The sequence below is a fragment of the Streptomyces sp. NPDC058295 genome (assembly GCF_042880655.1).
Taxonomy (GTDB): domain Bacteria; phylum Actinomycetota; class Actinomycetes; order Streptomycetales; family Streptomycetaceae; genus Streptomyces; species Streptomyces coriariae.
The window spans coordinates 1-56,391 of sequence record NZ_JBHVYO010000053.1 but is presented as its reverse complement, the minus strand read 5'-3'; the positions used below and the strand labels follow the sequence as shown (position 1 = coordinate 56,391).

Sequence of the window (56,391 nt, the reverse complement as noted above, 5' to 3'; positions counted from 1 at the left end):
GGATTCCTCACCGCCGGCCTTCTGGTGTGCGCTGCGCGCGTGCGCACGTGGGACGCGCGGGGGTTCCGGGTCAGTGACCGGAGTGCGAAGCGCCTTCGGAGGGCTCGCCCGACACGTGCGCGGAGTGGTCCGTGCCCTCCTCGATGTCACCGCCAAGCGTCTCCCGCAACGCCGTCACGGTGCTGGTCTCCTCACCCACGGCCACCCACTTGCGGCCGACCAGGTAGTGGCCGCCGTAGTCCTTGGCCCCGTTGATCCACTCGCGCTGACCGCGGTCGGTGGCGAAGGTCAGCAGGATGAACTTGCCGTCGCCGTTCTTGCAGAGGGCCTGCCGGAGTTCGTCGGCGTCGGTCTGCATGTCGGGCGTGCACTTCACCTCGGCGGCCAGGTGTTCCAGGCTGCCGGTCGCCGTCACCGGGACGGTCTCCTCGGCCCCGTCGGAACCGCAGCCCGTCAGCACCAGCGCCGCCGCGGCGGCGGCCACCGCGAGCATCGGTCGGGTCATCTTCATCCGTTCCTCCCTGCAAGAGCCTCGCACTGGATACGGCTCTCACGCGCGGTGCGCTCAAAATACCCCTGCCCGGTGGGCACAGCCGTGCGAGAGTGTGCCGGTGAACCAAGACTGGGAAGATCGCGTGACCGCCGCCTGGGCCAGCTTCGACGAGTATCCGGAGGAGCGCGCGGCGGAGTTCCGGGCCCTGATCGACAAGCTGGTCGCCGAACTCCCCGAAGGCAGTCCGCTGGGCCCGTTCGAGCGGGCCTGCGCCTGGGACTCGACCGGTCACTCGGACCGGGCCGCCCCGCTGTACCGGGACGCGCTCGCGCGCGGACTGAGCGAGGTGAGCGGCTACAAGGGCCGGCGAGCCAAGATCCAACTCTCCAGCTCCCTGCGCAACATCGGCCAGGCGGACGAGGGCGTCAAGCTGCTGACCCCCGAACTGGACGCCCCGTCGGACGAGTTGGACGACGCCGTACGCGCCTGTCTGGCCCTGTGCCTGTCGAGTCTCGGCCGCGACCGCGAGGGCCTGTCCCTGGTGCTCGGCGCCCTGGCCCCCCATCTGCCGCGCTACCAGAGGTCGATGGCCAACTACGCGAAGGCGCTCACGGAGGGCTGACCCGCCCGGGGTGACCATCCTCCGTTTCGCTCGTTCTGCTGGACGTGCAGTCACAGGATGTCGCCCCGCGCCCCGCACCCGGATCCACCGCCGACCGGACCGTCGACGTCGAGCAGGCCGAGGCCGCGCTCGTCGAGCACTACCCGCGGCTCGTCCGGCTCGCCTATCTGGTGCTGCCCCCCGGCCTCGGCCGCAGTCGGCGCGTCCTGACCGCCCACGCCCTCGCCCAGCGCGCCCTGCCCCGCGGCAGCGCCTCGACCCCCGTCATCCCGGCCCAGAACGGGGGCGCGGGGGACGGCCGTGACGGCGACCCCGGGTACGCCTACATCCGCCTCCAGGTGGTGCGTTCGGCGCTGGAGGCGGGGCTGCCGCTGCGGCTCCGGGCCCGGCGCAGGCGCGCCCAGCTCCCGCCGCTGCTCCCCCAGGTGTGGGGCCTGCGGCTCTTCCCCCGCTCCGGCGGCGCCGACGAGCTCGCCCTGGACCAGCGCCTGGCCACCCTGTCGGGGCCGGCCCGGGCCGCCTATGTGCTGCGCGGTCTGGAGCGGCTCCCCGACGGCGACGTCCGCGAGGTGCTGACCGGGTCCGGCGTCCCGGGCGCCGAGGTGACGGCGGCCCTGCGCGAGGCCGGCCAGGTCCCCGCCGCCCAGTACACCCTGCTCGACTCCCCCGAGTTCGACGCCTGCTCGCTCCAGGTCCGCCCCACCGATCTGATGCGCCGCCGCCGGCACACCAGGGCCGCGCTGGCCGCCGCGGCCGCGCTCGCCGTGTGCGGCGCCCTGGTCGCGCTGCCCGGCGGCGGCTGGGGAGCCGACGGCGCGGCCGCCCCGCTGTACGCGCAGAACCCGGCCGCCGAGGCCGCCCTCGACCCCGGGCGGCTGGTGAAGGTGTCCCCCGCCGCCTGGAAGACCTCCGCGCGCACGGACTTCTCCGTCTGGCCCGCGCGCGGACCCCTCACCCGCGACAACGCGCTGCTGCGCCGCGCCCTGGCCGTCTGGGCCCGCCCCGGGAAGGCCGTGCACGTCTCCGCCACCCCGGAGACCCCGTTCGGCGGCCCCGCCGGACCGCCCCAGCTCCTCTACGCGGGCGAGGTCGACAACGCGCGCGTGGTGATCCTGTACGACGGTCTGCGCATCGCCCGCTACGCCGAGCCGAAGGACGGCACCGCCGGGGCGGCCCTCGACTTCGCGCGGGTCGACGGCGCGACCGGCCCCGAGGCGGGCGCGCTGGTGCTGGGCCGGGCGGACGGCAACGTGCGCTATCTGACGGCCCCCTGGGTGACGAAGGCCGGCGAGCGGGACCTGTCGAAGCCGGGCGCCGGGGTGATGGACCTGACGCTGACCGACGGGATCACCTCGCCGCTGTCCAGCCCGGCCACCCACACCGGCACGTGCACGACCTGGAACGTGCTCCAGCTGACGGACGCCTCCGGCACCCATCTGCTCAGCGACCTCGGTGAGCTCGTCCCCGCCCGGCTCACCGCGGGGCGCCCGGCCGCGCCCAAGGAGGCGAGCGGCGCGGCGGCGCTGCGGACCTGGGCGCCGTTCGCCTGCTCGCTGGCCGACGCCCGCGGACAGGGCGTACGGACGGTCAACGCCTGGGGCTACACCCGGCAGCTGCTGCCCGACGCGAACGGAGCGGCGACCTGGGTGTGCACCCGGGCCGAGACCTGGCGGGGCGACGGCAGCAGGGTGCTGGCCCAGTTCCACACACCGGGCGGGCTGTTCGGGGCGGCCGTGGCGAAGGCCGGGGACGTACCGGCGTGCGGGCCGCGCGATCCGCATGTGCTGGCCGGGGTGCTGTGGAAGTCGAAGGGCGGCGACTGGTACCTCCTCGCCGCCGGCGACAAGGCGACGGCGTCCGTCCGGGCGACCGGCGGGGTGACCGGGTCCGGGCAGGGCAACCTGCTGGCGGTACCGACGAAGCAGGGCGCGCAGGCCGGCCTGGAGGGCAGGCTCAAGGACGGGCGGTCGATCAGCGGACTGCGCTGACCCGTCCGCGGGCACCTCGGGTGGACGAACGGGGTGGACGAACCGCGTGGACGAACCGGGTGAGCAAGCCGTGTGAGCAAGCCGGCCTGGCAGGTAGGGCGGGCGAGTTGTCGCACAGGGGTTCACCCCCGCCCTACCCGTCAGTACATTGACATCATGTCTAACAAGCCCGAAGGGCGGCCGGACGAGCGTGTCCCGCTCAAGGCACGCAAGGTGTCCTTCTCCTGGAAGGGAACCCCGCTGCACTGGGTGCCGGGGGACCCGTTCGCCACACACACCATCAACGTGCTGCATCTGCTGCTGCCGGCCGGTGAGCGCTGGTTCGTGCACGTCTACCGGCAGGTGCTCCCGTACATCCGGGACGAGCGGCTGCGTGAGGACGTCATCGGGTTCATCGGGCAGGAGGCGATGCACTCCCAGGCCCACGACGAGGTGCTGCCGCATCTGCGGGAGCAGGGGCTCGACCCGACGCCGTACACCGCGCAGGTCGACTGGTTCTTCGAGAAGCTCCTCGGTGACCGGACGCTGCCGCCCGGCCGGGCCCGGCGCTGGTGGCTGATGGAGCGGGTGGCCCTGATCGCGGCCATCGAGCACTACACCGCGTTCCTCGGCGACTGGGTACTGAACGCCGAGGAGCTCGACCGGCGAGGCGCCGACCCGACCATGCTGGACCTGCTGCGCTGGCACGGGGCCGAGGAGGTCGAGCACCGGTCCGTCGCCTTCGACCTCTTCACCCACGTCGACGGCGGCTACCGGCGACGGGTGCGGACCTGGGCGACGGCGTTCGCGGCGCTGGTGTTCCTGTGGCAGCGCGGGACCCGCTTCTTCATGGCGAACGACCCGACCCTGACCGACGGCCGCGCCTCCTTCAAGGACTTCTACGTCCGCGGCAGACGGGGCACGCTGCCCGCGACCGGCGACCTGCTGAGGTCGGTCCCGCGCTATCTGAGCCGCGCGTACCACCCCTCGCAGGAGGGCTCCACCGAGCAGGCGGTCGCCTATCTCGCCTCCTCCCCCGCCGCGCTGGCCGCGCTCGCCGCGGAAGACAGGGCGTCGTGATGCCGAAGCCGCTGACCGCCGTGGCCGTCGCGGGCGCGGCGCTGCTCGTCCGGCGGGCGCTGCGCCGCCGGATCCAGGTCTCGCCGCTGTGGCCGATGCCCGCGCTGGCGGAACCCGTCTCCGGCCGGCCCCGGTCGCGGGCGCTGCGGCTGCTGGTCACCGCACGGCACGAGCCGGCCGAGGGTGTCGTCCAACTGCGGCTGGAGGGACGCGAGTTGCCGCGCTGGGAGCCGGGTGCGCATCTCGACCTGGTGCTGCCTTCGGGCCTGGTACGGCAGTACTCGCTGTGCGGGGACCCGGAGGACACCTCCTCCTACACCGTCGCCACGCGGCTCGTCACGGACGGGCGGGGCGGCTCGCGCGAGGTGCACGAGCAGCTGCGGGAGGGGATGGAGGTCGAGGTGCGGGGGCCCCGGAACCGTTTCCCGCTCGTCGAGGCACCCTCGTACGTCTTCGTCGCCGGGGGCATCGGCATCACACCGATCCTGCCCATGCTGCGGGCCCTCCCCGAAGGCGCCGAGTGGCGGCTGCTGTACGCCGGCCGGACACGGGCCTCGATGCCGTTCCTGGATGAGGTCGCGAGGCTCGGCGGGGAGAACCGGGGCCGGGTGACGGTGGTGGCCGGACGGCCCGATCTCGACGCGCTGCTCATGGACCCGCCCGAGGGCGCGGCCGTCTACGCCTGCGGCCCGGCGGGGCTGATGGCGGCGGTGGAGGAGCGGGTGCCGCACGTCCGGCTCGAGCGGTTCACGGCGCGTACCGTCCGGGACGGCGACCCCTTCGAGGTCGAACTCAGGCGCACCGGGCGGGTGGTGACGGTCGCGGCCGACTCGACCGTCCTGGCCGCCGTCCGCGCCGAACTGCCGAACACCCTCTACTCGTGCGAGCAGGGCTTCTGCGGAACCTGCCAACAGCGGGTGCTGGCGGGCGAGGTGGAACACCGGGACGAGCTGCTCACCGATGCGGAGCGCGCCGACTCCATGCTGATCTGTGTCTCCCGGGCGCGCGGCGAACGCCTGGTGCTGGACATGTGATCCGGCACGCGGCCCCGCGCTCCACTCGACACGCGGAGCGACAGGTGAAGGACGGGGCGAAAGATGACTGACATGTGACCGGACAAGTGGTCGGTTAAGTGACGGATGGGGTGAACGTCTGCACCGGTCCGGTCCGTTCTGGGCCGGAACCGATCGGTAAGGTGTTCGCATGACTACCGGGGTTCGTCGCAGAATGGGAGTCGAGGAGCGTCGGCAGCAGTTGATCGGCGTCGCCCTCGAACTGTTCGCCCAGCGCTCGCCGGACGAGGTCTCCATCGACGAGATAGCCGCGGCCGCGGGCATCTCGCGCCCCCTCGTCTATCACTACTTCCCCGGCAAGATCAGCCTGTACGAGGCCGCGTTGAAGCGGGCCTCGGAGGATCTGGCGGGCCGGTTCGCCGAGCCGCACGAAGGACCGCTCGGCTCCCGGCTGCTCCGCGTGATGCGCCGCTACTTCGACTTCGTCGACGCGCACGGCCCGGGTTTCTCCGCCCTCATGCGCGGCGGCCCGGCGGTCGGCTCCTCGACCACGAACGCCCTCATCGACTCCGTACGCCAGAACGCCTACGAACAGATCCTGTCGCACCTGGGGATCGCCGACGCGCCCCCGCGCCTGGAGCTGATCGTCCGCTCCTGGATCTCGCTCGCCGAGTCGACCGCGCTGATCTGGCTGGACGGGCGGCGCATCCCGCGCGAGGAGCTGGAGGTCCAGCTCGTGCAGGACTTCGCCGCGCTGACGGCCGTCAGCGCGGCCCACGACGACGAGCTGCGCACACTGCTGCGCCCCGTGCTGGGCGGCGAGCCGGCCGACGGGCCGTTCGGCGACCTGGTCACCCGGCTCATCGCCCTCGCCTCCTGAGACCGCCCGGCACCCGCCCTCGCTCCAGCTCCAGCTCTAGCTCTCGTACTTGCGGTACGACGGGTCGAGGTCGCGCACCTCGGCGGAGGCGTGCAGCACGAAACCGTCCCCCGTCACGTGCTCGCGCAGCAGCTCCAGTACGGCCTCGGTCAGCTTCGACTTCGTCTCGTCGGTGCGTCCCGCCAGGAGCCCCAGCGTGACGTGGACGACCGCGTGCCCCCGCTCCTCGGGATCGTCGTAGCCGAACGCGGTGAACTCGGCGGGACGGAACAGGGTCTTGCAGGCTTCCGGCTTGGCGGCCGCGATCTCGACGACCGAGGTGTGCAGGGCCCGCGCGAACCCGTTCCGGTCGAAGGCGGACGCCATCGTGGTCGAGTAGTCGACGGTGATCTGCGGCATGGGCACTCCTGTTCCAGGGAAACAAGGGTCAGCCTAAGTCGTCAGCCGCAGGGCCAGCATCGCGATGTCGTCCTCCCGGTCGTGGCCGAAGCTGGTGAGGAGGGTGTCGCACAGTGCGTCCAGGCCCGGCATGGCGCCGATGGCCGCCGCGCGCAGCTGCTCCATCGAGACCGCGAGGTCGGTGCCCCGGGTCTCGATCAGACCGTCGGTGACCATGAGGAGCCGGTCGGTGGGCTCGAGGAACAGTTCGGTGGGCGCCGGGTGGGGCACGCCCAGGCCGAGCAGCGGGCCGGCCGCCTTGGCGTAGTCGGCGCCGTCGGTGTCCCGGACGATCAGCGGCGGGATGTGCCCCGCGTTGGCGATCCGGGTACGCCCGGTTCCGGGGTCGATCAGGACCAGACAGACGGTCGCCGTGACCTCGGGGTGGTAGAGCTGGAGCATCCGGTCGAGGCGCTCGGCGAGCACGGCCGGGTCGCTCTCGTCGACGCAGTAGGCGCGCAGCGCGTGCCGGATCTCGACCATGACGGTGGCCGCCTCGAGCGAGTGCCCGACCACGTCGCCGACCGCGGCCAGCACCCCTTCCCCGGTGCGCAGGGCGGCGTAGAAGTCACCGCCGATCTCCGCCTCCCGGGAGGCGGGCACATAGCGGACGGCGACGTCGACGCCCGGCAGCTCGGGCAGCCGCTGCGGCCGGGGAAGGAAGCTGTGCTGAAGGGTGAGCGCCACGTGCCGCTCGGCCTGGTACATCAGCAGCGGCTCGGCGGCGAGCGCGGTGGCCTGGGCGAGCCGGGCCAGCCGGGACTCGCTCTCGGGGTCCACCCGGCGGACCCCTCGGGTGGGGGTGGCCAGACACACCGAGGACGTGCCGTCCTGGGTGGGGATCAGCACCAGCCGGGCGTCGTGCGGCACCCCGGGCCGGAAGAACCCCGCGGGCCACAGCGGCGCGGCCACTGTGGTGATGCGCACCCCCGCCTGGCCGTGCGTGAGCCGCCGCAGCAGTGCGACGACGGCCTGGTGGGCTTCCTGGTCCGGCAGCGCGAGCGAGGTGCGGTTCCTGGAGGTGCCGCGGTGCAGCACGTCGTCCGGGCCGAGGACGAAGACGGCGGCAGGAGAGCCGGTGAGCCGCGCGGTGCCCTCGGCGGCGGCGTCGGCGAGTTCCTGCGGGGAGCGCGCCGCCTGGATGCCGACGATGGCCTCCGACAGCAGTGACAGCCGCCGGGCCGCCGCCTGGTCGTCGGCGCGCAGCCGCGCGGCCCGCACGGCCGCCCGGACCACCGCGTCGATCTCCTCGGGCTCGGCGGGCATCGCCAGGTGGGCCTCGCCGCCCGCGTCCAGCCCCTGCCCGCGGTCGCCCGGGGCCACGTCACCGGCCGAGAAGTGCACGACGGGCAGCCCGGCCATGTGCGGCCGCGCCTTGAGCCGGCGGCACAGCTCGAAGCCGCTCATGTCCGGCAGCTCCACGTCGACGAGGGCCACGTCCGGCAGGGCGCCCTTGCGCCGCCGTACGTCGAGCTCGACGAGGGCCTCATGGCCGGTGCCGACCGCGACGACCTGGTGACCGGCGCGGCGCAGCACCACACCGAGGGCGAACCGGCCGGCCGCCGTACGGTCCACGACCAGCACGGTCGTGTCGGTCCGTCTGTCGCTGACGTCGGCGTTCATGTGTTGTCGGTCCTCGGACTCACCGGTGGAGCAGGCCGGATGGAAGGCCTGCTCCACCAAGGTAATCCCCCTGTCTAGGGGGTGGTCCGGGAGAACACCGCGACGGTCCGGCCCGGCACGGCGAAGGTGCCGGACTCCGTCACGTACGACGCGGTCCTGACGGTGGGGTCCGACCCCGCCGCCTGCACCGGGTGCAGCCGGTATCCGGTCCCGGCGAGCGCGTCGACGGTCTGCTTCCGCGCGGTCGGCGTCGCGTTGAACACGACGACGAGGTCACCGAGTTCCATGGTGATCACGCCGGGCGTCTCGTCCTTCCCGGACAGCGGGAAGGAGAGCGCCGACTGCACCTGCTCGGCGGTCCCGAGGGAGAACGCCTTCTCGGTGGTGCGGACCCTCAGCAGATCCTGGTAGGCGGCGGAGGCGGCGGTGATCTGCGGGCAGCCGACCCCGACGGTCGTCAACAGCGGCTTGGCGTAAGGCCACTTGGAGGCGTTGTCGGCGGCCGGCGGCAGTCCCCGGCCGAAGCCGTTGCCGGCGGCGCAGTTCCAGTGGATCGCGTTGAACCAGTCCCCGCTGTCGTAGGAGTTGCGGTCCAGGGACTTGGAGCGCAGCAGGTCGGTGCCGGCCTGGGACAGGGCCGGGCCCTGGGAGAGCGCGGCGGTGGCCATGGCGAGGACCTGCATACGGGAGCGGTCGGCCGCCGAGGTGTCCCCCGGCAGCTTGTACGCCAGCGCGTCGAACAGCGACTCGTTGTCGTGCGCGTCGACATAGGCGAGGGCGTCGCCGGGCGCGTCCGCGTAGCCGGCCGGGGCGCCGTTGTAGTCGACCTCGGCGCCGGTGACCTCCTTGCCGTCGGTGTCCGTGAAGCCGTACGAGGCGAGGTTGCCGCTCAGCCCGACCTTGATCAGGTCCTGGTAGTGCAGCAGCCGGGCTTTCTGCTCGGCCGAAGTGCCGTTGTTCGTGGACGAGTTGGGGTCGGTGTAGAGCCCGGAGGCGAAGCCCTGGACGCCCGGGTCCTCGTCGAACGGCCCGCCGCCGCGCACGGCGTCGCGCGCCCGGTCGGAGAAGGTCGCGACGCCCGTGCCCGCCATGTTCTTCTGCGTGGCCTGGACGAACCGGGCGTCGTCGGCGACCTCGCCGAAGTTCCAGCCCTCGCCGTAGAGGATGATCTTCTTGCCGTCGACGCCGTCCTTGGCGGGGGTCAGCGCGTCCAGCGCCTTGCGCACCGCCAGGATGTTGGCCTTGGGGTGGTGTCCCATCAGGTCGAAGCGGAAGCCGTCGACCTTGTACTCCTTGGCCCAGGTGACGATCGAGTCGACGACCAGCTTGCCCATCATCGCGTTCTCGGTCGCGGTGTTCGCGCAGCAGGTGCTGTTCGCCACCGAGCCGTCGGCGAGCAGCCGCTGGTAGTAGCCGGGGACGATCCGGTCGAGGACGCTGGTCGCCGCCTGGCCGCTCGCCGCCGTGTGGTTGTAGACGACGTCCATGACGACCCTGAGGCCCTCCTGGTTCAGCGACTTCACCATCCGGCGGAACTCGACGGTGCGGGCGGCCCCGTCCGGGTCACCGGCGTAGGAACCCTCGGGGACCGTGTAGTGGTACGGGTCGTACCCCCAGTTGTAGGCGTCCTTGACGGCGGTCGCGGCCACGCACTCCTGCTGCTTGTCGGAGTCGGCCGGGTAGGAGGCCAGGTCGCAGTCGGGGGTCGACTGCGCCGCCTTGTCCTCGGCGATGGTGGCGATGTCGAAGACGGGCAGCAGATGGACGTACGAGGTGCCCGCCGCCGCCAGCTCCCGCAGATGCTTCGAGCCGTCGCTGTCCCGGTCCGTGAAGGCCAGGTAGGTGCCCCGGTCCCGGGCGGGGACGGTGGTGTCCGCGACGGAGAAGTCCCGGACGTGCAGCTCCTGGATCTGGGCGTCCTTCAGCGGGACGGCCTTCGGCTTGGTTAGCTTGGACCAGCCGCCGGGGGCGAGGGCCTTGTCGTCGAGGTCGACGACGAGACTGCGCCCGGAGTCGGTGGTGAGGGCCACCGAGTAGGGGTCGGTGACCTTGTTGGTGACGACCTTGCCGACACTGGGCGCCCACACCGTGACGACGTACCGGTAGGGCTTGTTCTTCCAGGACGGGGGACCGGTGACGGACCAGACGCCGGTGGTGTCGTCGCGCTTCATCCTCACGGTGGAGCCGCCGAGCTCCAGGGAGACCTGCTGGGCCGTCGGGGCCCACACGGCCAGCGTGGGACGGCCGTCGCGGAACGTCGGCCCGAGCCGGGCCTTGGTCGCACCGCTGTACAGGTCGTCCAGCGCGCCCGCGATCTGGACACCCGTAGCCGCCAGTACCGCGCCGTTCACGGCCCGCTGGGAGGCGACGACCTGACCGCTCAGCGCCTCACGCACCCGGTCCCGGTCGCGCGGGTCGACGGACCAGGCGGTGTAGGCCTTGAGGTGCGGGTACGCGGCCTTCTGGGCGTCGGTGAGGGTGGTCTTCGTCAGCCGCAGCCACTTGGCGGCCCCGGTGAGCGTGCCGTTCGCGACCGCGATCGAGCCCTTCGCGCTGTACAGCAGCTGGGTCGAGGCGGCGGCCTCGGAGCCGTTCCAGGCGACGGTGTTCCGGTCGATCCAGACCGCCTTGGACGTGGTCGGGTCGAGAGCCGCCGCGGAGCCGGCCGGCTGCGGCAGCAGGTACTTCTCCTGGCCGTTCAGCAGCCACACCTCGTGGCCGTTGCTCGTCAGATCCAGCGACCGGTCGGTCGGGAGGTCCTTCTCGTCGCCCTTGTGGAGGATGTAGCTGAGGCTGGTGGCGCCGGCGGTGAGCGGCACCTCGAAGACCGCGCCGTACGCGTCGGTCGTGGTCGGCTTCAGCGGGTTCGACCACTCGGTGGGGTTCGCGGCGCCGGTCCAGGTGTGCAGACCCCAGCCGGTGTAGTCGCCGTCGGCCCGGTGGTAGTGCAGGACGGCCTTGGTGGTGTCCTGGGCCGGGCCGTCGGGCTTCTCCGTGCGGACGCCCTCCTTGCCCTGCTCGATCCAGACCTCGCCGGTCTTCGTGACGTCGATCGTGCGGTCGGCGGAGACATCCTTGTTGCCGTCCTCGTCGATGACGAGGAACCCGACGGACGAGGCGCCCGGCTTCAGCTTGACGTAGGCGAAGGCGCCGTACGCGTCCCGGCCGACGAAGGGATGGCTGTCCGGCCAGGTGGTCGCCTCGCCGTCGGCGAGGTCCCCCCAGGCGTACAGGCCCCAGTCGGCGTAGTCGCCGTCGGTGCGCTGGTAGTGGACGATCGCGTAGTCCCGGGAGGAGGCGGTGGGGATCTCCTCGGCGGGCGGGGTGCCGGTGACGGAGGCCGCGGTGGCGCTCGCCGTGCGCCCGGCCGAGTCGACGACGACCGCCTTGTAGCGCAGGGCCGTTCCCGCGGGTACGTCCGCGTCGACGGTCTGCGTGACCCGGTAGGGGGCGTGGTCGGCGGAGCCGAGGGTCCGCCACTTGCCGTTGCCGGTCTGGGCGGCGAAGACGACCCGGTTGAGTTGACCGCCGTCCACGTCGGCGCTCAGCTCGACGGTGCCGGTCGCGCCGGCGGCGGGGGCGTGCAGGGCGACGGTCGGCCCGGCGGCCGGGGCGGGCATTTTGCGGGTGGCCTTGAGGACGACGGCCGAGCCCGCGGGAACGGTTACGGTGATTTTCTTGTCGGCGCTGGCGGCAACCGTCCTGTCGGTGCCGTAGATCCCGCGGAACGCGGTGTTCGCGGAACCGGTCTCGAAGGTCGCCTCCCGCGCGGTGCCGGCGTTGTTGAACGCGACGACGTACTCGGTCGTGTCCTTGCCGGTGCCGTTGCGGGAGAAGGCGTAGACGCCGGCGCCGTCGGCCGCGTAGCGCTCGGTCTGGACGCCGTCGGTGAGGGCGGGGTTCGCCTGGCGGAGCTTGGACAGCGCGGCGATCCGCCGGTACAGCGGGGCGCCGGTGTCGTAGGCGTCGCTCGCGTGGGTGCGGTCGGTGCCGATCTCGTCGTCGTCGAGGTAGTCGGCGGTCTTCGACGCGAACATGGTCTGGCGGGCGTCCTTGTCGCCGCCGGAGCCGGTGAAGCCCTGCTCGTCGCCGTAGTAGACGACCGGGTTGCCGCGGCTGAGGAACATCAGCTCGTTGGCGAGCTTGTCCTTGGCGAGGAGTTCGGCGTCGGTGGCCTTGGGGTTGTCCTGGTTCAGGAAGTACCCGACGCGGCCCATGTCGTGGTTGCCGAGGAAGGTGACCTGCTCGTAGGCGTTGGCCTTGTCGGTCGTGTACTTGTAGTCGTCGGCGAAGACCGAGGCGAGTTTCCGCGCGCTGCCGCCCTGGGAGGCGTACTGGCGGGCCGCCTCCTGGAAGGGGAAGTCGAGCGTGGCGTCGAGGCGGCCCTGGGTGACGTACGGGGACGTGATCGAGGTGTCGGCGGAGTACACCTCGCCGAACATGAAGAAGTCGTCCCGGCCCTGCTGGGCCGCGTAGGCGTCGAGGGCCGTGGCCCACTGGGTCCAGAACTCCATGTTCACGTGCTTCACGGTGTCGATCCGGAAGCCGTCGATGTCGAAGTCCCGCACCCAGCGCTGGTAGATCTTCTCCATCCCGCTGACGACCTCGGGCCGCTCGGTCCACAGGTCGTCGAGCCCGGAGAAGTCTCCGTACGTGGTCGACTCACCGGCGTAGGTCGAGTCGCCGCGGTTGTGGTACATCGTCGGGTCGTTGAGCCAGGACGGGACCTTCGCCTTCTGCTGCGCGGCGGTGACCGTCGGGGTGCGCGGGAAGGAGCCGGCGTCGACGGCCGGGAACTTCGAGCCGCCGTCCGCGTGGTCGGCGTCGTCGAAGGGCTCGCCGTCCTTCGTCAGGTACGGGAACGCGCCCTTGGACAGGTAGTCGTAGGACTTCTCCTCGTAGTCGACGACGTCGGCCGTGTGGTTGGTGATGACGTCGAAGAAGACCTTCATGCCCTTGGCGTGCGCCTTGGAGATGAGGGTCTCCAGGTCCTTGTTGGTGCCGAAGTGCGGGTCGACCTGGGTGAAGTCGGTGATCCAGTAGCCGTGGTAGCCGGCCGAGGCGTCGCTGCCGGTCCCCTGCACGGGCCGGTTCTTGAAGATCGGCGCCATCCAGATGGAGGTGGTGCCCAGGCCCTTGATGTAGTCGAGCCGCTGGGTCAGGCCCTTGAGGTCACCGCCCTGGTAGAAGCCCTTGTCGGTGGGGTCGTAACCGGTGGTGAGGCGTGAGCCGGTCAGTCCGCCCTCGTCGTTGGCGGTGCTGCCGTTGGCGAAGCGGTCCGGCATGACGAAGTAGAACTGCTCACGGGTGTCGTCGTGGCGGGCCGGGGCGGCGGCCAGCCTCGCGTCGGACGGCGGTGGGGGCGGGCTGTCCGCGTGCGCCGCGAGGGGCTGCACGAGGGCTGCGGCCAACGCGGCCACGGCGACGGCCGCGATCCTTCGGGCTGGTGGCGCGGTGCGGCGCGTCGGGGGCGCCGGCCATCTCGGTATCACAGGCGGGAACTCCTTGCGATTACGGCTCAATCGGGTCCGACCCCGACGCCGCGGGACGGCTTCGTCGCCGGGCGCCCGCGTGACCGTATCGCTGACGAAAGGGTTGCAGCAAGAGGCTTGCAACTCACGGCAAGAACTTTCACGAATGCCTTGACGGGCCCTTCTCAACTGCCCCACCCACACCCCTTGTTGAAACCCGAACCCCCCGAGGAAACCCCTTTCGGAGCCGCAGATGACCATCAGAGACCACCCCCGGGTGTCCGCCGGCGCACCGCGAGTGCCGCCGCGCTGGCCCTGGCCGGAGCGATCGCCCTGCCCACAGGACCCGCCCACGCGGACGCCACGACCTCCGGCGATGTGATCGCCAACCTGTGGGAGTACAACAGGGCGGCTCCGGGAACGTCACCCGGGAGTCCGGGACGAACCGCTCCTACACGAGGGGCAGTTCGTCCGGGTACTCCTCGAGTGACACCTGGAAGCAGCGAGGGCCGTCGCTCAGCAGCTCGACTTGCCGGCGTAGATCGCCAACGCCGTGTTCGCACCCAGGGTGGCGGTGAACCGACCGCTGGAGTCCACCGCCACCGTGGTGTTGCCCTGCACGTTGCAGTAGGTGCCGGCGGCGAGGGACGTCTGGTACGTCCGGCTGAGGGCGGCGCTCTCGTGGTTGATCGCGACGTACCCCTTGCTTCCCCGCCCGAACGCGATCGCGTCGCCCCCGTTGTCCCACCAGTCGCTCATCGCCGCGCCCCGCGTGGCGTTGCGGAAGGCCACCATGCGCATGATCTCCGGCCAGGCGTGCTGGCACTTCCAGCCGTTCTGCCAGCAGGCGCTCACCGCACCGCCGTCGGGCGGCCCGGCGTCCGCGTCCGACCACTCGTACCCGGAGTCGATGTCCGGAGAACCGTAGGGATACGCGAGCATGAAGACGTTGGCGAGCGTGTAGTTCGCGCCGTCCTTGTAGGTGAGGGTGGAGCCGTTGCGCTCGGTGTCGTGGTTGTCGACGAAGACGCCCGCGACGGAGCTGTTCAGGTAGCCCCAGCCCTCGCCGTAGTTCTTCAGGTAGGCGAGGTTCTCGCTGTTGAAGACCCGCTTGAGGTCGTAGGCGTAACGGAACTCCTGGACGTCTCCGTTGCCGGTGTACTCGGTCGGCTGGACGGCCTCTCCGCTGCCGTAGATGACCTCCTGCTTCCAGTACACGCCCGGGTTCGTCAGCCGCGACTTGATGTTGGCGAGGTCGGCGGTGTCGATGTGCTTGGCCGCGTCGATGCGGAAGCCGTCGACCCCGAGGGTGAGCAGGTCGTTCATGTACCCGGCGACGGTCTTGCGGACGTACTCCTCGCCGGTGTCCAGGTCGGCGAGGCCGACCAGCTCGCAGTGCTGGACGTTCCAGCGATCGGCGTAGTTGCCGATCTGGGAGGTGCAGTCGTCGAAGTCGTACGAGGAGTACAGGCCCGGGTAGCCGTACTTCGTGTACGACGAGCCGCCGGTGCCGGTACCGCTGCCCGCGGCCATGTGATTGACGACCGTGTCGACGACGACCTTCACACCGGCCGCGTGGCAGGTGTTCACCATGCTCTGGAACGCCGTCCGGTCGCCGAGCCGGCCCGCGATCCTGTAGCTGACGGGCTGGTACGACGTCCACCACTGCGAGCCCTGTATGTGCTCGGCGGGCGGGGAGACCTGCACGTAGCCGTAGCCGGCCGGGCCGAGGGTGTTGGTGCACTCCTTGGCGACCGAGGCGAAGTTCCACTCGAAGAGGACGGCGGTGACGTCCTTGGTGCCGGGCGGGGTGGCGGACACGGCGGTGGGGGCCATGACGACGGCTGCGGCGGCCAGGGCGAGGGCGCCCGAAAGGGGTCTGCTGCTTGCCATGTGGGGGTTCCTTCTCCGTTGAAGGCTCTTGCTGCAATCTTTCAGAAACCTTGCAGTGGCGCGATGTTAATGGCTCGGTGGCTGAAAGAACAGGGAGTCGGAGAAGGCATCGTGAAACACGAAAGGTCCGCCGCTCCCCCAAGAGCGGCGGACCTCGTAGTGGAGCGTCAGGCGGTCGCGAACCACACCGTCGTGTCCGCCGGAAGCTTGGCCTCGCCGGCGTCCGTCTCGGTCACCTCACCACTCGCGAGCAGCACCCGTCCGTGGGCCGGTGCCGTCACCGACTCCCCCGTGGTGTTCGCCACGCACACGAACTCACCGCGCCGGAAGGCCAGTACGCCCGCCGGGGCCTTCAGCCACTCCACCGCGTCGCCCGCGCCCAGGTCGGGCCGCGAGCGACGGATACCGAGGGCCGAGCGGTACAGCTCCAGCGTCGAACCGGGCACGCCCTGCTGGGCCTCCACGCTCAACTCGCCCCAGCCGGACGGCTGGGGCAGCCAGCTGCCGCCGTCGCCGAATCCGTACGACGAGCCCTCGCGCGTCCACGGGATCGGCACCCGGCAGCCGTCACGGAAGCCGTCCTGGCCGGCGCCGCGGAAGTACGCCGGGTCCTGGCGCACCTCGTCGGGCAGGTCGACGACGTCCGGCAGGCCGAGCTCCTCGCCCTGGTAGACGTACGCCGAGCCGGGCAGCGCCAGCATCAGCAGCGTGGCCGCCCGCGCCCGCCGCAGACCGGCCTCGCGGTCGCCCGCGGTGCGGATCTGGGTACCGAGGCCGGGCGGGTTGGCGAAGCGGGTGGCGTGCCGCGTCACGTCGTGGTTGGACAGCACCCAGGTGGCGGGGGCGCCGACCGGGCGCATCGCCTCCAGGGTGCGGTCGACGACCTCGCGCAGCTGCTCCGCGTCCCACTCCGTGGACAGGTACTGGAAGTTGAAGGCCTGGTGGAGCTCGTCGGGGCGGACGTAGTTCGCGGTGCGCTCGACCGTCGGGGTCCACGCCTCGGCGACGAAGATGCGCTCGCCCGAGTACTCGTCGAGGATGAGCCGCCACTGGCGGTAGATCTCGTGGACGCCGTCCTGGTCGAAGAACGGCATGACATCGTTGCCCAGCAGCTTGAGTTGGTCGTGGGCACCGAGGTCCGGCAGACCGGCCGCCTTGACCAGGCCGTGGGCCACGTCGATACGGAAGCCGTCGACGCCCATGTCCAGCCAGAAGCGCAGGACGGAGCGGAACTCGTCCCCCACCGCCGGGTGTTCCCAGTTGAAGTCGGGCTGCTCGGGGGCGAAGAGGTGCAGGTACCACTCGCCGGGGGTGCCGTCCGGCTCCGTGACCCGGGTCCAGGCGGGGCCGCCGAAGATGGACTCCCAGTCGTTGGGCGGGAGTTCGCCGTTCGCGCCCTTGCCGGTCCGGAAGTGGTAGCGGTCCCGGAGGGAGGAGCCGGGGCCTTCCCGCAGCGCCCGCTTGAACCACTCGTGCTGGTCGGAGGAGTGGTTCGGGACCAGGTCGACGATGATCCTCAGGCCCAGTTCACGGGCGTCCCGGATGAGCGCGTCGGCGTCGAGGAGGTTGCCGAACATGGGGTCGACCGCGCGGTAGTCGGCGACGTCGTAACCGGCGTCCGCCTGCGGGGAGGCGTAGAAGGGGCTGAGCCACACGGCGTCCACGCCGAGGTCGCGCAGGTACGGGAGACGGGAGCGTACGCCTTCCAGGTCGCCCATGCCGTCGCCGTTGCTGTCGGCGAAACTGCGCGGGTACACCTGGTAGATCACCGCGTCCCGCCACCAGTCACGGCGCTTGGCGACGGTGGCGACAGCCGAGGTGGGGGTGGGGGCCGGGGCTGCGGGCTGCTGGCTCATGGCGTCCTTGGTACGTAACGGTGCTGTTGACATGGAGTTGGGGCTCGGCTTCGTGGTCGAGGGCGAGTGGTCTCGAGACGGGTCGACGAGGCGGGTGGATGAGGCGGCCGCGGTGCCGGCGGGGTCGGATGGACACCGCGGCCGCCACCCGCGCGTCTTTCGGCGCGCGGGAGTCTCGCAGGGGCTCAGCCCTTGGTACCGCCCGCCGTCAGGCCGGTCACCAGGTTCTTCTGCACGAGGTAGAAGAACACGGCGGCGGGTATCGCGATCAGTACCGCGGTGGCGGCCATGAGGTTGCGCTGGGCGTCGTGCTCGCTGACGAAGGACTGGAGCCCGACGGCGAGGGTGTACTTGTCGTCGCTGAGCATGAACGTCGACGCGAAGGCGACCTCGCTGAAGGCGGTGAGGAAGTTGTAGAAGGCGGCCACCGCGAGGCCCGGCTTGGCGAGCGGCAGGATCAGCCGGAAGAAGGTGCCGAACGGGGTGAGCCCGTCCACGCGTCCCGCCTCGTCGATCTCGAAGGGGATGGTGTCGAAGTACCCCTTGAGCAGCCAGGCGCTGTACGGGATGACCGTCGTGCAGTAGACGAGGATCAGGCCGAAGTAGTTGTCGATGAGCTGCAGGTCCGAGAGGATCTGGTACATCGGCACCATCAGCACGGCGACCGGGAACATCTGGGTGACCAGCAGGACCCACATGAACTTCTTGTAGCCGGGGAAGCGCATCCGGGAGACGGCGTAGCCGGTGGTGGCGGCGATGAGCACGCCGATGGCCGTGGTGCCGAGCGTGACGATGAGCGAGCTCTTCAGCCAGTCGAAGAACTGGGTGTGCTGGAGGACGAACGTGTAGTTGTCGAACGTCATCTTGTCCCAGATGCCGCCCGGGTGCAGATAGTCGTCCGTGTCCGGGCCGAGGGACAGATAGACCAGCCACGCGATCGGGAAGAGCGCGATGACGCTGGCGACGATCAGGACGCCGTGCGAGGCGAGGGTGCCGGCGAGGGTGTTCTCGCCGCGGCGCCGGGCGCGCGGGGTCCTGGAACGCTGCTCGCTCACGGGGGCGGAGGTCTCGGCGGTGGTGCTACTCATGGGAACTCCTGCCTCAGATCGCGAGCTGCTGCTCATTGCGGTTCAGCCAGCGGCGGTAGAACGAGGTGAAGACGATCAGGATGGCCAGCAGCAGGATGCCGTAGGCCGCGGACTGGGCGAAGTCACGCGGCTGCTGTCCGAATCCGAGGTAGTACGCCCAGGTGACGAGGATCTGCGCGTCGGGGGCGGTGTTGCCGAACAGCAGGAAGATCACGGCGAACTGGTTGAAGGTCCAGATGATGCCCAGCAGGACGACGGTGGAGCTGACCGACCGCAGGCCCGGCAGGGTGACGTACCGGAAGCGCTGCCAGGCGCTGGCGCCGTCCATCTCGGCCGCCTCGTAGAGGGAGGCGTCGATGGCCTGGAGGCCGCCGAGCAGCGAGATCATCATGAACGGCACACCGCACCAGGTGTTGACCATGATCGCGGCGAACCGCTGCCAGAAGGTGTCCTCGAGCCACAGGGGCGAGGGCAGATGCAGGGCGTCGAGCGCGGAGTTGATGATGCCGCCGTCGGCGAGCATGAACCGCCAGCCGAAGACGGTGACGAAGGTGGGCACCGCCCACGGCAGCACCAGGATCAGCCGGTACAGGGTCCGCCCGCGCAGCTTCTGGTTGAGCAGGAGCGCGAGGCCCAGTCCGATGCCGTAGTGCAGGGCGACACAGGCCGCCGTCCAGACGATCGTCCAGATGAAGTGCGACCAGAAGCGGTCGTAGGCCGTCGGGCCCCAGAGGATGTCGGCGTAGTTGTCGAGGCCGATGAACTGGTAGGTGGCGTCGATGTGGTTGACGCCGATCGTGCGCGCGGTGTTCAGGCTGTTGGCGTCGGTCAGCGTCAGGTACAGGCCGTACACCAGGGGGTACAGCACGAGCACGCCGAGGACGACCGCCACCGGGGCGATCATCACGTACGCGTACCAGTGCTTCTGGTAGCCGCGCCTCAGGCGCCCGGCCGGCCCGGGCTTCGGCTCACGGTCACCGCGGCGCTTGCCGGTCGCGCGGTCGATGGCGACTGTCATGATTCGACACCTTCTGGATCTTCACGCTGGATCTTCGACGGGGTGGTTCGGCTCACAGGACGGTGGCCGCCGGATCTCTCCCCCCAGGTACGGGAGATCCGGCGGCCACGCCGGCTCACTTGCTGAAGTCCGGCACCAGCTTGGCGATGGCGAGCTCAGCGGCGCTCAGGCCCTTGTCGAGGGTCTCCTTGCCGCCCGCGATCTTGGGCAGTTCGGTGTCGAGCGGGCCCCAGAGGGAGCTGTACTCCGGCAGCGCCGGGCGCGGCTGGGCGGCGGACAGCACCGTCTGGTAGCCGGCGATGCCCGGGTCGGCCTTGACGGCGGCGGTGTAGGCGTCGTCGCGCGTCGGCAGCGTGGAGTTCTTCTGGGCGATGGTCGCCTGGCTCGACGCGGAGGTCATGAAGTTGACGAACTTCAGCGCGGCGGCCTGGTGGGCCTTGTCCGAGCCGGCGTAGACCGAGAGGTTGTGGCCGCCGGTCGGAGCGCCGGCCGTACCGGCGGAGCCGGCCGGGACGGTCGCGATGCCGAGGTTGGTCTTGTCCTTGAAGGCACTGCCCTTGTAGAAGTTCGTGATCTCCCAGGGCCCCTGGACGATCGCGGCGACCTTGCCGTTGACGAACGCGTCCTGGATGTGGGCGTACGCGTCGGCGGTGGTGTCGGCCTTGTGCAGGCCCTTGCCGTCGAAGAGGCCCAGCCAGGTGCCGTACGCCTTCTTCGCCTCCGCCGAGTTGACGGTGATCTTCTTGGCGTCGGCGTCGACGGTGTCGGTGCCCTCGCCGTAGAGGAAGGACTGGGCGTAGTAGGCCTGGGTGGAGCCCCAGTAGCCGTCGACGCCGGTCTTCGCCTTGACGGTGGCGGCGGCGGTCTTCAGGTCGTCCCAGGTCTTGGGGGCCTCGATGCCGGCCTTCGCGAAGAGCGCCTTGTTGTAGACCAGCGCGAGCGTGTCGGTGACGATCGGCACGCCGTACGTCTTGCCCTCGTACTTGGCCTGCTCGATCAGGTTGGACTTGAACTTGGCCTGGTCCTTGAGGGCCTCGGTGCCGTCCAGCGGCAGGAAGAAGCCCTTCTTGGCGAAGGCGGGGGTCCAGCCGACCTCGGAGCGCAGCACGTCCGGGGCGCCGGAGGCACCGGCGGCCGTGTCGAACTTGTTCTGCGCCTGGTCGAAGGGAACGTTGACGTACTTGACCTTGACGTCCTTGTTGGCGGCCTCGAACTGCTTGACCAGGGCCTGGTACGTCGGCGCCTCATTGGTGGCGTTGGAGGTGTCCCACCAGGTGATGGTGACCGGCCCGGACGAGTTGTCGCTGCCGCTGTCGTCCCCGCCGCAGGCCGTCGCCGCGAGGGCGAAGGACGCCACCAGCGCGGTGGCCGCTATGCCACGCCGCATGAGTTTCTCCTTGAGGGTGAGAGCCCGTTTAGCTACAGGAAGCGGTCCCGTCCGCTGTCCTGCCGACTCCGACCGCGCCGTTGCTGCCGTCGGGCGACGTGAACGTAACAGCGATGTAAGCGGCACGAAAGACCTTGCAGAAAAAAAGTGCAAGACATCACCGAAGTTATCCGCACGTGATCCCTGCGTGACCTCCCCTCGACCGCCGTGAGACCGTTGTTGTCGCGGTTGAGGGGCCTCGCAGCGGGGCACGGAGCCGCTGTGCAAGACTCTGCAAGCTCTTGCCATCACTTTCATGAGGGAGCGCGATGACGCAGCAGCCCGCGGGCCGTTCAACCGGTCGCCCACGGCGTCCGATTGGTGTGCAAGTCAGCACCCGACGGGTACAGTCCACCCCTGTGACCACACGGCTTGCCGACATCGCTGCGCAGGCGGGGGTGAGCGAAGCGACCGTCAGCCGCGTTCTCAACGGCAAGCCCGGTGTCGCCGCCACCACCCGCCAGTCCGTGCTCGCCGCTCTGGACGTCCTGGGCTACGAGCGCCCCGTCCGCCTGCGCCAGCGCAGCGCGGGTCTGGTCGGCCTGATCACGCCGGAGCTGGAGAACCCGATATTCCCGGCCCTGGCCCAGGTCATCGGCCAGGCGCTGACCCGCCAGGGCTACACCCCGGTCCTCGCCACCCAGACACCGGGCGGCTCCACCGAGGACGAACTGACCGAGATGCTGGTCGACCGCGGGGTCGCCGGCATCATCTACGTCTCGGGCCTGCACGCGGACACCACGGCCGACATGCAGCGCTACGAGCAGCTGCGGGCCCAGGGCGTCCCCTTCGTGCTGGTGGACGGCTTCTCCCCGAAGGTCCAGGCACCGTTCATCTCCCCCGACGACCGGGCGGCGATGACCCTGGCGGTCACCCACCTCGTCTCGCTCGGTCACACCCGGGTGGGACTGGCGCTCGGCCCCAAGCGCTTCGTGCCGGTCCAGCGCAAGATCGAGGGCTTCGTCAGGGCGGTCCAGGAACAGCTGGGCCTCAACCCCGAGACGATCGAGACCGACCTGGTCCAGCACTCCCTCTACACCCTCGAAGGCGGCCAGGCCGCGACCACGGCCCTGATCGACCGGGGCTGTACGGCGATCGTCTGCGCCAGCGACATGATGGCGCTGGGCGCGATACGGGCGGCCAGGCAGCGCGGTCTCGCGGTGCCCCAGGACATCTCGGTGGTCGGCTTCGACGACTCCCCGCTGATCGCCTTCACCGACCCGCCCCTGACGACCGTCCGCAAGCCGGTCCCCGCGATGGGCCAGGCCGCCGTCCGTACGCTCCTCGAGGAGATCGGCGGGACACCGGCGCCGCACAGCGAGTTCGTGTTCATGCCGGAGCTGGTGGTGCGCGGTTCGACCGCTTCGGCTCCCGGGGACCGGAATCGTCCGTAGGGCGGAGACGTCCGGGTTCCCCCCGGTACGCCGGGAGTAGACGCAGCGGTCCGGCCGGCGTAGAAAGTGCGGGCCGAACCCGACCGAGGGATGATCGGGCGAAGAGGTCTTTTCTGGCAGACTTTGTGTCCATGGGTGAACCGACTGTGACGCCATTGGAAGGCCGTGACCAGGCCCTTCCAGACCCCGTCACGACCGCGCCCCGGCAGCGCCGCCTGCACCGGCCGCGCAGCCCCCGCCGCCCCCGCCTCTGGTTCGAGATCCTGCTCCTCGCGGTGAGCTACTGGACGTACTCGCTGGTGCGCAACGCGGTCCCGGAGCAACGGGCCGAGGCGCTGCGCAACGCGGACTGGATCTGGCGGACGGAGCACCACCTCGGCCTGGCCTTCGAGGAGTCGCTCAACCACGCGGTGAACTCGGTGACCTGGCTCATCGTGAGCATGAACTACTACTACGCCACCCTGCACTTCATCGTCACGCTGACCGTCCTGGTATGGCTCTACCGCAGCCACCCGGGACGCTACGCGGCGACCCGCCTGGTGCTCTTCGCCACCACGGCCGTGGCCCTGGTCGGCTACTACCTGTACCCACTGGCGCCCCCGCGGCTGATGCCGGGCGCCGACTTCGTCGACACGGTGATGGTCCACCAGACCTGGGGTTCGATGGCCTCCGGCGACCTCAAGCACATGTCGAACCAGTACGCGGCGATGCCGTCCATGCACATCGGCTGGTCCCTGTGGTGCGGTCTGACCGTGTTCGCGCTGGCCAAGCTGCCCTGGGTGCGCATCCTCGGCCTGCTGTACCCGACGGCGACCCTGGTGGTGATCGTCGCGACGGCCAACCACTTCTGGCTGGACGCCGTGGGCGGTGCCCTCTGCCTGGCCTTCGGCTTCGCGGTGGCCCGCGTCTGGTACGGGACCCTGCCGTACGCCCTGCCGAGAAGGGTGCCGCCGAAGGGACAGGGCAGGCCCCTGCTCCCCACGAAGGCCTGACCCTCGGCACGAAGGCCTGCCCTTCGGCGGCACGGCCTGACGCTCGGCGACACGTACGGCCACCCGGCGCCGCGGCTTGGGGCTTGCGGCTTGCGGCTTGCGGCTTGCGGCTCAAGCCGCGGCGGTCCGGTGCGGGACACCTCACGGCGCGCTGGCGGCACTCCTCAGGGCGTCGATGAACGCGTCCAGCGCGGGCTGCGGCGGCGCCGTCTCGCGGACCACCGCCTGGATGGCCCGCACCGGCATCGGGTCACGCACCTCCCGCACGACGACCCCCGGATGCCGGCTGCCGAGCCCCAGCCGGGGCACCAGACTCACGCCGAGCCCGGCGGCGACGAACCCCTGGGCGGTCACGTAGTCCTCGCTCTGCACCATGAACCGGGGCCGGAACCCGACCACCGCACACGCGTCCAGCTGGGCGTCGAGACAGGGCCCCGGCCACTCGCTGCCCACGAACGCCTCGTCGGCCAGCTCCGCCAGCCGCACACTGCGCCGCCCGGCGAGCCGGTGTCCGCGCGGCAGGACGGCGAGATAGGGATCGTCGAGCAGATGCAGCAGCCGTACGCCGCTGTCCTGCCGCCCCTGCCTGGTCACCAGCAGCGCCAGATCGGCCCGCCCTTCCCGCACCTCCGCCACCGGATCCTCGGGATCGACCGTCAGCTTCAGTTCGATCCGGACGCCGGGATGCGCCTCCCGCAGCCGCGCCACGGCCGGCGCCACCAGCCCGGCCCCCGCGGTGGCGAAGTACCGCACCCCCAGCCGTCCGGTCCGCCCGGCGAGCAGGTCGGCGAGCGCCGCCTCGGCCTCGGCGACCTGCCGCCCGATGGCCTCCGCGTGCTCGGTGAGCAGCAGTCCGGCAGCCGTGGGCCGTACGCCCCGCCCGACCCGCTCCAGCAACGCGGCCCCCGCCTCTTTCTCCAGGGCGGCGATCTGCTGACTGACGGCGGACGGCGTGTACCCCAGCACGGCCGCGGCCCCCGTCACGGACCCGTTTCCGACGACCGCCCGCAACACCTGCATCCGCCGCACATCAAGCATGCAGCACAGCTTAACGAACCATCCAGAACATTTCACTTGTCCTCACAGATCAATCAGACGACCGTAGGGACATGCCCCTCGCCTCCACGCTCCGCATGGCCGCGCTCGCCCTCTTCTGGGGCTCCGGCTTCCTCTGGATCAAGCTGGCCCTGACCCACGGTCTGACCCCCGCCCAGATCACCATCGCCCGGTGCGTCCTGGGCACGGCCGTCCTGCTGTTCCTGGCCCGCCGGGCAGGCCAGCGCCTCCCCCGGTCCCGGACCACCTGGGGCCATCTCGCCGTGGCCGCCCTGTTCTGCAACGCGCTGCCCTTCGCCCTCTTCGCCCTGGGCGAGCAGCACCTCGACTCGGGCATCGCGGGCGTCCTCAACGCGACGACCCCTCTCTGGTCGCTCCTCATCGGGATCGGCCTGGGCACGGACCGGGCGCTGCGTCCAGTACGGCTGGCCGGTCTCGTCCTGGGCTTCGCCGGTACGGTCCTGATCTTCGCCCCCTGGCACCACGAGGGCCTGCTCAGCCTGCCCGCCCTGTACCTGCTCGGCGCGGCGGCGAGCTACGCGGTGGCCTTCGCCTACATGGCCCGGCACCTGACGGCGTCGGAGACGCCCATGGCCATGTCGGCGGCCCAACTCCTCGCCGCCACGGCCTGGAGCACCCTGGCCCTCCCCGCGGCCGGCCCCTTCCGTCCCGACGCCACCGCCCTGCTCGCCGTCGCCGCGCTGGGCGTCCTCGGCACGGGCGTGACCTTCTACCTCAACTACCGCCTGATAGCGGACGAGGGCCCCACCACGGCGGCGACGGTCGGCTACCTGCTCCCGGTCGTGTCGGTCGCGCTGGGCGCGGCGGTCCTGGACGAGCAGATCGGCGTACGCGTTCTCGCGGGCATGGCGGTGGTGCTGGTGGGCGTGGGGCTGACCCGGCGGAACACGACGTCGCGTACGCGCGGGCCGGCGGACGCGCGGCACGACGCTGCGGCACGGCCCGCCGCTCAGCACTGACACCCCGGACGGCGCTCACAGCATTTGCAGCACTGGCAGCGTGCTCAGCACCGACCCGCGTCAACAACGCTCGTGATCAATACACCTAACCGCCGTAGAACAGCTCGTCCACCACGCTCCGAGCCCGGCGCGCGGTCCGCCGGTAGTCGTCGAGCATGTCGCCCACCCGGCCGGGCCCGTACCCCAGGTACCGCCCCACCGCGACCAGTTCCCGGGGGTCGGACGGGAACGTGTCCCCGGCCCGCCCGCGCACCAGCATCACCGCGTTGCGCACCCGGGTCGCCAGGACCCACGCCTCGTCCAGCGTCGCCGCGTCCTCGGCCGGGACGATGCCAGCGTCGCGCGCGGCGGCGAGGGCCTCACGGGTGCGGGTGGTCCGCAGCCCCGGATGCGTCGAACCGTGCCGCATCTGGGCCAGCTGCACGGTCCACTCGACGTCGGACAGACCGCCGGGGCCGAGCTTGGTGTGCAGCTTCGGATCGGCACCCCGGGGCATCCGCTCCGACTCCATGCGGGCCTTGAGCCGCCGGATCTCCCGGACGGCCTCCTCGCCGAGACCGTCCGCCGGATACCGCAGCGGGTCGATCAACTCGATGAACCGACGCCCCAACTCCTCGTCACCGGCGACGACTTCGGCCCGCAGCAGCGCCTGCGACTCCCAACCCAGCGACCAGCGACGGTAGTAGGCCCCGTACGACTTCAACGTGCGCACGAGCGGCCCCGACTTGCCCTCCGGGCGCAGGTCGGCGTCGATGAGCAGCGGCGGGTCGGCGCTGGAGATCTGGAGCAGCCGGCGCATCTCGGAGACGACCTTGTTCGCGGCCTCCGCGGCCTCGCGCTCGTCGACGCCGTCCCGGGGCTCGTGCACGAACAGGACGTCGGCGTCGGAGCCGTAGCCCAGTTCATGACCGCCGAAGCGGCCCATGCCGATGACGGTGAAGGACGTCGGGAGCGTGTCGCCCCAGCCGTCCCGCACGACCGCGCGCAGGGTGCCGGCCAGCGTCGCGGCCGTGATGTCCGACACGGCCCCGCCCACCAGGTCCACGAGGGCGCCCTGATCCGCCTCGACCGGCTGCGCCTCCGTGCCGTAGGAGGCGACGATGTCGGCGGCGGACGTGCGGAACAGCTCACGCCGACGGACCCCACGCGCCGCGGTGACCGCCTGCACCACGCCGTCGGCCCGTCGCACCGCGGCGAGTATCTCCTGCTCCAACTGCGCCCGTCCGCGCGGCGCGAGCCCGCCGCCGTCCCCGTCGCCGAGCAGCGCCACCGCCTCCGGCGCCCGCATCAGCAGATCGGGGGCGAGCCGCCCGGCGGACAGCACCCGGGCGAGGTTCTCCGCGGCGGCGCCCTCGTCCCGCAGCAACCGCAGATACCAGGGCGTCTTGCCGAGCGCGTCCGACACCTTGCGGAAGTTGAGCAGGCCCGCGTCCGGGTCGGCGGAGTCGGCGAACCAGCCGAGCAGAACCGGCAGCAGGGTGCGTTGGATGGCCGCCTTGCGCGTGACGCCGGAGGCCAGCGCCTCCAGGTGGCGCAGCGCGGACGCGGGGTCGGCGTACCCGAGCGCGACCAGCCGCTCCCGGGCCGCTTTCGGGCTCAACCGGGTCTCACCGGACGCGAGTTGGGCGACGGCGTCGAGCAGCGGCCGGTAGAACAGCTTCTCGTGCAGCCGGCGCACCACGGCGGCGTGCCGCTTCCACTCCTGGCCGAGCTCGGCGACCGGGTCGGTGCGCAGTCCGAGTGAGCGGCCCAGCCGCCGCAGGTCGGTCTCGGCCTCGGGGACCAGATGGGTCCGCCGCAGCCGGTAGAGCTGGATCCGATGCTCCATGGAGCGCAGGAAGCGGTACGCGAGGTCCAGTTGCTCGGCGTCGGCGCGCCCGACGTAACCCCCCGCGGCGAGTGCCTGGAGGGCGTCGAGTGTGGTGCCGCTCCGCAACGACGCGTCGGCCCGCCCGTGCACCAGCTGCAACAGCTGTACGGCGAACTCGACGTCCCGCAACCCTCCGGGCCCCAGCTTCAGTTCACGCTCGACCTCGGCGACCGGGATGTTCTCGACGACCCGCCGCCGCATCTTCTGCACGTCGACGACGAAGTTCTCCCGCTCGGCGGCCTGCCACACCAGGGGCCCCACGGCGGCGACGTACTCGGCCCCCAGTGCCAGGTCGCCGGCCACCGGCCGCGCCTTCAACAGGGCCTGGAACTCCCAGGTCTTGGCCCACCGCTGGTAGTAGGCGAGATGGCTGGACAGCGTCCGCACCAGCGGCCCGTTGCGCCCCTCGGGCCGCAGATTGGCGTCGACGGGCCAGATGGACCCCTCGACGGTGGTCTCGGAACAGATCCGCATCAGGTGCGCGGCCAGTTTGGCGGCGGCCCGCAGCGCTTTGCCCTCGTCGGCCCCTTCGACGGCCTCCCCCACGAAGATCACGTCGACGTCGGACACGTAGTTCAGCTCGTGCCCGCCACACTTGCCCATCGCGATGACGGCGAGCCGGCACATCGCGGCGTCGTCGGGCGCGGCGGCCCGGGCAAGTTCCAGGGCGGCCCGCAGCGTGGCGGTGGCGAGATCGGCGAGCTCGGCGGCGGTCTCGGCGAGATCGGTCGTCCCGCAGACGTCACGTGCCGCGATGGAGAGCAGGCAGCGCCGGTAGGCGACGCGCAGCGACACGGGATCCGTGGCCTCGGCCAGGCCCCGCTCGAACTCCTCCACCCCGGGATGCAGGTCCCGCGGCTCGTACGTGACCAGCTCCTCCCAGTCCCGCGGATGCCGGGCGAGGTGGTCGGCGAGGGCGGCGGACGCCCCCAGCACGCCGAGCAGCCGGTCGCGCAGCGGCTTGGCCGCTATCAGCGTGTCGAGCAGCTCGCGGCGGGCGGTGGGACCGGGCTGGGCCTCCAGCAGCCGGACGAGGCCGTGCAGGGCGAGATCAGGATCGGCGGTGGCGCCGAGGGCCTCCAGCAGAACGGGATCGTCGCGCACCGGCGACAGCTCGGGTCCGTCCAGGAGCCGCTCGGCGGCGGACGGGTCGGTGAAGCCGTGCCGCAGCAGCCGTGTGAAGGTGCTGCTCCTGCGCCCCGGCGCCATCATCCCCGGCCCTCCCTCGGATCAAGGTCGTACGCACCTGAGCGTAACCCGGCCCTTTCGGTGGCGCCCCGGCGCGGTTTCCGGTTCTGTGGTACTTCGGGTTCTGCGGGACTTCGGTGCCGCAGGACCTCGGTTCTGTACCGCCAGTGCGACGGCCGCGACAAGGGAGTCAAGCCATGGACATGACCCTAGAAGTGATCCTGCTGCCGGTGTCCGACGTGGACCGGGCCAAGGAGTTCTACCGCGACAAGGTCGGCTTCCACGTCGACCTCGACGGCGAGGTCATGGAGGGCGTACGCATCGTCCAGCTCACCCCACCCGGCTCCGGCTGTTCGATCGCCCTGGTCGACGGCCTCCAGGTCCCGACGGGAACCCCGCAGCCGGGCACCTACCACGGCATGCAGCTCTGCGTGACGGACGCGAAGGCGGCGTACGAGGAACTGACCGCCCGCGGCCTGGACGTCAGCGAACCCCAGCAGTTCGCACCGCAGGACGGAGCGACCTTCATGTACTTCAAGGACCCGGACGGCAACGGCTGGGCGATCCAGGAGTACCGCAGGCGTGAGACGGAACCGCTCCACCAGGTCCTGGCGAAACTGACGGCCTCGTAGGGCTCCGGCGGGGTGCGGGCTCATGCCGCCCGATCCACGAACGATCCTTTGGCAGGCGCGTCAGGGTCCGGTTCCGGCGGACTGGCGCGTCTTCACCAAGAGGCGGGGAAAACTCTCCGGGTTCCTGCGCGGGACCTCGCACGACCCGGACCCGCTGCTGGTCATCACCCCTGACGGCGCCGTCGAGTACGCGAACGAAGGCAAGCCGCTGACGATCGTCGACTTCCACGCTCTGGCCGGGATCGCACTCCGGGTGAACGGACAGAGCTTCTCCGACAGTTCCTCGGTGAGCATCGCCGTATGGATCGACCTGACCCATCGCGACGGCGGAAAGTCGAAGTGGCGCTCCACGTCCTTCGCGAACGACCTGCCGTCGATCCAGGCCTTCATCGAAGCGTACGGCGCCCACCAGGCACGTCGAGCCCGCTGAGCCCCCGGCGGGGCGGGCAGGTCGGCGGCACGGATTCCCAGGGGCGATGAGACGCCGTGGGGCCGACGGTCGGTTGATGACCGTCGGCCCCACGCGTCGTCACAGCGGGAAACCCGCTTCGACTGCCCCTAAAGCACCGGCAGGTTCTTCCGCAGTTCGAAGGCGGTGACCTCGGAGCGGTACTCCTCCCACTCCGCCTTCTTGTTGCGCAGGAAGAAGTCGAAGACGTGCTCGCCGAGGGTCTCGGCGACGAGGTCGCTGCGCTCCATCAGGCCCAGGGCCTCGCCCAGGTTCTGCGGCAGGGGCTCGATGCCCATCGCGCGGCGCTCGGCGTCGGACAGGGCCCAGACGTCGTCCTCGGCGCCCGGCGGAAGCTCGTAGCCCTCCTCGACGCCCTTGAGACCGGCCGCGAGGAGCATGGCGTAGGCCAGGTACGGGTTGGTGCCGGAGTCGAGGGAGCGGACCTCGATGCGCGCGGAGCCCGTCTTGCCGGGCTTGTACATCGGCACGCGGACCAGCGCGGAGCGGTTGTTGTGGCCCCAGCAGATGTACGACGGCGCCTCGCCGCCCGCGCCGGCCGTCCGCTCGGAGCCGCCCCAGATGCGCTTGTAGGAGTTGACCCACTGGTTGGTGACGGCGGCGATCTCGGCGGCGTGCTTCAGCAGACCGGCGATGAAGGACCGGCCGACCTTGGAGAGCTGGTACTCCGCGCCCGACTCGTAGAACGCGTTGCGGTCACCCTCGAAGAGGGAGAGGTGCGTGTGCATGCCGCTGCCGGGGTGCTCGGAGAACGGCTTCGGCATGAAGGTCGCCTGGACCCCCTGCTCCAGCGCGACCTGCTTCATGACCAGGCGGAACGTCATGATGTTGTCGGCCGTGGAGAGCGCGTCGGCGTAGCGCAGGTCGATCTCCTGCTGGCCGGGGGCGCCCTCGTGGTGGGAGAACTCGACCGAGATACCCATCGACTCCAGCATGGTGATCGCCTGGCGGCGGAAGTCCATACCCACGTTCTGCGGGGTGTGGTCGAAGTAGCCGGAGTTGTCGGCGGGCGTCGGACGGGAGCCGTCGGTCGGCTTGTTCTTCAGCAGGAAGAACTCGATCTCCGGGTGGGTGTAGAAGGTGAAGCCCAGGTCGGAGGCGCGCGCCAGGGCGCGCTTCAGCACGTACCTCGGGTCCGCGAAGGACGGCGAGCCGTCCGGCATGAGGATGTCGCAGAACATCCGGGCGGTACCGGGGGCCTCCGCACGCCAGGGCAACACCTGGAAGGTGGACGGATCCGGCTTGGCGATCATGTCGGACTCGTAGACCCGGGCGAAGCCCTCGATCGCGGAGCCGTCGAAGCCGATGCCCTCGTCGAAGGCCTGTTCGAGCTCGGCCGGGGCCACGGCGACGGACTTGAGGAAGCCCAGCACGTCCGTGAACCACAGCCGTACGAACCGGATGTCGCGCTCCTCCAACGTCCGGAGCACGAACTCCTGCTGCTTGTCCATCTTGCGCTTCCCCATCCTTGCTGGTCAGGCCGCCTGTTTCCCGTCCCACGGAGAGGCGGTCGGGCACCCGAGCATCACACCACAACACCATTTCATGCGCGTTGCCGACCATGATCGCCTCGGCGACCCGGGCCTGAACGCCGCACGTTCGGCAGATGTACTGCCTCACGTCCGGCGGGCGTACTGCTCTGCTGCCCATCTTGCCTGCTCGCACCGACATCCGTAATGCCCCACCCCCTCCGTCCCGCCACACCCATTTAATTTGCATCTCAGATGCAAGTTTAACTAGCGTGCCGGACAGCAGAACACCGAGAGAGCTTTGAGGAGCCCCGATGCTGTCCGAACAGTCCGCTGCCACCGTCCGCGCCACCCTCCCCGCCGTGGGCGCGGCCATCGGTGAGATCACCGAGCGCTTCTACGCCGGCCTCTTCGCGGCACATCCGGACCTCCTCCGAGACCTGTTCAACCGCGGCAACCAGGCGGCGGGCACCCAGCGCCAGGCGCTGGCCGGATCCATAGCCGCCTTCGCCACCCGGCTCGTCCAGCCCGCGCAGGATCGCCCGCAGGACCGCCCCGACGCGATGCTCACCCGGATCGCCCACAAGCACGCCTCTCTCGGCATCGCGCCCGAGCAGTACGCGGTCGTCCACGAGCACCTCTTCGCCGCCATCGCCGACGTCCTGGGCGAGGCGGTCACCCCCGAGGTCGCCGCGGCCTGGGACGAGGTCTACTGGCTGATGGCGAACGCGCTGATCGCGATCGAGCGCCGCCTGTACGAGGAGAGCGGAGGCGACGCGTGGCGCGAGTGGGAGGTCGTGGAACGCGTCCGGGAGACCGAGGACGTCGTCACCTTCGGTCTGCGCCCGGTCGACGGCGCACCGGTACGGGACTTCCGCGCGGGCCAGTACGTGTCCGTCCGCACGCACCTGCCCGACGGAGCCCGCCAGATACGGCAGTACAGCCTCTCCGGCGCCCCGGGGGCCGAGGTGCGCCGGATCAGCGTCAAGCGGGTGCCCGGCGGGGCGACGACACCGGAGGGCGAGGTCTCGAACCACCTCCACGCGTGCGTGCGTGAGGGCAGCGTGCTGGAGCTCTCCGAGCCGTACGGCGATCTCGTCCTCGCCGACGCCGTGGGCACCCCCCTGCTCCTCGCCTCGGCCGGCATCGGCGTCACCCCGATCGTGGCGATGCTGGCCCACCTCGCCGCCACCGGCCACGACGCACCGGTCACGGTCGTCCACGCCGACCGCTCCCCCGCGGACCACGCCCTGCGCACGGACCACCAGGCGTACGCGGCGAAGCTGCCGGACGCGTCCGTGCACCTCTGGTACGAGCGGGAGGCCCCGTCCCACGCCCGGACGGGTCTGGCCGACCTCACGGACGTCCCCGTCGCGCCGGGCACGCGCGCGTACCTGTGCGGTCCGCTGCCGTTCATGCGGGCGGTGCGGGCGCAGCTGATCGAGAAGGGGGTCGCCCCGGCGGACGTGCACTACGAGGTGTTCGGCCCGGACCTGTGGCTGGCACGGGCCTGACAAAGGGCCCGCCGGTCATTCGACCCACCCTCGGGCAGGGAACGGCCAGGGGAACGGTGCGGGCGGCCCGGCTCAGTACGGCCGCGGTATCTCGTGCTCGTCCAACGCGGCGCCGTAGCGCTCCAGCAGGGCGTCGAGGCCGGCCAGGAGAAGCCCGGCGGCGTCACGGGCGTCGCCCAGGTCACCGCGGTCGCACGCCTCCACCAGCTCCGCCATGTCGGTGCGGAGGATGTGCAGGGAGTCGCCCTGCACCAGAACCCCGGGGAAGCGTCGGCCCGGCAGGCGGACTACGGCGTTGTTGCCGCCGGCGGTGAACAGCTCTGCTTCGATGCGTTCCATCGGGCCATCCAATCCGGCCCGGCGATGTGGCGACAACCGCATTGCCAGGAGGAAGCGTGAAGGATGGGGCAAGGCGGGACCCGTAGACCGCGGCTGACGTGGGTGGGTGCGGACACGGATCCGCCTCCGGTCGCGGGCCGACGGCCGGGCCTCTTCGCCCTCGGCGTCCGCCCTCGCCCCCGGTTCGTACGAGACCACCCCGCCGGCGAGGTGGCGGGCGTCCGACGGCGGCCCGCCTTACAGCCGGACCCTGCGGCCGCGACCGGAGCCCGCGGGACCATGCCCGTCGTCCTCGTCCTCGTGCCCGTACGGCCGTCACGGGACGCCGACGTGGGACGCGGGACCGGCCTCGTCGCCGGCCCGCGCGCCGCCCGTGGAATCAGGCGAGCCGCGAGATCCCCAGCAGCAGCGGGCCCGTCGGTTCCGCCACGATGTCCGCGACCGTGATCGGGTCCAGGGACGCGAAGAACGCCTCCTGAGCCCGGCGCAGGGCGCCGCGCAGCCGGCAGGCCGAGGCCAGCGGGCAGGGGGTGGCGCCCTCGCAGTCGACGACGTCCCCGTCCCCCTCGAAGGCGCGGACCACCGTACCGACGGAGGCGGCGCGGCCCCGCTCGGTGAGGGCCAGGCCGCCACCCCTGCCCCGACGGGCCTCCAGCAGGCCCATGTGCTGGAGCTCGGCGACCACCTTGGCCGCGTGGGTGTAGGGGACCTCCATGGCGGCGGCCACGTCACGGGTCGTGGGGGTGGCCTCCGGGGTGTCGCCCGCCACCGCGAGTCGCATGAGGACGCGCAGTGCCAGGTCGGTGGATCGCAACAGCCGCATGGGAGGAAGCGTAGATAATGCGCATCTCCGGTTCAAATTATTCGCCCTCGCCCGCAGCCCCCTCCCCCGGCTGCCCTCCGCTCCGCTCCTCTCCCCTCCCCTCCCCTCACGCATGGTCCTGCCCGCCCCTTCCGGCTCCACCGTGACCGTCCCCGTCTCTTGGCTGTGACCCGTCTACGACTTTCTCCCACTCCCCATTACGATCAGCGGACTCGCACACCCCGACCGTCCCGCCCCTTTTCCCCAGAAGGACAGGCCTCATGGGTTCCGCCAACAAGCCCGGCAGCGCGGCGCGCAAGGCGCGCATAGAGGAGATGCGGCGGGCCGAGCAGGTCCGCGAGCGGCGTAACCGGTTTCTCGTGATCGGCGGCAGTGTCGTCGCCGTGGTCGCGCTGGTCGCCGGTGGTGTGTTCGTCGTGAAGTCGCAGTCCGGCGACGACAAGGACACCGCCGCCGACGGCAAGGCGGCCTCGGGTCACTTCGTCACCGGTGCGGACGGGGTGAAGACCTGGAAGGGCAAGCTCGGGCGTACCCACGTCACCAAGACCGTGAAGTACCCGACCGAGCCCCCCGTCGGCGGGGACCACAACCAGGTCTGGATGAACTGCAACGGTGACGTCTACACCGAGGCCCTCGACAACATGAACGCCGTGCACTCGCTCGAGCACGGTGCGGTCTGGGTGACGTACAACAGCAAGGCGAGCAAGGCCGACGTCGACGCCCTCGCCGCCAAGGTCAAGAAGACGCCCTACACGCTCATGAGCCCGGACGACGCCCAGGCCGACCCGATCATGCTCACCGCGTGGGGGCACCAGCGCACGGTGACGAGCGCGAGCGACGCGAACGTGGACACGTTCCTGGAGAAGTTCGTGCAGGGCGAGCAGACGCCCGAGCCGGGCGCCGCCTGCACGGGTGGTCTGGCGAAGTGAGGTACGCGGGAGTGGCGGTGGCCGTGGCCGGAGTGCTCGTCGCCGCCGGGGCCGTCACCTACTCCGTCGCCGAGGACGGCGCGGCGGACACCGCAGCGCCCGCCGCCGACTCCGCCGACGCCGGGTTCGCCCGGGACATGGCGGTGCACCACCAGCAGGCCGTCGAGATGTCGTACATCGTGCGGGACCGGACGACCGACGAGGACGTCCGGCGGCTCGCCTACGACATCGCGCAGACGCAGGCCAACCAGCGCGGCATGCTGCTCGGGTGGCTGGACCTGTGGGGTCTGCCGAAGGTGTCGTCCGACGGGCCCATGTCCTGGATGGGCATGGGCCCGATGGCCGACGGCGAGGACGGCGCGCTCATGCCCGGCATGGCCACCGGCACCGAGCTGGCGAAGCTCGGCACGCTCAACGGCAAGCAGGCCGAGATCCTCTACCTCCAGCTCATGACCGACCACCACAAGGGCGGCATCCACATGGCCGAGGGGTGTGTCGCCAAGTGCTCCGTCGGGGTGGAGAAGCGGCTCGCGCAGGGCATGGTCGAGGCGCAGCAGTCGGAGATCGACCTGATGACGGACCTGCTGAAGGCGCGCGGAGCCAAGCCCTAGCGGACTCCTCGGGCCCCGCCCACCCCTCCCGATCCCGACCAACTCAAGGCGAAACGAAGCCACCCCGACGCAACGCCCCGCAACCCATAGGGTTTTCCCTCGATTTCACGGACGTTTCCGTCAAATCAGCCCAGCAAGCGGTCACTTGGGCGCTTCTTGGTGTTCGCATTCCCCTGGCATGAACGGTTCATCGCAAGAGTGGCCAGCACGCCGAGTGATCCACTCGCGTCGAACCACATACAGGGGGTCCTATGAGATCCAACCGCGCCGCGCTGCGCGCCGGAGCGAGCATGGCAGCGACACTGCCCATGATCGCCGGCGCGCTGGCGCTCGGTATACCCGCCGCGCACGCCGCGGACGGCCCGACCCGTGACACGCTGGCCGGGACCAAGCCCGCGTGGGCCACGACCAAGGCGGACAAGGGCTCGACCTCGGACACCGCCCAGGTCTCCGCCCGCGTCTACCTCGCGGGACGGGACGCCGCCGGCCTCGCCGCGTACGCGAAGGCCGTGTCCGACCCCGCCTCGCCCGCCTACGGCAAGTACCTCTCCGCCGCGCAGTCCCAGGCCCGCTTCGGCGCGACGAAGGCCCAGGTGGCGGCCGTCAAGTCGTGGCTGACGGCGGCCGGTCTGAAGGTGACGGGCACGAGCGCGCACTACGTGTCCGTCAGCGGTGACGTGGCCGCCGCCGAGAAGGCGTTCGGCACCCAGCTGCACAACTACGCCAAGGGCACGAAGACCTATCGCGCGCCCTCGAAGTCCGCCTCCGCGCCCGCGGGCCTGGACGGCGCCGTCCTGACCGTCACCGGCCTGGACAACGCACCGCACAAGGCCGCGTCCAAGGACCAGCTCCCGCCACCGGACGCGGTGTTCAAGAACTCCGGGCCGTTCTCCTCGTACTACGGCTCCAACACCGCGAGCACCCTCCCCTCGGCGTACGGCAAGAAGATCCCGTACGCCGTGCAGGGGTACACCGGCAAGCAGCTGCGGGCCGCGTACGGCGCGGGCGGCTACACCGGCAAGGGGGTGCGCATCGCCATCACCGACGCGTACGCCTCGCCGACGATCGCCTACGACGCGGCCACCTACGCGAAGGCGCACGGCGACGCGCGCTGGAAGACCGGGCAGCTGACCCAGGTCCTGCCGTCGGACTACACCCGGACCGAGGAGTGCGGGGCGGCCGGCTGGTACGGCGAGGAGACCCTCGACGTCGAGGCCGTGCACGCGGTCGCACCGGCCGCGAACGTCACGTACGTGGGCGCCGCGTCCTGCTACGACGACGATCTGCTCGACTCGCTCAGCAAGATCGTCGACAACCACCTGGCCGACATCGTCTCCAACTCGTGGGGCGACATCGAGGCCAACCAGACGCCGGACCTCGCGGCCGCCTACGACCAGGTCTTCCAGTTCGGCGCGGTCGAGGGAATCGGTTTCTACTTCTCTTCCGGCGACAACGGCGACGAGGTCGCCAACACCGGCACGAAGCAGGTCGACACCCCGGCCAACTCCGCGTGGGTGACGGCGGTCGGCGGTACCTCGCTGGCGGTCGGCAAGAACGACAAGTACCTGTGGGAGACCGGCTGGGGCACCGACAAGGCCTCGCTGTCGGCCGACGGCAAGAGCTGGACGGACTTCCCGGGCGCGTACACCTCGGGCGCGGGCGGCGGTACGAGCAGGACGGTCGCCGAGCCGTACTACCAGAAGGGTGTCGTCCCGAAGACGCTCGCCACGGCCAACAGCGCCGCCGGCAACCGCGTCGTCCCGGACATCTCGGCGATCGCCGACCCGAACACCGGCTTCCGGGTCGGCCAGACCCAGACCTTCCCGGACGGGACCGAGCAGTACAGCGAGTACCGCATCGGCGGCACCTCGCTGGCCGCGCCGGTCATCGCGGCCGTGCAGGCGCTGGGCCAGGAGGCGCGCGGCGGCAGGGCGATCGGCTTCGCCAACCCGACGATCTACGCCAAGTACGGCTCGCGGGTCTACCACGACGTCACGGACAACCCGACCGGGTCCGGGCTCGCGGTCGCGCGCGTCGACTTCGCCAACGGCTACGACGCGGCGGACGGGCTGCTGACCTCCGTCCGCAGCCTCGGCAAGGACAGCTCACTGTCCGCCGTGAAGGGCTACGACGACGTCACCGGCGTGGGTACGCCCGCAAACGGTTACGTGGAGTCGTACCGACGGCGCTGAGCAGGTCGTCCGCGTGCCGTGCGCACGTCGGACACGGAGGGGGCGTGGGGTATCCGACACCCCGCGCCCCCCATCGCGTCGCATTGACGATTACACTGTTGCGCGTGCCTCAACTTCGTCTCGCTCTGAACCAGATCGACTCGCGCGTCGGCGACCTCGTCGGCAACACCGAAACGATCCTCCGCTGGACCCGGCACTCCGCCGAGCAGGGAGCGCATCTCGTGGCGTTCCCGGAGATGGCGCTCACCGGGTATCCCGTCGAGGACCTCGCCCTGCGCTCCTCCTTCGTCGAGGCCTCCCGCACGGCCCTGCGCGAACTCGCCGTCCGCCTCGCCGACGAGGGCTTCGGCGAACTGCCGGTGGTCGTCGGCTTCCTCGACCGGTCCGAGAGCGACCGGCCGAAGTTCGGCCGGCCGCCCGGCTCCCCGCGCAACGCGGCGGCGGTGCTGCACGGTGGCGAGGTGATCCTCACCTTCGCCAAGCACCACCTCCCGAACTACGGCGTCTTCGACGAGTTCCGCTACTTCGTGCCGGGCGACACCCTGCCGGTGCTGCGGGTGCGTGGCGTCGACGTGGCTCTCGCGATCTGCGAGGACCTCTGGCAGGACGGCGGCCGGGTCCCCGCGGCGCGCTCCGCCGAGGCCGGTCTGCTGCTGTCCATCAACGCCTCCCCCTACGAGCGCGACAAGGACGACACCCGTCTGGAGCTGGTCCGCAAGCGGGCCCAGGAGGCCGGCTGCACCACCGCCTACCTCGCGATGATCGGCGGCCAGGACGAACTGGTCTTCGACGGCGACTCGATCGTCGTCGACCGCGACGGCGAGGTCGTGGCGCGGGCGCCGCAGTTCTCCGAAGGGTGCGTGGTCCTGGACCTCCACCTGCCCGCGGCCTCCGCCGACGCGCCCACGGGCGTCGTGGACGACGGTCTGCGCATCGACCGCGTCGTGGTGTCGCAGGACCCCGTCGCGGCGTACGAGCCCGAGCTGAGCGGCGGGTACGCGGAGCGGCTGGACGACGCCGAGGAGATCTACTCGGCGCTGGTCGTGGGCCTGCGCGCGTACGTGGCGAAGAACGGCTTCCGCTCGGTGCTCATCGGCCTGTCGGGCGGTATCGACTCGGCGCTCGTCGCGGCGATCGCGTGCGACGCGCTGGGCGCGCAGAACGTGTACGGCGTGTCGATGCCGTCGAAGTACTCCTCCGAGCACTCGAAGGGCGACGCGGCGGAGCTGGCGCGCCGGACCGGCCTGAACTTCCGCACGGTTCCGATCGAGCCGATGTTCGACGCGTACATGGGCTCGCTCGGCCTGACGGGTCTCGCCGAGGAGAACCTCCAGTCGCGGCTGCGCGGCACGCTCCTGATGGCGGTCTCCAACCAGGAGGGCCACATCGTCCTCGCCCCCGGCAACAAGTCGGAGCTGGCGGTCGGCTACTCGACCCTGTACGGCGACTCGGTCGGCGCGTACGGCCCCATCAAGGACGTCTACAAGACGTGGATCTTCCGGCTCGCGGAGTGGCGCAACCGCGCCGCGGCGGAGCGGGGCCAGACCCCGCCGATCCCCGAGAACTCGATCACCAAGCCGCCGAGTGCGGAGCTGCGCCCCGGCCAGGTCGACACCGACTCGCTCCCGGACTACCCCGTCCTGGACGCGATCCTCGAGATGTACGTCGACCGGGACCAGGGCGCGGACGCGATCGTCGCGGCGGGCTATGACCGTGAGTTGGTCGTCAAGACCCTGCGCATGGTGGACACCGCCGAGTACAAGCGGCGCCAGTACCCGCCGGGCACGAAGATCTCGGCGAAGGGCTTCGGCAAGGACCGCCGCCTGCCGATCACGAACGGCTGGCGCGAGTCGGTCTGACGGCTGCCCCTTCCCCGGCTCCGAAACCCGTTTCCGGCCAGGTGCGCGGCGCCCCTACTGTGGCGCGGTGACAACTCAGGTGATCGTGCTGAACGGCGGCTCCAGCTCGGGCAAGTCCGGGATCGTCCGGTGCCTCCAGGCGGTCCTGCAGGGACCGTGGCTCGCCTTCGGGGTCGACTCGCTGCTCGAAGCCATGCCCGCGTCCCTGCGGACGTCGGACGCGGGCATCGAGTTCTCCGCGGACGGCGGGGTGAGTGTCGGGACGGAGTTCCGGACGCTCCAGGCGGCGTGGCGGGAGGGGGTCGCCGCGACGGTCCGCGCGGGCGCCCGGGTCATCGTCGACGACGTCTTCCTCGGCGGAGCCGCGTCCCGGCAGGAGTGGCGGCAGGTCCTCACCGGACTGGACGTGCTCTGGGTGGGCGTCAGATGCGACAGCGCCGTCGCCGCGGGCCGCGAACTCGCCCGCGGGGACCGGGTCCCGGGCATGGCCGCCTCCCAGGCGGAGCTGGTCCACCAGGGCGTCCGGTACGACCTGGAGGTGGACACCACCCACACCGAGTCCCTGGACTGCGCCCGGGCGATCGCCGCACGGACCGGCTGACCGCCGGCGCGAGCCCGTCCGCCGACCCGACGCCGACCCGCGACACGGGACCGGCTGACCGACCGCCCTCACCCCGCAGTGCGGAGGCGAGGAAGCTGTCGAGCTCGTCGAACCCGTCGAAGGTGGCCACGGCAACCTGCGCCACAGCCACGCCTGGCGACGGACCGCCGGTCTTCCGGGCGGGCCGCGACCGGTCGAGAGTCGATCGGCGGCAGGTGGCCCGTCCGCCACCGACGTCAGTGACGCGCCCCCGCCTCCGCCCGCTGCGGAACATGGGTGGCGACGATCCGCTCGCGGCCGGTCGGGGTCGTGGTCGTCCTGCGGCGGTCCACCGCGTAGGCCACCGAGGCCACGCCCAGACCCAGCACCGCCAGTACCGCTCCCACCACCGCGGGTGAGGTCGCGCCGAAGCCGGCCGCGAGGGCCAGGCCGCCGAGCCAGGCGCCACCGGCGTTGGCCATGTTGAACGCGGCCTGGTTGGCGGAGGAGGCCAGCGACGGGCCGGCGGCCGCCTTCTCCATCACCATCAGGTTGAGCGGCGAACCGGTCACGAACGCCGCCACGCCCAGCAGGACCACGGCCAGCGCGCCGCCCCACGCGGTCGTCATCAGCAGCGGGAACAGGGCCAGGACGACCACCAGGGACGTCAGGCCGGCGAACAGGGTCGGGCGCATCGCGTGGTCGGCGAGCCGGCCGCCCACCAGGTTGCCGATCGTCGCGCCGACGCCGAACAGCGCGAGCAGCAGCGTCACGCTGGAGTCGGCGTAGCCGGCGGAGTCCGTCAGCATCGGGGTGATGTAGCTGTAGGCGGAGAACAGGGCGCCGAAGCCGGCCACCGTCGTGCCGAGGGCCAGCCACACCGGCAGCGAGCGCAGGGCCGCCAGCTCGCGGCGCAGCCCGACGGCGGGCGCGTGGGTGTGGTCGCGCGGGATCAGCAGGGCCAGGGAGGCGATCGCCGCCAGGCCGATCACGCCGACGCCGAGGAAGGTCGCGCGCCAGCCGAGGTGCTGGCCCATGAGGGTGGCGACGGGGACGCCCGCGACGTTGGCGACGGTCAGACCGAGGAACATCAGCGACACCGAGCGGGCCTTGCGTTCCGGGGCGACCATGTTGGTGGCCACCACCGCGCCGACGCCGAAGAACGCGCCGTGCGGGAGACCGCTGAGGAAGCGGGCGGCCAGCAGCGAGTCGTAGCCGGGGGCGAAGGCCGACAGGGCGTTGCCCACGACGAACAGGCCCATCAGGGAGATCAGGACGGTCCGGCGGGACATCCGTGCCGTGACCGCGGCCAGCAGCGGCGCGCCGATGACGACGCCGAGCGCGTACGACGAGACCAGATGTCCGGCCGTCGGGATCGAGACATGCAGGTCGTCCGCGACATCGGGCAGCAGGCCCATCATCACGAACTCCGTGGTGCCGATTCCGAAGGCACCCACGGCCAGGGCGAGCAGGGCCAGGGGCATGGAGAACTTGCCTTTCAGGGAGAGTGGGATCCGTTCATCATACGTTTCGTATGTTCAAGTACGGAACAAAGTCTCCCCGGGCCGCTATTCCAGCGGGTGACTCCCTGATTAAGGTGTGGTGACCTTCACACGCGCCGCCACCGGCAGATGGTCGCTGCCCGTCTGCGGCAGCGTCCAGGAGGTGACCGGCTCCACGCCCTTCACCATGATCTGGTCGATCCGCGCCATCGGGAACGACGCGGGCCAGCTGAAGCCGAAGCCGCTGCCCGCAGCGCCCTGCGTGGAGCGCATCTGGGAGGTCACGGCGTTGAGCGAGCGGTCGTTCATGGTGCCGTTGAGGTCGCCGAGCAGGACCACCCTGGTCAGCCTCTCGTCGGCGATCGCCTCGCCCAGCGCGTCCGCGCTCTTGTCGCGCTGACGGGCGGTGAACCCGGCCTGGAGCTTCACCCGCACCGACGGGAGGTGGGCGACATAGACGGCGACCTGCCCTTCCGGCGTCGTGACCGTCGCCCGCATCGCGCGCGTCCAGCCCAGCTTGATGTCGACCGGCTTCACCGCGCTCAGCGGGTACCTGCTCCACACGCCGACCGTGCCCTGCACCGAGTGGTACTTGTACGTCGCCGCCAGCGCCTTCTCGTACACCGGCACCGCCGTGGCGGTCAGCTCCTCCAGGGCCAGCACATCCGCCTCGGACGCGGCCACGTCACGGGCGGTGCCGGCCGGGTCCGGGTTGTCGGCGTTGACGTTGTGGGTGGCGACGGTGAGGTCGCCGCCGCTGCCGGTCCGGTCGACGAGGAGTCCGCCGAAGAGGTTCACCCAGACCACGGCCGGGAGGACGACGGCGATCAGCGCGATCGCCGACTTGCGCACCAGCGCCAGCACCAGCAGCACCGGCACGAACAGACCGATCCAGGGCAGGAACGTCTCCGTGAGACTGCCGAGGTTGCCGTAGCGGTTGGGGATGCGGGAATGCAGCCCCATCACCAGGGAGAACGCCAGCGCGAACCCGGTGAGGACCAGACCGCGCCGCCAGATGCGGGGATCACCTCGCCAGCCCGCACCGATCCGGCCGAACAGGGTGCGGATCAGGCGCCGGAGCCGAACTCCCCGAGGCTCGGGACCCGAGCCTCCGTTGCCGTCCGTCTCCGTCATGTACGCCTGCTGCGCCATACCGTCGCCTCACTGCCTGCCTTGCACACCGTCCGTTCCCCCGGGTACGACCCTAGGGGATGATCGGCTTTGTTCTCGCCGTCCCGTGACGGCCGTACGGGCACGAGGACGACCGGCATGGTCCCGCGGGTTCCGGTCCCGGGCCGCAGGGCCCGGTCTGTGACGAAACGCGCACATTGGGGCTACCGTGTCGAGGAACTGACGGGGCGTAGCCCGGCGAGCAGCGTGTCGACGATGCGCGCGGGAAGGTCGTCGGGGAGGTCGGCGTCGGGGCGCATGATCGCGCGGACGAGCATGGGGCCCACGAAGATGTCGTTCACCAGTTCCACATCCAGCTCGGCGCGCAGTTCGCCGTTCTCCTGACCCCGGCGCAGGACCTCGACGGCCATCCTGCGCCGGGGTTCTATCGCCGTGTTGTGGTAAGCCGCCCAGATCTTCGGGCTGCTCTTCATCTGGGCGTGGACGTTGTGCAGGATCGCCGAGGAACGGTTGGCGAGACCCCGCCGCCGTAGTGCGTCGAGGAGCGCGACCAGGTCGTCGCGCATGGAGGTGCCGGGGAGTTCGGGGTCCTGCGGTTCGGCGGCGCGCAGCACGTCGACGAAGAGCTCCTCCTTGCCGCTCCACCGGCGGTAGATGGCGGCCTTGCCGACACCGGCGGTACGGGCGATCCGCTCGATGGAGATCTCGGCGAGCGAGACCCCGTCCTCCAGCAGCTTCATCGTGCCCTCGATGATGGCCCGTTCGACGGCCTCGCTGCGGGGCCGCCCCCGGACGGGCTGCTCCCCGCTCACGCCGGCCGCCGTGACGGTGGTCCCCCTGTCGGCGAGGCTCACGTGTTCGATCCTTTCGTCGCGGTGGGGGGAATTGTCGCCCAGCGGGCGGGTGGGGCGGCGATTCCCGGCCGCCCCGGCCACCGCCCCCTACGGCTTCGTCCGCACCAACTCCCCCTCCTCCGCCGCGTCCTCCGGCGCGGGCTTCGGCCTGCCCGGCAGGAACACGGCCACCACGACCGCGCCCACGGCCGCGACGCCGGCCCCGCACAGGGCGGTGACGTGCATGGCGTGCAGGAAGGCGTCGTTGGCGGGGGTGACCAGCACCTTGCCCTGGTCGCCGAGTTTCGCGGCGATCCCGAGCGTGGCCTCGATGGACTCGCCCGCGGTGTCGCGCAGGGCCGCAGGCAGCGTGCCGAGGTGATCCTCGATGCCGCTGCGGTACGACGCCGACAGCACCGAGCCGAGCACGGCGATGCCGAGCGCGCCGCCGAGTTGGCGGAAGGTGTTGCTGAGCGCGGAGGCGGAGCCGGCCTTCTCCCGGGGCAGCGCCTGCATGATGACCACGCTGGTGGGGGTCATGACGTGGGCCATTCCGGTGCCCATGCAGAAGAAGACGATCTCCAGGAGCCAGATCGGGGTGTCGGCGTCCAGCGTGGCGAAGGCGACCAGGGTCGCCGCCAGGACGACCATCGCCGCGGTGGTCGTGGCCCGGACCCCGAAGCGGTCGACGACCAGCCGGGCGCGCGGCGCGAAGATCAGCTGGGCGGCGGCCAGCGGCAGCAGGAGCAGACCGGACTGCAGCGGGGAGTAGCCGCGCACGCTCTGGGTGTAGAAGACCGAGAAGAAGGTGACGCCCATCAACGCGAAGAAGACCAGCGTGATGACGGCCATCGCTGCCGAGAACACCTTGTTCTTGAAGTAGTCCATGTCGACGGACGGATGGTCGCTGCGCTTCTCGTACACCACGAACGCGACGAGGACGAGCAGGCCGGCCGCTATGGTCGCCAGCACGGTCGGGTCCGTGAAGTCGGCCAGTTCGCCGCCCTTGATGATGCCGTAGACCAGCAGCACCAGGCCGACGACCGACAGGACGACGCCGACGAGGTCGACGCGGCCGGGGTTCGGGTCGCGGGACTCGGGCACCAGCCACAGCATCAGCCCGAACGCGAGCAGCACGATCGGCACGTTGATGAGGAAGACCGAGCCCCACCAGAAGTGGTCGAGGAGCAGACCGCCGGTGATGGGGCCGATGGCGATCGCGAGCCCCACACCGCCCGCCCAGATGCCGATCGCCTTGGGCTGCTCCTCGCGCTCGAAGACGTTCATCAGGACGGCGAGGGTCGCGGGCATCACGAAGGCGGCGCCGACCGCCATCAGCGCACGGAACGCGATGAGCTGGGCGGGCGAGCCGGATTCCGCGGCGAGCGCGGAGCCGATCCCGAAGACGGCGAGTCCGCCGAGCAGGACCTTCTTGCGGCCCAGCCGGTCACCGAGGAGACCGGCGGTGAACAGCAGGCCCGCGAAGACGAGCGTGTAGGAGTTGATCGCCCACTCCAGCTCGCTCTGGGTGGCGCCGAGGCCGGTCGGGGCGGGCGTCGAGATCGTCTTGATCGCGACGTTCAGGATCGAGTTGTCGAGCACCACGATCAGCAGGCTCAGCATCAGGACACCGAGGATCACCCAACGACGCCGGTGCACCGCTTCCGGTATCCGCGGAGCGGTGGGGACGGCAGGAGTAGTCATGGCGTCAACCCTAGGACGCTTCCGATACGAGACCGTCTCGTATCGGAACCTCTTACCGTTTTTCTTACTGAGGCTTTACCCACAGGGGGCGCTCTGGCCCTCCCTGGCACGAAGTGCCACCATGGGTGGTGGTCCGGGGACGCCGTGAGGGCGCCTCGAGATGACGTAAGGAGCCGTTGCAATGACGCAGCTTTCGGCTGCCCACACGAATGCCCCCGACGGCAGCAAGGCGCTGTACGGAGGCAAGGGCACACGCCGTATCACCGTCCGCGACATCGCCCTCGCCAAGGAGCGCGGCGAGAAGTGGCCCATGCTCACCGCCTATGACGCGATGACCGCCTCCGTCTTCGACGAGGCCGGGATCCCGGTGATGCTGGTGGGCGACTCGGCGGGCAACTGCCATCTGGGGTACGAGACGACCGTGCCCGTCACCCTCGACGAGATGACCATGCTGTCGGCGGCGGTCGTACGGGGCACCAGCCGTGCGCTGATCGTCGGCGACCTGCCGTTCGGCTCCTACCAGGAGGGACCGGTGCAGGCGCTGCGCTCGGCGACCCGGCTGGTGAAGGAGGCCGGGGTCGGGGCCGTGAAGCTGGAGGGCGGTGAGCGCTCGCACCGCCAGATCGAGCTCCTCGTCGAGTCCGGCATCCCGGTCATGGCGCACATCGGCCTGACCCCGCAGTCCGTGAACGCGATGGGCTACCGCGTGCAGGGACGCGGCGAGGAGGCGGCCCAGCAGCTGCTGCGGGACGCGAAGGCCGTGCAGGACGCGGGCGCGTTCGCGGTGGTGCTCGAGCTGGTTCCGGCCGAGCTGGCCGCCGAGGTCACCCGGGTGCTGCACATCCCGACCGTCGGCATCGGCGCGGGCCCGGAGACGGACGCCCAGGTACTGGTGTGGACCGACATGCTCGGGCTGACCGGGGGCCGGGTGCCGAAGTTCGTCAAGCAGTACGCGAACCTGCGTGCGGTCATGGGCGACGCGGCGAAGGCCTTCGCCGAGGACGTCGTCGGCGGAACGTTCCCGCTGGACGAACACTCCGTCCACTAGAACCCGCCCCGCCCGGGTAAAAGAGCCAACACCGCACCACAGCAGCCCGCCGATCTTCCCCCGTCGGCGGGCTGCCGCGTGTCCGGGCCCGCACGCTCGCGTCGGTGAGCCGCCGCGTCGGTGCGGTGTAGGTGCTGTCGGCGGTCTGTCGGTGGTTTGTCGGTGGGGATTGCGAATGTTCCTGTCATGACGCGAATCGACAAGAACCCCAGTGGCGCGGGAAGCGCTGTAACCGTTCGGGGGTTGGTCAAGCACTACGGCGAGACCAAGGCACTGGACGGCGTCGACCTGGATGTACGGGCCGGAACCGTGATGGGGGTGCTCGGGCCGAACGGCGCCGGGAAGACGACCCTCGTGCGGATCCTGTCCACCCTGCTGGCCGCCGACAGCGGGCAGGCGACCGTCGCCGGCTACGACGTCGCACGCCAGCCCCGGCAGCTGCGCCGGGTGATCGGGCTCACCGGGCAGTACGCCTCGGTGGACGAGAAGCTCCCCGGGTGGGAGAACCTGTACCTCATAGGGCGGCTGCTCGACCTGCCCCGCAAGGAGGCCCGGATCCGGGCCGACGAGCTGCTGGAGCGGTTCTCGCTCACGGACGCCGCCAAGCGGCCCGCGAGCACGTACTCCGGCGGTATGCGGCGCCGGCTCGACCTCGCCGCGTCGATGATCGGCCGGCCGCAGGTGCTGTTCCTGGACGAGCCGACCACCGGGCTCGACCCGCGCACCCGCAACGAGGTGTGGACCGAGGTCAAGGCGATGGTCGGGGACGGGGTCACCGTGCTCCTGACCACCCAGTACATGGAGGAGGCCGAGCAGCTCGCCTCCGAGCTGACCGTCGTCGACCGGGGCAAGGTCATCGCCGGCGGCGGCATCGAGGAGCTGAAGGCCCGGGTCGGCGGCCGGACGCTGCGGGTACGGCCCGCCGACCCGCTCCAGCTGCGGCCGCTGGCGAGCTGGCTCGACGAGCTCGGCATCACCGGGCTCGCCACCACCGTCGTGGACGCCGAGCGCGGTTCCGTCCTGGTGCCGGTGCTCAGCGACGAGCAGCTGACCGCCGTGATCGGCGCGGTCAGCGCGCGCGGCATCACGCTCACCTCCCTCACCACCGAACTGCCCAGCCTGGACGAGGTCTTCCTGTCCCTCACCGGCCACCGGGCGAGTGCCCCGCAGGACGCCCAGCCCACCGAGACCCGCGAGGAGGTCGCCGTATGAGCGCGGCCACGATCGACATCAGCACGACAGCCGACGCGCGCATCCCGGTGCGCAGCCACCTCCGGCACACCGGCGCGCTGATCCGCCGCAACCTGCTGTGGATCCGGCAGGACCCGGAGTCGATGTTCGACGCGGTCCTCTTCCCGGTGATCTTCACCCTGCTGTTCGTGTACGTCTTCGGCGGCTCGATCGGGCAGTCGCTGGGCGGCGGGCAGGAGGCGTACGTGCAGTACGTCATCCCCGGGCTGCTGGCCATGATGGGGATGAACATGGCCCAGGGCGTGGGCACCGGCTTCAACACGGACTTCAACTCCGGGGTCATGGACCGCTTCCGGTCGCTGCCCATCGGACGGGGCTCGGTGCTCTTCGCCAAGATCGTCGTGGAGCTGATGCGCATGCTGGTCGCGTGCGTCATCCTCGTCGTGGTGGCCGTGCTGGTGGGCTTCGACATCACCCACTGGCCCGGTCTGTTCGCCGCCGTGGGTCTTGCCACGGTGTTCGGCTCGGCGCTGATGTGGGTGTTCCTCACCCTCGGCGTGGTGATGAAGAGCGCGCAGTCCGTGCAGGCGATGGGCTTCCTGGTGCTGATGCCGCTCCAGTTCGGCTCGTCGATCTTCGCTCCCACCCAGTCGATGCCGGGCTGGCTCCAGAACTTCACCGAGTACAACCCGCTGTCCTCGCTCGCCGACGCGGCGCGCGGACTGATGGTGGGCGGACCGGTCGCGCACGGACTGTGGGTGACGCTGGCCTGGTCGATAGGGCTCACCGCGGTGATGGCACCGGTCGCGATCCACAAGTTCCGCACGAAGACCTGAGCCGGGGCGCCGGACGGGTCACGCCAGGACGCGGCGGTACGCGTCCTGCCGCGTCGGGACGATTCACACCAGGGCGGTGGCCTCCTCGTAGGAGAGGCCACCGCCCTCGGCGTACGCGCTTTCGAACTCCGCGTCGCCGAGCGCGCCGCGCGTCCGGGCCAGGGCCAGGTCGCGGGCCTCGCGCTCCAGGCGCGGGGGGCTGTGCCGCTGCGGCAGCAGCGCGTCGGCGGCGCCCAGGCAGCGGGCGGCGGCAGCGGCGCGGCCGCCGCCGTCCACGCCGGCGAGGGCGGTCGCGGCGATGAAGAGGTAGAAGGAACGCATGTGCGGGGCCATGGCCACGGAGAGTGGTTCGGTGGCCCGTTCCAGGGCGGTCCGGATGCCGGTCAGGGCCTGTGCGAACCGGCCGTCGATCGCGTCCAGCCAGGACTCCGCGCCCAGGATGAAGGCGTCGAAGACCGCGAAGTGACCGAAGTCGAACTGCTCGCGGAGGAGCCGCAGTTCCTCGCGCGCTTCGGTGTGACGCCCGGTGACGCCGAGCCAGCCGGCCAGGAAGAGGCGGGCGATGTGCATGGCCTCGTTGACCGTGCGCTCCTCGCCGGCGATCACCTCGCGGAGCATGTGCTCGCCGCGCTCCTCGTCACCCACCTCCAGCAGCACACTGCCGAGCCGGGCGGCGAGGACCGCCGACTGGGAACGGGCGCCGAGCCGTTCGGCGTACTCGATGGCGCCCTCGTAGTCGACGGCGGCCTCACGGTAGGCGCCCATGCGTTCATGGGCCTCGGCGCGGGCGGAGAGGGACTCGGCGGTGCCCCAGGCATCGCCGAGGCGCCGGAAGATCTCCAGGGCCTCGGCCGCGTCACGGAACGCGCTTCCGGCCCAGTCGGAGCGGTTGGCGAGGATGTTGGCCCGCATCTGGAGGCAGGAGGCGAGCTCCCACTCGTAGCCGGGCGTCCGGCGGCAGGTCTCGACGTTGGCGTCGATGATGGCGCGGATGCGCTCCGGGTCACCGGTCATCATCACCGCGAAGAACCAGAGCAGACCGGGTGCGCGGCAGGTCTGCGGCATGCCGGGCTCGTAGGCCGCGGCGATCAGACGCAGCTTGGTCTGCGAGGTCTGGGTCTGCCAGGCTTCCAACTCGGTGTCCATACAGGCGAGATGGGCCAGGTGGACGCCTCGCCGGGCCTCCGCGAGGATCTCGCCGGTCATCGGCGGCGGCGCGTCGGTGCAGGCCTTCCACACCGGCGCGGCCGGGCGCAGGGGTTCGGCGAACGGGTCGGGCCCCAGGGCCATGACCTCGACGCACCAGGTGCGGGCCTCGATGCGCAGGTCGCGCATCTGCCAGTACCAGACGAGGGACAGGGCCAGGCACAGCGCCTCCTGCTCGTCCCGTGCCGCGACGGCACGGCCCAGCGCGGTGCGCAGGTTCTCGTACTCCAGCTGGAAGCGGTCGATGGCGTCCCGCTGCCCGGGGCCGCGCAGCAACGGATCGGTGGTGCGGGCGAGTTCGCGGTAGTACGTCAGATGCGCCCGTTCGGCCGCCGCCCGCCGCCCCGACTCGTCCAGCCGCTCGCCCGCGTACTCGGCGACGGTCTCCAGCAGCCGGTAGCGCATGTCACCCCGGGGATCCGGAGCGGCGACGACGAGCGACTTGTCGACCAGCGAGGCGAGCAGATCGAGACACGACCTGTGGCCGTGGCTCGCGTCGGGGGCCAGGATCGACGGGGTGCACACCGCCTCGACTGCAGCGAGGTCGCAGCCTCGGGCGAAGACCGACAGGCGGGCCAGGACGTCGCGTTCGTCCTCGTCGAGCAGGTCCCAGGACCAGTCGACGACGGCCCGCAGGGTCTGCTGGCGGGGCAGGACGGTCCGGCTGCCGGACGTCAGGAGGCGGAAGCGGTCGTCGAGCCGGTCGGCGATCTGGCGGGGCGTCAGCATCCGCAGCCGGGCGGCGGCCAGCTCGATGGCGAGCGGCAGACCGTCGAGCCGACGGCAGATCTCCGCACAGGCCGCCGCGGTCTCGTCGTCGGCGTCGGGCCGGAACCCGGGTCGGGCGGCCGCGCCCCGGTCGGCGAGCAGCCGCAGCGCCACCCGCTCCGGCAGCGGATCCAGTGGGCGCAGCACCTCCCCGGGCACCCCGAGCGGCTCACGGCTGGTCGCCAGCACCGTCACCTCGGGGCAGCGCGCCAGCAGCTCCTCGACGAGCCGGGCGGCGGCCTCGACCACGTGCTCGCAGTTGTCGAGGACGATCAGCATGCGGCGGCGGGCACAGTGCTCGACCAGACGCTCCAGGGGGTCGTCGTGGCGCTCGGCGGCGACCCGCATCTCCTCGGCGCCGGCGCCGTACAGCACGGTCTCGCGGGCTCCCACGGCGGTGAGGACGGCCTGCGGCACGGCGTCCGGGTCGGCGACGGGCGCGAGTTCGGCCAGCCAGACGCCGTCCCGCGCGGTGTCCCGTACGGTCTCGGCGGTCTCCTGCGACAGCCGGGTCTTGCCCGCCCCGCCGGGCCCGAGCAGGGTGACGAGCCGTGCGCTCGCGAGGTCCCCCCGGAGGGCGGCGATGTCGGCCTCCCGGCCGACGAAGGAGGTGAGGCGGGCACGGAGGTTGCCGAGGGGTGGGGGCGGCAGGGCGGGGGAAGCCGGTGCGGACGCCCGGCTCGGGCTCGCGGACCCGACGGAACGGGGCGGTTTCCCGTGACCTCCCGGCGCGCCGAGACCTCCCGGATCGCCGGGGCTTCCCGGATCGCCGGGGGCGAGCAGCTCCGTGTGCAGGGCGCGCAGTTCGGGGCCGGGGTCGGCGCCGAGGCGGTCCGCCAGCAGCCGGCGGACCTCGTCGTACGCGGCCAGCGCCTGAGCCATGCGGCCCGCCTCGCGCAGGGCGCGCAGCCGCAGGGCCTGGAGGGGCTCGTCCAGCGGGTGGGCGTCGCACAGGGCGGTGAGTTCGGGCAGCGAACGCTCGGCCTGGCCGAGGGCGATCGCGGCGGTGTGCCGGGCGCGCACCGCGTCGAGGCGGCGGGCCTCCCAGCGGGCCGCCTCGGCGGCGCGGTCGGGCAGGTCGGCGAGGGCCGGCCCCTGCCACAGGGCCAGGGCGTCGTCGAGGACGACTGCCGCCTTGGCGGGGTCGCCGTCGGCGAGCGCGCGGATGCCGTCGCCGGTCAGCCGTTCGAAACGGTGCAGGTCGACGTCGTCCGGGGCGGCGGCCAGCCGGTAGCCGCCCTCGGCGGAGTCGATCGCGCCCGCCCCTAGGGCCCGGCGCAGCCGGCCGACCAGCGCCTGGAGCGCGCCCGGCGCGTCCGCGGGCGGGTCACCGGCCCACACCTCCTCCACCAGCAGCCCGGCGGGAACGCTCCGGCCGGCCCGCAGCGCCAGCACGGCCAGCAGGGCGCGCAGCCGCGCTCCGCCGACGGCGACGGGGACGCCGTCCGTACGGAGTGCCTGGGTGGTGCCGAGGATGCGGTAGCGCACGGGGGCCATTCTCTCCGGTGGGATCGACGTCGGTCACGGGGTTCCGGCGGGGTGGCGCGAGCCGGTTGTTGCCCGCACGTTTCGTGTCCCAGGAACCGGGCCCCGGCCACGGGACGTTCTCCCGGTATGCCCGGGCCGGGTACGGTCGGGCAGTTCCACACACGCGTACGAGCCCAGGGAGCCCCATGACCACCGCCACCACCCGCAGTGCCGAGCGGAGGATCAGTCCCGTCTTCCTCGGGATCCTGGCCGTGACGGCGGTCACCGGCTGGGCGACCTGGACGGGCTTCGCCGAGCAGCCGGGCGTGGCGGTGTTCCTGTTCGTGACGGCCGCCTGGATCGTGTCCCTGTGTCTGCACGAGTACGCACACGCGCGTACCGCCCTGCACAGCGGTGACATCTCGGTCGGCGCGAAGGGGTATCTCACGCTCAACCCGCTGAAGTACACCCACGCCCTGCTCAGTGTGGTGCTGCCGGTGCTCTTCGTGATCATGGGCGGGATCGGTCTGCCGGGTGGTGCGGTCTTCATCGAGCGCGCGCGGATCCGGGGGCGGTGGCGGCACAGTCTGATCTCGGCGGCCGGGCCGCTGACGAACGTGCTGTTCGCGGTGGTGTGCACGGCGCCGTTCTGGCTGGACGCGCTGGACGGCGTGCCGGCCGACTTCCGGTTCGCGCTCGCCTTCCTCGCCCTGCTCCAGGTCACGGCGGCGATCCTGAACTTCCTTCCGGTACCCGGTCTGGACGGCTACGGGGTCGTCGAGCCCTGGCTGTCGTACAACGTCAAGCGGCAGGTGGAGCCGTTCGCGCCGTTCGGGCTGCTGTTCGTGTTCGCGCTGCTGTGGGTGCCGTCGGTCAACGGGGTCTTCTTCGACATGGTCGACGCGGTGCTGCGCGCTCTCGGGATCAGCGACGTGGACACGTACTGCGGTCAGTCGCTGTACCGCTTCTGGACGGGCACGAACGAGTTCTGCGCGGTCAGCCGCTGACGTCGGCGCCCGCGGCCCTGCGCAGCTTGTCCCGCCGCACGTAGTACCAGGTCATGTTGGAGGACAGCCCGGCGAGCAGCACCCACACGATGCCCAGCAGACTGCCCTGGACGAAGGAGACGACCGCCGCGGCCACCGCGAGTACGCAGACGACGAGCGTGTAGAGGGCGAGTCGCCGGGTCGGGCCGGGTGGGGGAAGGGAGGACATGGGTCCGGTTTCTCCTGTCGGGGGACACTGCTGGGCTGCTCCGACCAGTGTCCCCCATGCGCTCACACGTCCGTGACGCGCAGCCCGGCGTGGGCCTTGTAGCGGCGGTTGACGGAGATCAGGTTGGCGACCAGGGACTCCACCTGGTGGGCGTTGCGCAGCCGCCCGGCGAAGACACCCCGCATGCCGGGGATCCGGCCGGCCAGCGCCTGGACGAGCTCGACGTCTGCGCGCTCCTCGCCCAGCACCATCACATCGGTGTCGATCTCGTCGATCTCCGGGTCCTGGAGGAGAACCGCCGAGAGGTGGTGGAAGGCGGCGGCGACCCGGGAGTCCGGCAGCAGGGCGGCGGCCTGCTCGGCGGCACTGCCCTCCTCCGGCTTCAGCGCGTAGGCGCCCTTCTTGTCGAAGCCGAGCGGGTTGACGCAGTCGACGACCAGCTTGCCGGCCAGCTCCTCGCGCAGGGACTCCAGGGTCTTTCCGTGGCCTTCCCACGGCACGGCGACGATCACGATGTCGCTGCGGCGCGCGGTCTCGGCGTTGTCGGCGCCCTCGACACCGTGCCCGAGCTCGTCGGCGGCGGCCTGAGCACGGTCGGCGGCACGCGAACCGATGATCACCTTCTGGCCGGCCTTGGCGAGCCGGTAGGCGAGACCCTTGCCCTGCGGGCCGGTCCCACCGAGCACGCCGACGACGAGTCCGGAGACGTCGGGGAGGTCCCACGGGTCCTTGGCGGGGGCCTTCGCCGGAGCGTCCGCGGAGGCGTTCTGTGCACTGTCGGTAGAGGTCATGGGCCGACTTTACGTGGGCGTGCCGAGCGGCCCTTCGTCATGTCGGGTGAACGCGGGGCGAACCCCGCGCGGACGGCGGCCGGTTGCGGCACGATGCGGCCGCATGGACGCCGTAAGGGTCGCGCTGCTGCGTGAGGTGCTCGCCGGGACCGAGTGGCTGGGGGCCACCCGGAGGTTCGCCGGGGTGCTGCGCGGGTCGGTCGTGTCGTACGGGGGCGGGCTGCTCCTGGTGGGCACGGCGGCGTACGAGCCCTGGCATCTCGCGGCGCATCTGGTGGACGAGGCCGCGTGGTCGGGTACGCCGGAGCTGGCGCCGACCCTTGTACGGCATGACGCGCGTCCTTCCGATCCGGCGCATCTGGCGGTCGGCCTGGGCCGGATCGAGGCGGCCCGGCGGGGCGAGACGCTGCTGGTGGCGTCGCCGTCGGGGGACGCACCGCTCCTGGAGCGGGTGTCGGACGCCCGGCGGGCCGGCGTGATGATCCTGGCCCTCGGCCCGGGCGAGGGGGAACTGACGGCCCTGGCCCACGAGACGCTGGCGGTGCCGGACGGCTCCGAGCTGGACCTGGACACCGTGCAGCACCTGGTGAGCGCGGCCGCCGGCGAGACGCTGCCCCCGACGAGAGGGCGCCGGCGTTTCGCCGACCGGCTCTCCCACCTGGCCGAACGCCTGACGGCACCGCCCCCTCCCCCTTGGTGACCCGCCCAGCCGCCTGGCCACCCGTCTGCCCACCCCGCCTGACCAGCCGGCCCGCCCGCCACGGTCAGCCCGATCCCGGACGAGCTGCGCGGGCGGCTCGCCGGGATCGAGTTGCTGTCCTACTTCGTGGGGCCGACGGTCGGCCAGGTGCGCAGCGGCGGTCCGGCGGCCTGGCCGAGGGTGCGGACGTCCGTCTGGTCGGGCGGGGCGCTGTGGGGCTGCTGGCGCCGTGTCTGCCGGGACTGATGCCTCGTGACCGGTCGGGGTGATCAGTCGTCGTCGGTGGCGCCCGCCGCGGGGGCGTCGTGCCACTTGGGGTCGTTCTCCCACTGGAGGTTGCGCTCGCGGGCGGTCTGCATCGCGTGCTCGGCCTCCGCGCGGTTGGCGTACGGGCCGAATCGGTCCTTGGCCGGGCACTCCGGCCCCTCCTCGACCTTCTTGTGCTCCAGGCAGTAGTACCACTCGCCCGGCTTGCCGGCGGTCGACTTCTTGAACAGGGGCATGACGGCTCCTTTCGCCTTCGACATGTTCCCCCACGGCCGCTCGTTAGACTCACTGGCATGTCTGGCCAGTCGCTGCTCGTCCCCGGGGAGCTGTCCCCCATCCGTTCGGTGCCCGGAAACATCCGCCGCCCCGAGTACGTCGGCAAGCCCGCGCCGACGCCGTACACCGGGCCGGAGGTGCAGACGCCCGAGACGATCGAGGCGATGCGCCGGGCCGGCCGGATCGCCGCGCAGGCGATGGCGGAGGCCTCGAAGCTGATCTCGCCGGGGGTCACCACCGACGAACTGGACCGGGTGGCGCACGAGTACATGTGCGACCACGGCGCCTATCCGTCGACGCTCGGCTACCGCGGCTTCCCCAAGTCCCTGTGCACGAGCGTCAACGAGGTCATCTGCCACGGCATCCCGGACTCGACGGTCCTGCGCGACGGCGACATCGTCAACCTCGACGTGACGGCGTACATCGGCGGGGTGCACGGTGACAACAACGCCACCTACCTGGTCGGGGACGTCGACGAGGAGTCGCGGCTGCTGGTGGAGCGGACCCGGGAGTCCCTGGAGCGGGCGATCAAGGCGGTCCGGCCCGGCCGGCAGATCAACATCATCGGGCGGGTCATCGAGTCGTACGCCAAGCGGTTCGGGTACGGCGTGGTGCGGGACTTCACGGGCCACGGGATCAACTCGTCGTTCCACTCCGGGCTGATCGTCCCGCACTACGACAGCCCGCACGCGACGACCGTCATCCAGCCCGGGATGACGTTCACGATCGAGCCGATGCTGACCCTCGGTACCCACGAGTACGACATGTGGGACGACGGCTGGACGGTGCTGACCAGGGACCGCAAGCGGACGGCCCAGTTCGAGCACACCCTGGTGGTGACCGAGACGGGCGCGGAGATCCTCACGCTGCCGTGACGCGACCGGAGGCCCGTCCCCTGCCGGGGGCGGGTCTTTTCTTGTACGCTTTTACCGACAGGTCGTCGGCAAACATCATCGGACCCATTGACTTAGGTAAGCCTTACCTCCAAGGATGTGGGCATGGACTCGTTCTCGACACTCATCCGTACGGCCTCCCACGAGCAGCACGTGGAGGCCGAGACCTCGACGTTCATGAGTGACCTGCTCGGCGGCAGGCTCGGCGTCGAGGCGTACGCGCGCTACACCGAGCAGCTCTGGTTCGTCTACGCGGCGCTGGAGGCCGGCGCCGAGCGGCTGGCCTCGGACCCGGTGGCCGGGCCCTTCATCCGATCGGAGCTGTTCCGGCTGCCGGCGCTGGAGCGGGACCTCGCGCATCTGCGGGGCGCCGGATGGCGGTCGGGTGCGTCGGCGCTGCCCGCGACCGAGGCGTACGCGGCGCGGGTGCGGGAGTGTGCCGAGCGCTGGCCGGCCGGGTACATCGCCCACCACTACACGCGCTACCTGGGCGATCTCTCCGGCGGGCAGATCATCCGCGACAAGGCGGAGCGGACCTGGGGCTTCGAGCGCAAGGGCGACGGCGTCCGCTTCTACGTCTTCGAGGAGATCGGCAACCCGGCGGCCTTCAAGCGGGGGTACCGGGAACTGCTGGACGGGGTGCGCGCGGACGACCTGGAGAAGCAGCGGATCGTGAGCGAGTGCAAGCGCGCCTTCGCGCTGAACACCGACGTCTTCCGGGCTCTGGGCGAGGAGTTCTCGCTCTCGGCGTGAGCCGGCTTCGCGGGCGCACGGAGACGGGAGCGGGCCCCCTCGCCG

The 56,391-nt window shown here is 71.2% G+C and carries 45 protein-coding genes and 1 pseudogene; 24 read left to right on the top strand and 22 right to left on the bottom strand.

What is annotated here, in order from left to right; genetic code table 11:
• Positions 1-70 precede the first annotated feature (70 nt).
• The gene (locus ACFVYS_RS36995) at positions 71-511 is read right to left on the bottom strand and encodes a hypothetical protein (protein WP_389509337.1); all 441 of its coding nucleotides are present in this window, start codon (positions 509-511) and stop codon (positions 71-73) included.
• A 124-nt stretch (positions 512-635) separates the two neighbouring features.
• Here ACFVYS_RS36995 and ACFVYS_RS36990 point away from each other — a divergent pair, with 124 nt between their 5' ends.
• The 5 genes from ACFVYS_RS36990 to ACFVYS_RS36970 all read left to right on the top strand — a co-directional run bounded on the left by ACFVYS_RS36990 (position 636) and on the right by ACFVYS_RS36970 (position 6,055).
• Positions 636-1,115: a tetratricopeptide repeat protein gene (locus ACFVYS_RS36990; RefSeq protein ID WP_389509335.1), complete on the top strand. Its 480-nt coding sequence runs from the start codon at positions 636-638 to the stop codon at positions 1,113-1,115.
• A 44-nt stretch (positions 1,116-1,159) separates the two neighbouring features.
• Positions 1,160-3,103: a hypothetical protein gene (locus ACFVYS_RS36985; RefSeq protein ID WP_389509334.1), complete on the top strand. Its 1,944-nt coding sequence runs from the start codon at positions 1,160-1,162 to the stop codon at positions 3,101-3,103.
• Between the two features lie 156 nt (positions 3,104-3,259).
• Positions 3,260-4,162: a metal-dependent hydrolase gene (locus ACFVYS_RS36980; RefSeq protein ID WP_389509332.1), complete on the top strand. Its 903-nt coding sequence runs from the start codon at positions 3,260-3,262 to the stop codon at positions 4,160-4,162.
• A complete protein-coding gene (locus ACFVYS_RS36975) occupies positions 4,162-5,196 on the top strand; it encodes a PDR/VanB family oxidoreductase (protein WP_389509331.1) in 1,035 nt (344 codons plus the stop codon). Before ACFVYS_RS36980 ends, ACFVYS_RS36975 begins: the two co-directional genes overlap by 1 nt.
• A 169-nt stretch (positions 5,197-5,365) precedes the next feature.
• Positions 5,366-6,055, top strand: a complete 690-nt coding sequence (locus ACFVYS_RS36970) for a TetR/AcrR family transcriptional regulator (protein WP_389509329.1) — start codon at positions 5,366-5,368, stop codon at positions 6,053-6,055.
• 36 nt (positions 6,056-6,091) lie between these two features.
• On the opposite strand, the gene ACFVYS_RS36965 is transcribed toward ACFVYS_RS36970, so the two are convergent.
• The 8 genes from ACFVYS_RS36965 to ACFVYS_RS36930 all read right to left on the bottom strand — a co-directional run bounded on the left by ACFVYS_RS36965 (position 6,092) and on the right by ACFVYS_RS36930 (position 20,829).
• A complete protein-coding gene (locus ACFVYS_RS36965) occupies positions 6,092-6,454 on the bottom strand; it encodes a 5-carboxymethyl-2-hydroxymuconate Delta-isomerase (RefSeq protein WP_389509327.1) in 363 nt (120 codons plus the stop codon).
• Between the two features lie 33 nt (positions 6,455-6,487).
• Complete coding sequence (locus tag ACFVYS_RS36960; RefSeq protein ID WP_389509325.1) at positions 6,488-8,116, bottom strand: SpoIIE family protein phosphatase; 1,629 nt, start codon at positions 8,114-8,116, stop codon at positions 6,488-6,490.
• A 74-nt stretch (positions 8,117-8,190) separates the two neighbouring features.
• A complete protein-coding gene (gene pulA / locus ACFVYS_RS36955; protein ID WP_389509323.1) occupies positions 8,191-13,608 on the bottom strand; it encodes a pullulanase-type alpha-1,6-glucosidase in 5,418 nt (1,805 codons plus the stop codon).
• A 495-nt stretch (positions 13,609-14,103) separates the two neighbouring features.
• The gene (locus tag ACFVYS_RS36950) at positions 14,104-15,480 is read right to left on the bottom strand and encodes an alpha-amylase family protein (protein ID WP_389509322.1); all 1,377 of its coding nucleotides are present in this window, start codon (positions 15,478-15,480) and stop codon (positions 14,104-14,106) included.
• Between the two features lie 167 nt (positions 15,481-15,647).
• The gene (locus ACFVYS_RS36945) at positions 15,648-17,336 is read right to left on the bottom strand and encodes a glycoside hydrolase family 13 protein (RefSeq protein ID WP_389509320.1); all 1,689 of its coding nucleotides are present in this window, start codon (positions 17,334-17,336) and stop codon (positions 15,648-15,650) included.
• A gap of 185 nt (positions 17,337-17,521) precedes the next feature.
• The gene (locus ACFVYS_RS36940) at positions 17,522-18,424 is read right to left on the bottom strand and encodes a sugar ABC transporter permease (RefSeq protein ID WP_389509318.1); all 903 of its coding nucleotides are present in this window, start codon (positions 18,422-18,424) and stop codon (positions 17,522-17,524) included.
• Between the two features lie 13 nt (positions 18,425-18,437).
• Positions 18,438-19,442 carry a carbohydrate ABC transporter permease gene (locus ACFVYS_RS36935; RefSeq protein WP_389509316.1) on the bottom strand — a complete coding sequence of 335 codons (1,005 nt, stop codon included), beginning with the start codon at positions 19,440-19,442 and terminating at the stop codon, positions 18,438-18,440.
• Between the two features lie 115 nt (positions 19,443-19,557).
• Positions 19,558-20,829: an extracellular solute-binding protein gene (locus ACFVYS_RS36930; protein WP_389509314.1), complete on the bottom strand. Its 1,272-nt coding sequence runs from the start codon at positions 20,827-20,829 to the stop codon at positions 19,558-19,560.
• Positions 20,830-21,227: 398 nt separating this feature from the next.
• Between ACFVYS_RS36930 and ACFVYS_RS36925 the strand changes: the two genes are divergently transcribed.
• The gene (locus tag ACFVYS_RS36925) at positions 21,228-22,262 is read left to right on the top strand and encodes a LacI family DNA-binding transcriptional regulator (protein ID WP_020126750.1); all 1,035 of its coding nucleotides are present in this window, start codon (positions 21,228-21,230) and stop codon (positions 22,260-22,262) included.
• A gap of 131 nt (positions 22,263-22,393) precedes the next feature.
• Entirely contained in the window at positions 22,394-23,254 is an 861-nt protein-coding gene (locus tag ACFVYS_RS36920; protein ID WP_389509311.1) for a phosphatase PAP2 family protein, read from the top strand.
• Positions 23,255-23,395: 141 nt separating this feature from the next.
• Here the strand turns inward: ACFVYS_RS36920 and ACFVYS_RS36915 are convergent, their stop codons facing one another.
• Positions 23,396-24,292: a LysR family transcriptional regulator gene (locus ACFVYS_RS36915; RefSeq protein ID WP_389509309.1), complete on the bottom strand. Its 897-nt coding sequence runs from the start codon at positions 24,290-24,292 to the stop codon at positions 23,396-23,398.
• 71 nt (positions 24,293-24,363) lie between these two features.
• On the opposite strand from ACFVYS_RS36915, the gene ACFVYS_RS36910 reads away from it, so the two are divergent.
• Entirely contained in the window at positions 24,364-25,290 is a 927-nt protein-coding gene (locus ACFVYS_RS36910; protein ID WP_389509307.1) for a DMT family transporter, read from the top strand.
• Positions 25,291-25,375: 85 nt separating this feature from the next.
• On the opposite strand, the gene ACFVYS_RS36905 is transcribed toward ACFVYS_RS36910, so the two are convergent.
• Complete coding sequence (locus tag ACFVYS_RS36905) at positions 25,376-28,372, bottom strand: bifunctional [glutamine synthetase] adenylyltransferase/[glutamine synthetase]-adenylyl-L-tyrosine phosphorylase (protein WP_389509305.1); 2,997 nt, start codon at positions 28,370-28,372, stop codon at positions 25,376-25,378.
• Positions 28,373-28,545: 173 nt separating this feature from the next.
• Here ACFVYS_RS36905 and ACFVYS_RS36900 point away from each other — a divergent pair, with 173 nt between their 5' ends.
• Together ACFVYS_RS36900 and ACFVYS_RS36895 are read left to right on the top strand one after the other, a co-directional pair.
• The gene (locus tag ACFVYS_RS36900) at positions 28,546-28,980 is read left to right on the top strand and encodes a VOC family protein (RefSeq protein WP_389509303.1); all 435 of its coding nucleotides are present in this window, start codon (positions 28,546-28,548) and stop codon (positions 28,978-28,980) included.
• Between the two features lie 22 nt (positions 28,981-29,002).
• Positions 29,003-29,410 carry a hypothetical protein gene (locus ACFVYS_RS36895; protein ID WP_389509301.1) on the top strand — a complete coding sequence of 136 codons (408 nt, stop codon included), beginning with the start codon at positions 29,003-29,005 and terminating at the stop codon, positions 29,408-29,410.
• A gap of 128 nt (positions 29,411-29,538) precedes the next feature.
• Here ACFVYS_RS36895 and ACFVYS_RS36890 read toward each other — a convergent pair whose 3' ends face one another.
• On the bottom strand, positions 29,539-30,900 hold the full coding sequence (locus ACFVYS_RS36890; protein WP_020126756.1) for a glutamine synthetase family protein: 1,362 nt from the start codon (positions 30,898-30,900) through the stop codon (positions 29,539-29,541).
• 332 nt (positions 30,901-31,232) lie between these two features.
• Between ACFVYS_RS36890 and ACFVYS_RS36885 the strand changes: the two genes are divergently transcribed.
• Positions 31,233-32,432, top strand: coding sequence for a globin domain-containing protein (locus ACFVYS_RS36885; RefSeq protein ID WP_389509299.1), 1,200 nt, complete (start codon positions 31,233-31,235; stop codon positions 32,430-32,432).
• A gap of 72 nt (positions 32,433-32,504) precedes the next feature.
• On the opposite strand, the gene ACFVYS_RS36880 is transcribed toward ACFVYS_RS36885, so the two are convergent.
• Positions 32,505-32,771 (bottom strand): DUF6959 family protein, encoded by a 267-nt coding sequence (locus ACFVYS_RS36880; protein WP_020126760.1) that lies wholly within the window; start codon positions 32,769-32,771, stop codon positions 32,505-32,507.
• 379 nt (positions 32,772-33,150) lie between these two features.
• Positions 33,151-33,594 carry an RrF2 family transcriptional regulator gene (locus tag ACFVYS_RS36875; RefSeq protein ID WP_389509297.1) on the bottom strand — a complete coding sequence of 148 codons (444 nt, stop codon included), beginning with the start codon at positions 33,592-33,594 and terminating at the stop codon, positions 33,151-33,153.
• Between the two features lie 260 nt (positions 33,595-33,854).
• On the opposite strand from ACFVYS_RS36875, the gene ACFVYS_RS36870 reads away from it, so the two are divergent.
• The 5 genes from ACFVYS_RS36870 (at position 33,855) to cpt (ending at position 39,786) form a co-directional block, all read left to right on the top strand.
• On the top strand, positions 33,855-34,523 hold the full coding sequence (locus tag ACFVYS_RS36870) for a DUF3105 domain-containing protein (RefSeq protein ID WP_389509295.1): 669 nt from the start codon (positions 33,855-33,857) through the stop codon (positions 34,521-34,523).
• A gap of 11 nt (positions 34,524-34,534) precedes the next feature.
• Positions 34,535-35,134 (top strand): DUF305 domain-containing protein, encoded by a 600-nt coding sequence (locus ACFVYS_RS36865; protein ID WP_389509338.1) that lies wholly within the window; start codon positions 34,535-34,537, stop codon positions 35,132-35,134.
• Between the two features lie 251 nt (positions 35,135-35,385).
• Positions 35,386-37,326 (top strand): protease pro-enzyme activation domain-containing protein, encoded by a 1,941-nt coding sequence (locus ACFVYS_RS36860; RefSeq protein WP_389509293.1) that lies wholly within the window; start codon positions 35,386-35,388, stop codon positions 37,324-37,326.
• Positions 37,327-37,430: 104 nt separating this feature from the next.
• A complete protein-coding gene (locus tag ACFVYS_RS36855) occupies positions 37,431-39,185 on the top strand; it encodes an NAD+ synthase (RefSeq protein ID WP_389509291.1) in 1,755 nt (584 codons plus the stop codon).
• A 67-nt stretch (positions 39,186-39,252) separates the two neighbouring features.
• Positions 39,253-39,786 (top strand): chloramphenicol phosphotransferase CPT, encoded by a 534-nt coding sequence (gene cpt / locus ACFVYS_RS36850; protein ID WP_389509289.1) that lies wholly within the window; start codon positions 39,253-39,255, stop codon positions 39,784-39,786.
• A 236-nt stretch (positions 39,787-40,022) separates the two neighbouring features.
• Here the strand turns inward: cpt and ACFVYS_RS36845 are convergent, their stop codons facing one another.
• From ACFVYS_RS36845 to ACFVYS_RS36830, 4 genes are all read right to left on the bottom strand, one after another.
• Positions 40,023-41,249: an MFS transporter gene (locus tag ACFVYS_RS36845; RefSeq protein ID WP_389509287.1), complete on the bottom strand. Its 1,227-nt coding sequence runs from the start codon at positions 41,247-41,249 to the stop codon at positions 40,023-40,025.
• Positions 41,250-41,357: 108 nt separating this feature from the next.
• Entirely contained in the window at positions 41,358-42,419 is a 1,062-nt protein-coding gene (locus ACFVYS_RS36840) for an endonuclease/exonuclease/phosphatase family protein (RefSeq protein WP_389509285.1), read from the bottom strand.
• Positions 42,420-42,601: 182 nt separating this feature from the next.
• Positions 42,602-43,252, bottom strand: a complete 651-nt coding sequence (locus ACFVYS_RS36835; RefSeq protein ID WP_389509283.1) for a TetR/AcrR family transcriptional regulator — start codon at positions 43,250-43,252, stop codon at positions 42,602-42,604.
• A gap of 87 nt (positions 43,253-43,339) precedes the next feature.
• Positions 43,340-44,935 (bottom strand): MFS transporter, encoded by a 1,596-nt coding sequence (locus ACFVYS_RS36830; RefSeq protein ID WP_389509281.1) that lies wholly within the window; start codon positions 44,933-44,935, stop codon positions 43,340-43,342.
• A gap of 181 nt (positions 44,936-45,116) precedes the next feature.
• Here ACFVYS_RS36830 and panB point away from each other — a divergent pair, with 181 nt between their 5' ends.
• From panB to ACFVYS_RS36815, 3 genes are all read left to right on the top strand, one after another.
• On the top strand, positions 45,117-45,983 hold the full coding sequence (panB, locus tag ACFVYS_RS36825) for a 3-methyl-2-oxobutanoate hydroxymethyltransferase (protein WP_389509279.1): 867 nt from the start codon (positions 45,117-45,119) through the stop codon (positions 45,981-45,983).
• A 186-nt stretch (positions 45,984-46,169) separates the two neighbouring features.
• Entirely contained in the window at positions 46,170-47,195 is a 1,026-nt protein-coding gene (locus ACFVYS_RS36820; RefSeq protein ID WP_327182685.1) for an ATP-binding cassette domain-containing protein, read from the top strand.
• Positions 47,192-48,010, top strand: a complete 819-nt coding sequence (locus ACFVYS_RS36815; protein ID WP_389509277.1) for an ABC transporter permease — start codon at positions 47,192-47,194, stop codon at positions 48,008-48,010. The genes ACFVYS_RS36820 and ACFVYS_RS36815 overlap by 4 nt, the downstream gene beginning before the upstream one ends.
• A 63-nt stretch (positions 48,011-48,073) precedes the next feature.
• Here the strand turns inward: ACFVYS_RS36815 and ACFVYS_RS36810 are convergent, their stop codons facing one another.
• Positions 48,074-51,481, bottom strand: coding sequence for a BTAD domain-containing putative transcriptional regulator (locus tag ACFVYS_RS36810; protein ID WP_389509275.1), 3,408 nt, complete (start codon positions 51,479-51,481; stop codon positions 48,074-48,076).
• A gap of 176 nt (positions 51,482-51,657) precedes the next feature.
• Here ACFVYS_RS36810 and ACFVYS_RS36805 point away from each other — a divergent pair, with 176 nt between their 5' ends.
• A complete protein-coding gene (locus tag ACFVYS_RS36805; RefSeq protein ID WP_389509273.1) occupies positions 51,658-52,458 on the top strand; it encodes a site-2 protease family protein in 801 nt (266 codons plus the stop codon).
• Here the strand turns inward: ACFVYS_RS36805 and ACFVYS_RS36800 are convergent.
• Together ACFVYS_RS36800 and npdG are read right to left on the bottom strand one after the other, a co-directional pair.
• A complete protein-coding gene (locus ACFVYS_RS36800) occupies positions 52,448-52,666 on the bottom strand; it encodes a hypothetical protein (protein ID WP_389509271.1) in 219 nt (72 codons plus the stop codon). The two genes, ACFVYS_RS36805 and ACFVYS_RS36800, sit on opposite strands and share 11 nt — an antisense overlap.
• A 62-nt stretch (positions 52,667-52,728) precedes the next feature.
• Positions 52,729-53,457 carry an NADPH-dependent F420 reductase gene (npdG, locus tag ACFVYS_RS36795; protein WP_389509269.1) on the bottom strand — a complete coding sequence of 243 codons (729 nt, stop codon included), beginning with the start codon at positions 53,455-53,457 and terminating at the stop codon, positions 52,729-52,731.
• A 103-nt stretch (positions 53,458-53,560) separates the two neighbouring features.
• On the opposite strand from npdG, the gene ACFVYS_RS36790 reads away from it, so the two are divergent.
• Both ACFVYS_RS36790 and ACFVYS_RS36785 read left to right on the top strand, forming a co-directional pair.
• A complete protein-coding gene (locus ACFVYS_RS36790; protein ID WP_389509267.1) occupies positions 53,561-54,157 on the top strand; it encodes a hypothetical protein in 597 nt (198 codons plus the stop codon).
• Positions 54,158-54,229: 72 nt separating this feature from the next.
• Positions 54,230-54,426 (top strand): annotated as a pseudogene (locus ACFVYS_RS36785) (MFS transporter); the annotation flags it as partial.
• Here the strand turns inward: ACFVYS_RS36785 and ACFVYS_RS36780 are convergent.
• Positions 54,427-54,660 carry a hypothetical protein gene (locus tag ACFVYS_RS36780; protein ID WP_327182692.1) on the bottom strand — a complete coding sequence of 78 codons (234 nt, stop codon included), beginning with the start codon at positions 54,658-54,660 and terminating at the stop codon, positions 54,427-54,429.
• A 57-nt stretch (positions 54,661-54,717) separates the two neighbouring features.
• On the opposite strand from ACFVYS_RS36780, the gene map reads away from it, so the two are divergent.
• Both map and ACFVYS_RS36770 read left to right on the top strand, forming a co-directional pair.
• The gene (gene map, locus ACFVYS_RS36775) at positions 54,718-55,575 is read left to right on the top strand and encodes a type I methionyl aminopeptidase (protein WP_389509264.1); all 858 of its coding nucleotides are present in this window, start codon (positions 54,718-54,720) and stop codon (positions 55,573-55,575) included.
• Between the two features lie 123 nt (positions 55,576-55,698).
• Entirely contained in the window at positions 55,699-56,346 is a 648-nt protein-coding gene (locus tag ACFVYS_RS36770; protein ID WP_389509262.1) for a heme oxygenase (biliverdin-producing), read from the top strand.
• Positions 56,347-56,391: the final 45 nt, after the last annotated feature.

Coding starts and splice junctions, on each gene's coding strand:
- ACFVYS_RS36995 (WP_389509337.1), bottom strand. CDS start 511: ATGAAGATGACCCGACCGATGCTCGCGGTGGCCGCCGCCGCGGCGGCG.
- ACFVYS_RS36980 (WP_389509332.1), top strand. CDS start 3,260: ATGTCTAACAAGCCCGAAGGGCGGCCGGACGAGCGTGTCCCGCTCAAG.
- ACFVYS_RS36975 (WP_389509331.1), top strand. CDS start 4,162: ATGCCGAAGCCGCTGACCGCCGTGGCCGTCGCGGGCGCGGCGCTGCTC.
- ACFVYS_RS36970 (WP_389509329.1), top strand. CDS start 5,366: ATGACTACCGGGGTTCGTCGCAGAATGGGAGTCGAGGAGCGTCGGCAG.
- ACFVYS_RS36965 (WP_389509327.1), bottom strand. CDS start 6,454: ATGCCGCAGATCACCGTCGACTACTCGACCACGATGGCGTCCGCCTTC.
- ACFVYS_RS36960 (WP_389509325.1), bottom strand. CDS start 8,116: ATGAACGCCGACGTCAGCGACAGACGGACCGACACGACCGTGCTGGTC.
- ACFVYS_RS36950 (WP_389509322.1), bottom strand. CDS start 15,480: ATGGCAAGCAGCAGACCCCTTTCGGGCGCCCTCGCCCTGGCCGCCGCA.
- ACFVYS_RS36945 (WP_389509320.1), bottom strand. CDS start 17,336: ATGAGCCAGCAGCCCGCAGCCCCGGCCCCCACCCCCACCTCGGCTGTC.
- ACFVYS_RS36940 (WP_389509318.1), bottom strand. CDS start 18,424: ATGAGTAGCACCACCGCCGAGACCTCCGCCCCCGTGAGCGAGCAGCGT.
- ACFVYS_RS36935 (WP_389509316.1), bottom strand. CDS start 19,442: ATGACAGTCGCCATCGACCGCGCGACCGGCAAGCGCCGCGGTGACCGT.
- ACFVYS_RS36930 (WP_389509314.1), bottom strand. CDS start 20,829: ATGCGGCGTGGCATAGCGGCCACCGCGCTGGTGGCGTCCTTCGCCCTC.
- ACFVYS_RS36920 (WP_389509311.1), top strand. CDS start 22,394: ATGGGTGAACCGACTGTGACGCCATTGGAAGGCCGTGACCAGGCCCTT.
- ACFVYS_RS36915 (WP_389509309.1), bottom strand. CDS start 24,292: ATGCTTGATGTGCGGCGGATGCAGGTGTTGCGGGCGGTCGTCGGAAAC.
- ACFVYS_RS36910 (WP_389509307.1), top strand. CDS start 24,364: ATGCCCCTCGCCTCCACGCTCCGCATGGCCGCGCTCGCCCTCTTCTGG.
- ACFVYS_RS36905 (WP_389509305.1), bottom strand. CDS start 28,372: ATGATGGCGCCGGGGCGCAGGAGCAGCACCTTCACACGGCTGCTGCGG.
- ACFVYS_RS36900 (WP_389509303.1), top strand. CDS start 28,546: ATGGACATGACCCTAGAAGTGATCCTGCTGCCGGTGTCCGACGTGGAC.
- ACFVYS_RS36895 (WP_389509301.1), top strand. CDS start 29,003: ATGCCGCCCGATCCACGAACGATCCTTTGGCAGGCGCGTCAGGGTCCG.
- ACFVYS_RS36890 (WP_020126756.1), bottom strand. CDS start 30,900: ATGGACAAGCAGCAGGAGTTCGTGCTCCGGACGTTGGAGGAGCGCGAC.
- ACFVYS_RS36885 (WP_389509299.1), top strand. CDS start 31,233: ATGCTGTCCGAACAGTCCGCTGCCACCGTCCGCGCCACCCTCCCCGCC.
- ACFVYS_RS36880 (WP_020126760.1), bottom strand. CDS start 32,771: ATGGAACGCATCGAAGCAGAGCTGTTCACCGCCGGCGGCAACAACGCC.
- ACFVYS_RS36875 (WP_389509297.1), bottom strand. CDS start 33,594: ATGCGGCTGTTGCGATCCACCGACCTGGCACTGCGCGTCCTCATGCGA.
- ACFVYS_RS36870 (WP_389509295.1), top strand. CDS start 33,855: ATGGGTTCCGCCAACAAGCCCGGCAGCGCGGCGCGCAAGGCGCGCATA.
- ACFVYS_RS36860 (WP_389509293.1), top strand. CDS start 35,386: ATGAGATCCAACCGCGCCGCGCTGCGCGCCGGAGCGAGCATGGCAGCG.
- ACFVYS_RS36845 (WP_389509287.1), bottom strand. CDS start 41,249: ATGCCCCTGGCCCTGCTCGCCCTGGCCGTGGGTGCCTTCGGAATCGGC.
- ACFVYS_RS36840 (WP_389509285.1), bottom strand. CDS start 42,419: ATGGCGCAGCAGGCGTACATGACGGAGACGGACGGCAACGGAGGCTCG.
- ACFVYS_RS36830 (WP_389509281.1), bottom strand. CDS start 44,935: ATGACTACTCCTGCCGTCCCCACCGCTCCGCGGATACCGGAAGCGGTG.
- panB (WP_389509279.1), top strand. CDS start 45,117: ATGACGCAGCTTTCGGCTGCCCACACGAATGCCCCCGACGGCAGCAAG.
- ACFVYS_RS36820 (WP_327182685.1), top strand. CDS start 46,170: ATGACGCGAATCGACAAGAACCCCAGTGGCGCGGGAAGCGCTGTAACC.
- ACFVYS_RS36815 (WP_389509277.1), top strand. CDS start 47,192: ATGAGCGCGGCCACGATCGACATCAGCACGACAGCCGACGCGCGCATC.
- ACFVYS_RS36810 (WP_389509275.1), bottom strand. CDS start 51,481: ATGGCCCCCGTGCGCTACCGCATCCTCGGCACCACCCAGGCACTCCGT.
- ACFVYS_RS36805 (WP_389509273.1), top strand. CDS start 51,658: ATGACCACCGCCACCACCCGCAGTGCCGAGCGGAGGATCAGTCCCGTC.
- ACFVYS_RS36800 (WP_389509271.1), bottom strand. CDS start 52,666: ATGTCCTCCCTTCCCCCACCCGGCCCGACCCGGCGACTCGCCCTCTAC.
- npdG (WP_389509269.1), bottom strand. CDS start 53,457: ATGACCTCTACCGACAGTGCACAGAACGCCTCCGCGGACGCTCCGGCG.
- ACFVYS_RS36790 (WP_389509267.1), top strand. CDS start 53,561: ATGGACGCCGTAAGGGTCGCGCTGCTGCGTGAGGTGCTCGCCGGGACC.
- ACFVYS_RS36780 (WP_327182692.1), bottom strand. CDS start 54,660: ATGCCCCTGTTCAAGAAGTCGACCGCCGGCAAGCCGGGCGAGTGGTAC.
- map (WP_389509264.1), top strand. CDS start 54,718: ATGTCTGGCCAGTCGCTGCTCGTCCCCGGGGAGCTGTCCCCCATCCGT.
- ACFVYS_RS36770 (WP_389509262.1), top strand. CDS start 55,699: ATGGACTCGTTCTCGACACTCATCCGTACGGCCTCCCACGAGCAGCAC.